Here is a 57,083-nt window from a genome sequence, read left to right as displayed (position 1 = left end):
GACGACCCGGCCGTAGTCGGCGTCGGTGATGCCGAGACCGGCGTGGGCCTCGCCGAGCTCGCGGCCCTCGTAGCTCACCGGTCCGTCCAGCAGGTGCGAGATCAGCTGGGCCTGGTGCCGCTTGAGCTGCGCCATGTCGACCTCGGAGAAGTACGGCGCGAGCTGCGGGTCGGCGACGACGCGCTGGTAGAAGGCGTCCACCACGGCGCTCACCGCGCTGCCGCCACCGATCCGCTCGTACGGCGTCTGCTCGTCCGGACGTGTCTCGACCTCGGTCATGAAGCGTTCCCTCCGGGGGTGAGGTTGCGTCGCGTCGCGACGCACGGTTCGCGCCCTGTATAGCAGCGATTTCACCAGGAGGTAAAGAACCGCAGGTCAGACCCCTGCCCCGACCGCGGTGCGGGCGATCCGGGCAGGAATGCGGGCTCGGTTTCGGCCCCGGATCGCCCGGATCGCGGCCGGGTCCCACGGGGGCGTGGCCGGATCCGGACATGTGGTGGCGCTCACACGGCGACGCGCGTAACGTCCGTGAAACGTTCTCATGAATCGTTCCAACCACCTGGATCCGATCTCTCCGACCCCGTGAGGAGTCCCCGTGCGCAAGCAGATCGCCGGCGTGATCGCCGCATCGCTCGTCGCCGCGGTGGCACCGGCGGCCGCGGCCTCCGCCGCCGGCCCCGCCACCGTCCGTACCGCATCCCCGCCCGCGCCCGCCGTCACCGACCTGACGGTCAACGCGCTCGACGACCCCCTCGGCATCGGGCTCGCAGCCCCGGCGCTGAGCTGGAAGCTCACGTCCGAGCGTCGCGGCGTCACCCAGCAGGCCTACGAGGTCCACGTCGCCACCTCGGCCGACGCGCTCGACGACCCCGACGTCTGGGACAGCGGGACGGTCACGTCGCCGACGTCGGTCGACGTCCGCTACGACGGCCCGGCGCTCGAGCCGCGCACCGACTACGTCTGGTCCGTCCGCGTGACCGACGACCAGGGCGAGACGTCGGACTGGAGCGAGCCCGCACGGTTCGGCACCGGCCTCGGCGACGAGCCGTGGGAGGCCGAGTGGATCGGCGCGGACAGCGACGCGATCGGCGCCGAGTGGACCGACTACACGATCGACTTCACCGCGTCGCGGATCAGCGGAGCGCTCGGCGTCTACTTCCGCGGTGAGGACACCGAGCACGCCTACATGTGGCAGCTCAGCGAGGCCGACGACGCGTTGCGCCCGCACGTGAAGAACGGCGGCTACGCGGTCCTCGACGCGACGCCGTTCCCGGCGGGCTTCGACTTCGCCGCCGAGCACGACTACACGATCGCCGTCGACGGCGACACGATCACCACGAGCGTCGACGGCGAGGTCCTCGACGAGCGCACCGACACGACGTTCGACGGCCCCGGGGTCATGGGCTTCCGCACGAACGGCGCCGAGGCCGGCCTCGTGCACGACCTGACCGTGACCGCTGCCGACGGCGAGGTCCTCGTCGAGTCCGACTTCGACGACGGCGACCGCACGTTCGTCGCAGGCACCGTCACCGACGACGGCCTCGACGTCAGCGGCAACGCCGAGGCGTGGCTGCGTCGCGACGACGCCGTCCCGCTGCTGCGCACGGAGGTCGACCTCGGCGACAAGGAGGTCCGGCGGGCCCGCGTCTACGCCTCGGCGCGCGGCGTCTACGAGCTGCGGCTCAACGGGGAGAAGGTCGGCGACGACGAGCTGGCACCCGGCTGGACCGCGTACGACAAGAGGATCGACTACCAGACCTACGACGTGACCGAGCAGGTCCGCACGGGTGCGAACGTGCTCGGCGCCGAGGTCGCGCCCGGCTGGTACACCGGCAAGGTCGCGATGTTCGGCACCGACGTGTACGGCACGGACAACTCCGTGATCGCCGAGCTCGTCGTCGACTACGCCGACGGCACCCGCGAGACCGTCCGGACCGACGACACCTGGCAGACGACGGCCGGGCCGACCCGCGAGGCGGACCTGCTCGACGGCGAGTCGTACGACGCGCGCGTCGCCGCCGCCCTCGACGGCTGGGACGAGCCCGGCTTCGACGCCGACGGGTGGGACGGCGTCACCGTGCGCGACGAGCCGACCGACGTGCTCGAGCCGGAGACGACCGTGCCGGTCCGCGTCACCGAGGAGCTCGACGGGGCGGAGCAGATCGACTCGCCGACCGAGGGCGTCTACCTCTACGACCTGGGCCAGAACATGGTCGGGCACGTCCGCCTGACCCTGCTGGGCGAGCCGGGCCAGACCGTACAGATCCGCCACGGGGAGGTCCTGAACCCCGACGGCACGCTGTACACCGCGAACCTGCGCACCGCGAAGGCGACCGACCACTACACCTTCGCGACCGACGAGCCCGAGACGTTCGAGCCGTCGTTCACCTTCCACGGGTTCCGCTACGTCGAGGTCTCCGGCGTCGACGAGGCCCCGGACGCCTCCGACCTCGTCGGCGTGGTCGTCGGCACCGACGGCGACCTCACCAGCAGCCTCGAGACCAGCTCGGACCTCGTGAACCAGCTCCAGAGCAACATCGTCTGGGGCATGCGCGGCAACTTCCTCTCGATCCCGACCGACACCCCGGCGCGCGACGAGCGGATGGGGTGGACGGGCGACATCAACGTCTTCGCCCGGACCGCGGTCTACAACATGGACGCCGAGTCGTTCCTGACGAAGTGGCTGCAGGACCTCCGCGACACCCAGCGCCCGAACGGCTCGCTGCCCGGCGTGGCACCGGTGGTGCCCAACCGCTTCGACGGCGGCTACGAGTCGGCCGGCTGGATGGACGCGGGCGTGCACGTGCCGTGGACCCTCTGGCAGGCGTTCGGGGACACCGACGTGATCCGCGAGAACTACGACATGATGCGGCGCTACGTCGACTTCCTGGAGGCGGACTCGACGAACCACATCCGCTCCGCCGGCGGCTACCTCGACTGGCTGAACCTCGACGACCCCACCCCGGCGGACGTCCTCGACACGGCCTTCGTCGCCAAGAGCACCCGCGAGCTCGCCCAGATGGCCGACGCGATCGGCAAGGACGACGAGGCAGCCGAGCTGACGGCGCGGTACGAGGCGATCCGCGCCGCGTACCAGGACGCGTTCGTCGCCGACGACGGGACGGTCAAGGGCGACAGCCAGACGGCGTACATCCTGACCCTGACGAACGACCTGGAGCCGAAGGACCGCCGTGACGCGGTCGTCGACCAGTTCGTCGAGACGCTCGAGCGCCGCGACTACCACCTGTCGACCGGGTTCCTCGGCGTCGACGGGCTGCTGCCGGCGCTGACGAAGGCCGGCCGCACCGACATCGCCTACCGTCTGCTCCAGCACACCGACTACCCGTCGTGGGGCTACGAGATCGGCAAGGGCGCGACGACCGTGTGGGAGCGTTGGAACTCCATCAACCCCGACGGCTCCTTCAACGACGTCGGCATGAACTCGTTCAACCACTACGCCTACGGCGCGGTCGGCGAGTGGATGTACCGCACGATGGCGGGCGTCTCCGCGGCCGAGCCGGGCTACGCGAAGGTGCTGATCGCTCCGGAGCCCGGCGACGGGATCGACACGGTCGACTTCACCCACGAGACGCCGTACGGGCCGGTGCGCAGCGCCTGGAGCACTGCCGACGGCCCGATGAGCCTGGACGTGACGGTGCCGGCGAACACGACCGCCGAGGTCCGGATCCCGGCTGCGAACCGCTGGGCGATCACCGAGGGTGGTACGCCGATCTCGGACGTCGACGGGGTGACCTTCACGTCGATGGACGACGGTGACGTGGTGCTCGAGATCGGCTCGGGCGACTACGCGTTCGCGGTCGACCCGGTGCTGGGCGACCTCGGGGCTGCGAAGAAGGCCGCCGGCGCATTCGCCGACGACGTCGACGCGCTCTCCACCGAGGGCGTCCTCGGCAGGGTCGCGAAGGGCCACCTCCAGCTCCGCACGAAGCTCATGGAGACCGAGATCGCGACAGCCTGGCGCCTGCACGTGCGCGGCGCCGACGATCAACTGACCGCGGCCGCGGTGCACCGCGCCCTGGCCAGCGTCGCGGACCTCGACCGCTGGGCGGCGACGTACGGTGAGCGTGGCGTCCTCGACGCCGACGCGACCGACGCGCTGCGCGAGACGCTCGCCTCGCTGGAACGGACCCTCTCGAAGGCGTCCTCGCGTCTGGTGGGCGCAGTCGCGTCCCTCGAGCTGCCTGCCGGCGAGATCCTGCCCGGCGACGTGGTCCGGGTGGCGGTCCGGCTCGAGAACGCAGGCAAGCGCCCGCTGACCGGGATCGACTCGTCGCTCGACGTGCCCGCGGACTGGGAGCTCGAGCCGGTCGGTCGGCACGCCACGACCGTCGCGGCCCGAGGCACGCTCGAGCACGCGTACGACGTGACGGTGCCCGCTGACGCCGAGGCGTCGACGGCCGACCTGACCGGCTCGGTGTCCTACCGCCACACCGGCGGGACGGCCACGTTGCCGGTCTCCGCGTCGCTGATGGTGGCGCCGGGTGTCGCGATCACGGCGACGGCGACCGCACCGGAGGCGGTCGACGGCGGGGAGACCGCCACGGTCACCACCACGCTGCGCAACCGCACCGAGGTCGCGCAGACGGGCGAGGTCACCGTCGCGGTGCCCGACGGCTGGGATCCGGTCGACGCGGTGGCCTACGACCTGGCGCCGGGCGAGCAGACGGACGTCGCGGTCGACGTCACGGTCCCGCAGACCGTCCGTGAGCAGGCCGCGTCGCTGGTGGTGGCGACCGGCCCGACCGCGGCCGAGAAGGCCACGGCGACCGTGCAGGTCGTCCTGCCGACGCCGCCGGCGGACTCGACCGACCACGTCGACGTCGGTGACGGGGCTTCGGAGTCCGCACACGGCCTGACGGCGTCGCAGCACTCCGGGACGAACGTGGAGGCGGGGCTGACCCGGCGCTACACCCACTCGTCGTACCCGGGCGGCTGGTTCGAGTTCGACGTGGCCGTCCCGAGCGCCGGGCGGTTCGTGGTCCGGATGGTCGAGACGTTCGACGGGGCCCGGCGCAAGACGTACGACGTCCTGATCGACGGCGAGGTCGCGCACAGCGTCGACCTCACTCGTACGGCCGGGGGTGAAGGCACGGTCACGCACCAGTTCGTGGTCGAGCCGTCGGACCTCACCGCGGACGGGACCGTGCGGATGCGGTTCGCCGACACCGGCGCGGACTACGACCCCTCGATCGCCGACGTGTGGGCCGTGCCGCTGGGCTGACCTGAACCGAGGCGGCGCCCCCGTTCGTCGGGGCGCGAGCGGAGCGAGCGATCGAGACCACCGACGATGGGGTCTCGATCCTCGCTCCGCTCGGCCTCGACCAGCGTTCGGCGTGCGCTCAGCCGGCGGTGGAGCGGCGGACGACCAGCTCCGGCTCGAAGACGACGTGCTCGCGCTCGCGCTCCCCGGCGGCGTCGGTCGCCTCGGCGATCAGCAGCTGTGCAGCGCGCCGCCCCATCTCGTTGGACGGCTGCTTGATCGACGACAGCGGGATCGCCGCGGCGGCGGCGAACTCGATGTCGTCGTACCCGATCAGCGCGATGTCGTCGGGGACCTTGAGTCCGGCCGAGACGAAGGCCTGGAGCAGGCCGAGCGCGATCAGGTCGTTCGCGGCGAAGATCGCGTCGGGCTGGTCCGACGGCGGCAGCGCGACGATCCGCTCGCCCTCGATCCGTCCCGGCGTCGCCCCCATGCTCTCGATCTCGGCGAAGGTCAGCGTGGCGTCGGCGACGCCGTCGACCGCCTGCCGCGCGCCGGTGAGGCGGTTGCGGACCTGGTCGATGTCGGGAGATCCGCCGACGAAGGTGATCCGGCGCCGCCCGACCTCGAGCAGGTGCTCCACCGCCAGCCGGCCGCCGAGCACGTCGTCGACGGAGACCGAGCTGTACGTCTCGGTCTGCGCGAGCCGGTCGACGAGCACGACGGCCATCCCACGCTCGCGCAGCCGGTCGAGGCGGTCCAGCACGTCACCGACGGGCGAGATCAGCAGGCCCTCGACTCGCTGCTCCTCGAACAGGTCGAGGTGCACCTGCTCCCGTCCGGCGTCCTCGGCACTGTTGGCCAGCAGCACGCTGCGCCGGTGCACGCCGAGCTCGTCCTCGACGCCGCGGGCGAGGTCGGTGAAGAACGGGTTGCCGACGTCGAGGACCAGCAGTCCGACCGAGCGGCTGCGGCCCTGCCGGAGCTGGCGGGCGGCCTCGTTGCGCACGAACCCGAGCTCGTGGATCGCCGCGAACACCCGCGCGGTCGTCGACTCCGAGACCTTGTCCGGATGGTTCAGCACGTTCGAGACGGTCCCGGCGGACACACCGGCGTGCTCGGCGACGTCGCGCAGGCTGGCGCCGGGACGGGCGGCCTTGCTGTCGTTCCGGGACATGGTTTCCCCCGATGGTCACGTTCTGGACACAGTGTGTCATAAAGGTGAATCGTTTTAGAACACGCTCTTGACGTGTTCGCAACGTGGTGGTTACGGTGTGACCGTCGCCACCTTGAAACGATTTAAGCATACGCTCCATCGGGCGTGTCAACGAAGCGAAGCACGACGACAGTAGTCCAAACATCACGAGAAGGTCCCCATGACGACAGGTGCTCCCACCGTCGCCCTCTCCCTGGAGGGGGTGCAGAAGGCGTTCGGATCCGTGATCGCCCTGCGCTCCGGCAGCCTGGAGGTGAACACCGGCTCCATCCACGCGCTCGTGGGTGAGAACGGCGCGGGCAAGTCGACGCTGGTCAAGATCATCGCCGGGCTCTACCGCCGCGACGGCGGCGAGTTCCGACTGTTCGGCGAGTCGGTCGACTTCCGCTCGACCGCCGAGGCCAAGGCCGCCGGGATCGCGGTCATCTACCAGGAGCCCACGCTGTTCCCCGACCTCTCGGTCGTCGAGAACATCTTCATGGGGCGGCAGCCGCGCGACCGCTGGCGCCGGATCGACCGGAAGGCGATGCGGACCGAGGCGCTGGCCCTGTTCGAGGGCCTCGGCGTCAGCCTCGACCCCGACCGCCCGGCCGAGGGCCTCTCGATCGCCGACCAGCAGATCATCGAGATCGCCAAGGCCATCTCGCTGGACGCGCGCGTGCTGATCATGGACGAGCCGACCGCCGCCCTCTCCGGCACCGAGGTCGAGCGCCTGATGGCGGTCGCGCGCCGACTGCGCGACGAGGGCCGCGCCCTGGTCTTCATCTCGCACCGCTTCGACGAGGTCTTCGACCTGTGCGACGCGATCACCGTGATGCGCGACGGCGAGTACATCTCGACCGACGCGACCGCCGACGTCACGGTCGACGAGATCGTCCGCCGCCTCGTCGGCCGCGAGGTCGGCAACCTCTACCCCAAGCAGCCCGCCGAGATCGGCGACGTGCTCCTCGAGGTCTCCGGTCTCACCCAGACGGGCCTCTTCCACGACATCGACCTGCAGGTGCGCGCCGGCGAGATCGTCGGCCTCGCGGGCCTCGTCGGAGCCGGGCGCAGCGAGATCGCCCAGGCCGTCTTCGGGGTCGACCCGTACGAGTCCGGCACCGTCACGGTGCGCGGGACCAAGGTCGCGAAGAACGACCCGTCGGACGCGATGCGTCACGGCATCGCCCTCGTCCCCGAGGACCGCCGCCAGAGCGGGCTCGTCCTCGAGACCGGGATCGCCCGCAACATCACGATGGCGACGCGGACCAAGCTCGCGAAGGGTGGTGTCCTGACCACCGGCTTCGAGAACGCCGACGCGCGTGAGTGGGCCGCTCGGCTCGAGGTCAAGGCCAGCGCCCTCGACACGCTCGCCGGCACGTTGTCCGGCGGCAACCAGCAGAAGGTCGTCCTCGCGAAGTGGCTGAGCACCCAGCCCGACGTCCTCATCATCGACGAGCCGACCCGCGGCATCGACGTCGGCACGAAGGCCGAGGTCCACCGGCTGCTCTCGACCCTGGCCGGTCAGGGGATGGGGATCCTGATGATCTCGTCGGAGCTGCCCGAGGTCCTCGGGATGGCCGACCGCGTCGTCGTCGTCCACGAGGGGCGGATCACCGCCGAGATCGACCGCGACGACGCCACCCCGGAGGCCGTGATGTTCGCGGCCACGAACTCCCTGGAGATGCAGTCATGAGCACCGCCGTCGCCGCCGAGCCGGCATCGACCCGAAGCCGGCTCAAGTCGCTGCTGCAGGCCCGTGAGACCGGGATCATGCTGGCGTTCCTGATCGTGCTCGGCACCGCCACCGCGATCAACCCGAACTTCCTGTTCAGCTCCGACGGCTGGCGGGACCTGTTCCTCACGCCGTCGATCCTGGTCGTGCTGGCCGTCGGTCAGGCGATGGTGATCATCACGCGCAACGTCGACCTGTCGGTCGGTTCGGTGCTGGGCCTCACCGCCTTCGTCACCGGGCGGCTGTTCGTCGGCGCTCCGGGACTCCCGGTCTTCGTCGTGGTCCTCGCCGGCATCGGCGTCGGGGTCCTGCTCGGCCTGATCAACGGCCTGCTGGTCGCCTACGCCAAGGCGCCCGCACTGGTGATCACCTTGGGCACGCTGTACGTCTACCGCGGCGTGATGCTCTCGTGGGCCGGCTCCGACCGGATCAACGCGGGCGACATCCCCTCCAGCTTCCTGAGCTTCGGCACCTCGTCGGTGCTCGGGATCCCCTCCCTCGCGATCGTCTCGTTCGTCGTGCTGGCGGTCGCGGCCGTCTGCCTGCGCGACCTGCGGGGCGGTCGCGAGTTCTACGCCCTCGGCTCCGACCCGTCCGCCTCGGTGCTCTACGGCCTCCCGGTGGTCAAGCGCACCCTGATCGCCTTCGCCGCCAGCGGTGGTCTGGCCGGACTCGCCGGCGTCATGTACGTCGCGCGCTACGGCACGATCAGCTCCGGCGCCGGACTCGGGATGGAGCTCGAGGCCGTCGGTGCCGCCGTCATCGGCGGCGTCGCGATCTTCGGCGGCAGCGGCACGGTCCTCGGTGCCGCGATCGGCGCCTACCTGCTGACCACGATCAACCGCGGCCTCCCGATCCTCGGGATCCAGGACTTCTGGCAGCGCGCGGTGGTCGGCCTGCTGATCATCGGCGCGATCGTCCTGGACAAGGTCCTGGCCGACCGCCAGCACCGCAAGCTCATGGCCGAGAGGGACTGACATGACGAGCCTCCTCCACCCGTCCGAGAAGTCCTCGGCCGCGACCGAGCGGTCGTACGCCGACCACGCCCGCCCGCTGTGGCAGCGCATCCTGATCACGCGGGAGTCCGCAGTGGTCGTGGCGCTGGTCGCGGTGATCCTGTACGCGTCGGCGACCGTGCCGTTCTTCGACCGGCCGATCACGATGACGTACCTCCTGCTCGACGTCACGCCGATCCTGCTGATCGCCCTGCCGATGACCCTGATCATCATCACGGGCGAGATCGACCTGTCGGTCGCCAGCACGCTGGCGCTGGCCAGCGTGCTGTTCGGTGTCCTGTACGACGCGGGGATGCCGATCACGGTCGCGGCGCTGCTCGCGCTGCTCGCCGGCCTCGTCGCCGGCTGCCTGAACGGCTTCCTGGTGACGGTGGTCGGGCTGCCGTCGCTGGCGGTCACCATCGGCACCCTGGCGCTCTTCCGCGGCATCGCGGTCGGCCTGCTCGGCACCACCGCGATCACCGACTTCCCCGACGCCTGGACCGACTGGGCCAGCGACCGGATCGGCGGCGGTGACGTCCCGCAGGTGATGATCCCGTTCGTCGTCCTCGCGATCGCGTTCATCGTGCTGCTGCACTTCACGCCGTTCGGTCGCGGGATCTACGCGATCGGGCAGAACGAGACCGCCGCACGCTTCTCGGGCGTGAAGGTCGTCCGGACCAAGATGATCCTGTTCGCGCTGGCCGGGCTGGTCTCGGCCGCGGCGGGGATCTACTACACCCTGCGGTACGGGAGCTCGCGCGGCGACAACGCCAACGGCCTCGAGCTCCAGGTGATCGCGGCCGTCCTGCTCGGCGGCGTGTCGATCTTCGGCGGTCGCGGCGCCCTTCCGGGCGTGATCGCCGGCGTCCTGCTGATCGGCGTGATCGCCAGCGCCCTGCGCCTGGCCGACTACACCGCCGACGTGATCAACATCGTGACCGGCCTGCTGCTGGTGGCCTCGGTGGCCTCGCCGGCGCTCCTGGCCTGGATCGGGCGGCGACGGAGACCCCGCAGCGCCGCCACCACCCCGGGTGACTGACCCCGAAGCCCACCCGGACCCCGCAACGACAACCGATGTCGAACCGATGAAATGGAGAAGCTCATGTCCCTGACGTTCACGCGACGCGGCCGGGTCGTCCCCCTCGCCGCTGCTGCTCTGAGCCTGTCGCTCGCGGTCTCCGCGTGCGGCGGCGACGACTCCGGCGACGGCGGTGACGGCGGCGGCGACGGCAACCTGTCCGTCACCTTCCTGCCGAAGAACCTCGGCAACCCGTACTTCGACGCCTCCTCGACCGGCGGCGAGACCGCCATGGACGAGCTGGGCGGCGAGTTCAAGGAGGTCGGTCCCGCCGAGGCGACGCCGGACTCCCAGGTCAGCTTCATCAACACCCTGACCCAGCAGGGCGTCGGCGCGATCGCCGTCTCGGCGAACGACCCCGAGGCGATCTGCGACGCGCTCGACGAGGCGCGCGACGCCGGCACGTACGTCGTCACGTTCGACTCCGACACCAACCCGGAGTGCCGCGACGTGTTCGTGAGCCAGGCCGACGCCGAGGGCATCGCGACCAAGCAGGTCGAGCTGATCGCCGAGCAGATCGGCGACGAGGGCCAGATCGCGATCCTGTCGGCGAGCGCCAACGCGACGAACCAGAACGCGTGGATCGAGCTGATGGAGGAGGACCTCGCGGCGAACCACCCGAACATCGAGCTCGTCGAGGTCGCGTACGGCGACGACGACGACCAGACGTCGTTCGACAAGACCGCCGCGCTGCTCCAGACCTACCCGCAGCTCAAGGGCATCGTCTCGCCGACCACCGTCGGCATCGCGGCGGCCGCCCGCTACCTGTCCACCTCGCAGTACAAGGGCAAGGTCGCGCTGACCGGTCTCGGCACCCCGGACCAGATGCGTGAGTACATCAAGGACGGGACGGTCGAGTCCTTCGCGCTCTGGAACCCCGAGGAGCTGGGCTACCTGACCGCCTACACCTCGGCCGCGCTGATCAACGGCGACATCACTGGCGAGGAGGGCGACACCTTCGAGGCGGGCGACCTCGGCGACTACGAGGTCGGCGCCGACGGCGTGGTCCTGCTGGGCGACCCGACGGTGTTCAACGCCGACAACATCGACGACTTCAACTTCTGAGCCGACCCGGCTCGACATCGTCGATCGGCGGGGGCACGTGCCCTCACACGTGCCCCCGCCCCGGCCTCCACCACCCCCGGACCCACTGACGACGGACGAGAAGCAGCAGAGACATGACGAAGTTTGACGCAATCGCGAGCCGGCTGGAAGGCCAGGCCATCGAGCTCCCGTCCTGGGCGTTCGGAAACTCCGGCACCCGGTTCAAGGTGTTCGGCCAGCCGGGCGTGCCCCGCACGGTCGAGGAGAAGATCGCCGACGCCGCGAAGGTGCACGAGCTCACCGGGCTCGCCCCCACCGTCGCGCTGCACATCCCGTGGGACACGGTCGACGACTACGCCGCGCTCAAGGCGTACGCGAACGGGCTCGGGGTGGATCTCGGCACGATCAACACCAACACCTTCCAGGACGACGACTACAAGCTCGGCAGCCTCACGCACCCCGACGCCGCGATCCGCAAGAAGGCTGTCCGGCACGCGCTGGACTGCATCGAGATCATGGACGCGACCGGCTCGCGGGACCTCAAGGTCTGGCTCGCCGACGGGACCAACTACCCCGGCCAGGACGACATCCGCTCCCGCCAGGACCGGCTCGCCGACGCGCTGGCGGAGATCTACGCCGCGCTGTCGGACGACCAGCGCCTCGTGCTCGAGTACAAGTTCTTCGAGCCGGCGTTCTACCACACCGACGTGCCCGACTGGGGCACCTCGTACGCCCACGTCGCCGCGCTCGGCGACCGGGCGATGGTGTGCCTGGACACCGGCCACCACGCGCCGGGCACGAACATCGAGTTCATCGTGGCCCAGCTGCTGCGGCTCGGAAAGCTCGGCTCGTTCGACTTCAACAGCCGCTTCTACGCCGACGACGACCTGATCGTCGGGGCGGCGGACCCGTTCCAGCTGTTCCGGATCATCGTCGAGGTGATCCGTGGCGGCGGGTACGGCCCGGCCAACCCCGACGGGCACAGCGGCGTCGCGTTCATGCTCGACCAGTGCCACAACATCGAGAAGAAGATCCCGGGGCAGATCCGGTCGGTGCTCAACGTGCAGGAGATGACCGCCCGCGCGCTGCTGCTCGACCGCGAGGCGCTCGGCGCCGCGCAGGACACCGGTGACGTGCTCGGCGCGAACGAGGTCCTGATGGACGCGTTCTACACCGACGTCCGGGCGGACCTGGCCGCGTGGCGCGAGTCGCGCGGGCTCCCGGCGGACCCGATGCGGGCCTACGCCGAGAGCGGCTACCAGAGCCAGATCGAGAACGAGCGCGTCGGCGGGACGCAGGCAGGGTGGAGCTGACATGACGCAGGGCACGATCAACGCGACGGTCGACGAGCTGATCGCACGGTCCAACCGACTGGGTGCGGACCCGACGAACACGAACTACGCCGGGGGCAACACCTCCGCCAAGGGCACCGAGACCGACCCGGTGACCGGCGACCCGGTCGAGCTGGTCTGGGTCAAGGGCTCCGGCGGCGACCTCGGCACCCTGAAGCCGGCCGGTCTGGCGGCGCTGCGGTTGGACCGGATGCGCGCCCTGGTGAACGTCTACCCGGGCGTGGAGCGCGAGGACGAGATGGTCGCCGCGTTCGACTACTGCCTGCACGGCAAGGGCGGTGCGGCGCCGTCGATCGACACCGCGATGCACGGCCTCGTCGACTCCGCTCACGTGGACCACCTGCACCCCGACGCCGGGATCGCGATCGCGACCGCCGCCGACGGCGAGGCGCTGACCGAGCGGATCTACGGCGACAAGGTCGTGTGGGTGCCGTGGCGCCGCCCCGGCTTCCAGCTCGGGCTCGACATCGCCGCGATCAAGGAGAAGAACCCGCAGGCGATCGGCTGCATCCTCGGCGGCCACGGCATCACCGCCTGGGGGGACACCAGCGACGCCTGCGAGCAGAACTCGCGCTGGATCATCACGACCGCGCAGGCGTACATCGACGAGCACGCGAAGGCCGAGCCGTTCGGGGCTCTGCTCGAGGGGTACGGCGCGCTGCCGGAGGCGCAGCGCCGGGCGAAGGCGGCCGCGCTGGCGCCGACGATCCGCTCGATCGCGTCGACCGACCGGCCGATGGTCGGCCACCTCACCGACTCCGACGTCGTGCTGGACTTCCTCGCCCGCGCGGAGCACACCCGGCTCACGGAGCTGGGGACGAGCTGCCCGGACCACTTCCTGCGCACCAAGGTCAAGCCGCTCGTGCTCGATCTGCCCGCGGACGCGTCGGTCGAGGACTGCCAGGCCCGGCTGCGTGAGCTGCACGAGGCCTACCGCGCCGACTACGCGGCGTACTACGAGCGCTGGGCCGACGACGACTCGCCGGCGATGCGTGGCGCAGACCCGCTGATCGTGCTGGTCCCCGGCGTGGGGATGTTCTCCTACGGCAAGGACAAGCAGACCGCACGGGTCGCGGGCGAGTTCTACGTCAACGCGATCAACGTGATGCGTGGCGCCGAGGGCCTGTCGACGTACACCCCGATCGACGAGTCGGAGAAGTTCCGGATCGAGTACTGGGCGCTCGAAGAGGCGAAGCTGGCGCGGATGCCGAAGCCCAAGCCGCTCGCCACGCGGATCGCGCTCGTGACCGGAGCCGCGTCGGGGATCGGCAAGGCGATCGCGCAGCGGCTCGCCGCCGAGGGTGCCTGCGTGGTGATCGCCGACCTGGATCCCGCGAAGGCCCAGGAGGCGGCCGCCGAGATCGGCGGGCCCGACGTCGCCGTCGGCGTCGGCGCGGACGTCAGCGACGCGGACGCGGTCAAGGCCTCGATCGACGCGGCGGTGCTCGCGTTCGGCGGTCTCGACCTGGTCGTCAACAACGCCGGCATGTCGATCTCCAAGCCGCTGCTGGAGACCACCGAGGCCGACTGGGACCGCCAGCACGACGTGATGGCGAAGGGCTCGTTCCTGGTCTCGCGCGAGGCGGCCCGCGTGCTGATCGAGCAGGGTCTCGGCGGTGACATCGTCTACATCGCCTCGAAGAACGCGATCTTCGCCGGCCCGAACAACATCGCGTACTCTGCGGTGAAGGCCGACCAGGCGCACCAGGTGCGGCTGCTCGCGGCGGAGCTCGGCGAGCACGGGATCAAGGTCAACGGCATCAACCCCGACGGCGTCGTGCAGGGCTCCGGCATCTTCGCCGGCGGCTGGGGTGCGAAGCGGGCCGCGGTCTACGGCGTGGAGGAGAAGGACCTCGGCAAGTTCTACGCCCAGCGCACGCTCCTCAAGCGCGAGGTGCTCCCGGAGCACGTCGCCAACGCCGTGTTCGTGCTGTGCAGCCCGGACCTGACCCACACGACCGGTCTGCACGTGCCGGTCGACGCCGGCGTCGCGGCCGCGTTCCTGCGCTGAGGGGGCTGCGGTGTCCGTGCTGGCAGCGGTCGACCTGGGGGCGACGAGCGGTCGGGTGATCCTCGGCCACGTCGCGCCGGACCGGATCGACCTCGAGGTCGTCCACCGGTTCGGCAACCACCCGGTGCGCACGCCCGACGGGCTCCACTGGGACGTCCTCGCGCTGTACCGCGAGATCCTGGACGGCCTGCGGACCGCCGGACGCAGCCACGCCGTCGACGGTGTGGCGGTGGACTCGTGGGCGGTCGACTACGGGCTGCTCCGCGGCGACCACCTGGTCTCGGCGCCGTTCCACTACCGCGACGAGCGCACCGTCGCCGGCGTGGAGAAGGTGCACGCCCTGGTCGACCCGGCGGAGCTCTACCGCCGCAACGGACTCCAGCACCTCCCGTTCACCACGGTCTTCCAGCTCGCGGTCGACGACCTCGTCGCGACGGCGGACGCGTGGCTGCTGGTCCCCGACCTGCTGACCTGGTGGCTGAACGGCAGCCGCTGGGCGGAGGCGACGAACGCATCGACGACCGGGCTCGTCGACGTGCATCGTCGGACCTGGGACCGCGACCTGCTCGACCGGGTCGGGCTGGGCTCCCTGCCCCTGCCCGACCTGGTCGAGCCCGGCACCCGACTGGGCGGGCTGCGGCCGGAGGTCGCCGAGCTCGTCGGGATCCGCCCGGCGGTCACGACCGTCGGCTCCCACGACACCGCGTCGGCGGTCGTCGGCGTGCCGATGGACGCCGGCAGCGCCGCGTACGTCTCGTGCGGGACGTGGGGTCTGGTCGGCGTCGAGCTGGAGCGGCCGGTGGTGACCGAGCAGGCGCGCCTCGCCGGGTTCACGAACGAGGGCGGTGTCGACGGACGGATCCGCTTCCTGCACAACGTGATGGGCCTGTGGGTGCTGAGCGAGACGATCCGGACCTGGGAGCGCGAGTCGGGCACGGACGTCGACCTGGGTGAGCTGCTCGCGGCCGCGGAGGCGGTCACCGCGACAGTGCCGGTCTTCGACGTGGACGACCCTCGGTTCCTCCCGCCGGGCGACATGCCCGCCCGGATCGCCGAGGTCTGCGCGGAGCAGGGCGTGCCGGCACCGACCACCCGCGCCGAGTTCGCTCGGAGCATCCTGGAGAGCCTCGCCGAGGCCTTCGCCCGTACGGTGCGCAGCGCCGCGGAGCTGTCCGGCGTGGACGTCTCCGTGGTGCACGTGGTCGGCGGCGGATCGCGCAACGCGCTGCTCTGCCAGCTCACGGCGGACCGTCTCGGACTGCCCGTCCTGGCGGGGCCGGAGGAGGCGACGGCACTCGGCAACGTGCTGGTCCAGGCGCGTACGCTCGGCGCTCTGAGCGGGGACCTGGAGAGCCTGCGCGCCCGGATCGGCGCAGCATGGACACCCCGACGATTCGACCCCCGACCGACCCGAGAGGCGACACGATGAGGCGACGCGTACCCCGCTGGCACGACCTGGGACCGCTGATGAAGTTCAAGCGGCCGGTGCTGAGCCCGAGGAGGCGACGGCTCGCCTCGGCCCTGACGATCGCCGACCTGCGGGCGGTCGCGAAGCGTCGTACGCCGAAGGCCGCTTTCGACTACACCGACGGGGCCGCGGAGGAGGAGCTCTCGCTCGCTCGCGCTCGCCAGGCGTTCCGCGACGTCGAGCTCAACCCGGCGATCCTGAGGGACGTCTCGAAGGTCGACGTGTCCGCGTCACCGCTGGGCGTGCGCTCCGAGCTTCCGTTCGGGATCGCGCCGACGGGCTTCACCCGCCTGATGCAGACCGAGGGCGAGTACGCCGGCGCGGGAGCCGCCCAGGCGGCCGGCATCCCGTACACCCTGTCGACGATGGGCACCGCCTCGATCGAGGACGTGGCGGCGACCGCGCCGCACGGGCGGAACTGGTTCCAGCTCTACATGTGGAAGGACCGCGACCGGTCGATGGCGCTGGTCGACCGTGCCGCGAAGGCCGGGTACGAGGCGCTGGTCGTGACCGTCGACGTCCCGGTCGCAGGGGCGCGGCGGCGCGACACCCGCAACGGGATGACGATCCCCCCGACGCTGACGCCGCGGAACGTCGTCGACGCGATCCCGCGGCCGGCGTGGTGGTTCAACCTGCTCACGACCGAGCCGCTCGCGTTCGCGTCCCTCGACTCGTGGTCCGGCACCGTCGGCCAGCTCCTGGACACGATGTTCGACCCGACGGTGACGTACGAGGACCTCGCGTGGATCCGTACCCAGTGGGAGGGCAAGCTCGTCGTCAAGGGCGTGCAGACCGTCGCGGACGCGGCACGGCTCGCCGAGGCCGGTGTGGACGCGATCATCCTGTCGAACCACGGCGGCCGCCAGCTCGACCGCGCTCCCGTCCCGTTCCATCTGCTGCCGTCGGTGGTCTCCGAGGTCGGTGACGGCTGCGAGGTCTGGCTGGACACCGGGATCATGTCCGGCGCCGACGTCGTCGCGAGCCTGGCGCACGGTGCCGACTTCACGCTGATCGGTCGCGCCTACCTCTACGGGCTGATGGCCGGGGGTCGTCCGGGTGTGGACCGCACGATCGAGATCCTGCGCTCGGAGATCGAGCGCACCATGCGACTGCTCGGGGTGGGAAGCACCGCCGAGCTCGAGCCGGGGCACGTCACGCAGCTCCAGCGCTTGATCCCGCGGCGCTGAGGCCGGGCCGGGGGGCTTCGTGGTCGTGACCGAGAGCGAGATCGAGCCGATGGATCTGGAGATCCTCGGCGACGTGGCGCGAGGCGAGACGGTCGAGGCGATCGCACGTCGGCTCGACGTGTCCGAGCGGACGGTACGCCGCCGGCTCCGCCTGGTCGCCGATCGGCTCGGCGTCGACACCACGATCGAGGCCGTCGTCTGGGCCGTTCGCCACGGCCTGGTGTAGGCGCCCCACCCGGCGACCCTCCGTACGGGCGCGGGCGGTCTGCCCAGCCGGCTGGGTAGACCGACACCTGGCTGTGGTGGTTTCCCCAGCCAGGTGCGAGTCTGCGTTGCCAGGTGGCGCCGGCGATCGGGCGTACGGGCGCGGGCGGTCTCCCCAGCCGGCTGGGTAGACCGACACCTGGCTGTGATGGTTTCCCTAGCCAGGTGCGGGTCTGCGTTGCCAGGTGGCGCCGGCGATCCGGCGCTGAGTGGGATGGCGCCGGCGATCCGGCGCTGAGTGGGATGGCGCCGGCGATCCGGCGCTGAGTGGGATGGCGCCGGCGATCGGGCGCTGAGTGGGATGGCGCCGGCGATCCGGCGACACGCCGCGGAAGCACGCGACGCGGGACGCCTGGACTCCTACGCTCGCCGTCAAGGAGCCGGCGTCCGCCGGTCGGAGCGAGTGCAGGAGCAGCCATGAGTGACGTCGTCGCGACGGAGCCGCTGAGGTCCGCGTTCAAGACGGCGTGGTGGGTCGTGCTGCTGCGCGCGATCATCGCGATCGCCTTCGGCATCGTCGCGCTGGTCTGGCCGGACAAGACCGCGCAGGTCATCATCGTGCTCTTCGGCATCTGGGCTCTGCTCGACGGCATCTTCGCGCTCGCGGGGATCTTCACCGGGCGCGGGCGCGCCTGGGGCTGGCTGCTGCTCGAAGGCGCGCTGGGGATCGCCGCCGGCCTGATCGCGTTCCGGGCGCCCGAGGCGGTCGCACTGGCGCTGGTGCTCGTGGTGGCGTTCTGGTCCGCAATGATCGGCGTGCTCGAGATCTCGGGTGCCGTGCGGATCCGTGAGGTCCCGGGAAGCGGTTGGGGCTGGCTGCTGGCCTCCGGGATCTTCTCGATCCTCTTCGCCGTGCTGCTGTTCGTGTGGCCGGACCTCGGATTCACCACCCTGATCGTCCTGATCGGGATCTACGCGCTGCTGATGGGCGCGGTCTGGCTGATCACGGCGATCTACGTCCGCAAGGCCGCGAAGGAGCTCGACCTGGCCTGACCCCACGACGCCGACGTCCCGCGCTGCGACCAGGGCCGCGGGGCGTCGTGCCGTCCGGGAGTCTCGATCGCTCGCTGCGCTCGCGCCTCGACCGGCGGACAAGGCGGTGCTCGCGCCTCGACCGGCGGACAAGGCGGTGCTCGCGCCTCGACCGGCGGACAAGGCTGCGCTGCGCCTCGACCGGCGGACAAGGCTGTGCTCGCGCCTCGACCGGCGGGTCTCGACCGGCGGGTTGGTCAGCCGTACAGGCGCACGGGGAGGCGCTCCACCCCGTACACGATCGACCGCTGACGGAACTGGAGCTCCGCCGGCGAGCAGGCCATCCGCAGGTTGGGGAAGCGCTGGAACAGCTTCGGGTACGCGGCGCGCAGCTCCATCCGCGCGAGCTCGGCCCCGACGCAGCGGTGGAACCCGTGCCCGAACGCGACGTGGGAGACGGGCCAGTCGCGGTGCGGGTTGAACGACTCGAGGTCGGCGCCGGTCCGGCCGTCGCGGTTCGAGCCCGACAGCGAGCAGACGACGACGTCGCCCTTGCGGATCTGGCGGCCGAACAGCGCGTGGTCCTCCTTGGCGAACCGTGGGAAGGCGATCTGCACGACGGTGAGGTAGCGGAGCATCTCCTCCACCACGGCGTCGGCGAACGTGGCGTCCGCGATCAGGCGGCGACGCGCCTCGCCGTCGTTCATCAGGACCATCGCACCGAGCGCGATCGTGCTGGCGGTGGTCTCGTGACCCCCGGTGAACACGCCGTCGGCGAGACCGCCGAGGTCGTAGTCGGAGATCTCGTCGCCGACCTGCTCGATGAGCTTGCCGATCAGCCCGTCACCGGGGTTGTCGCGCTGCGCCTTGGTGGCGTCCATCAGGAACACGCGTGAGTCCGAGATCGCGCCGAAGCTCCCGACCCCGCCCTGGGAGACGTCGAACCGCGCCGAGCCGAGGGCGAAGAACTCGTCCCGCGACTCGTCGGGCAGCCCGAGCAGCTCGCAGATCACGAGGAACGGGACGGCGAACGCGAAGTCGGCCACCAGGTCGACCTCGGGTCCCTTGGCCTCCATCACGTCCAGCTGGTGGTCGACGATCTCGTCGATCTTCGGGGTGAGCCGCGCGAGCCGGCGCATCGTGAACTCCGGCGTCAGCAGCTTGCGCAGCCGGGTGTGCTCGGGCGGGTCGGTGAATCCCAGCCCGCCGATGTCTCCGTCGCTGGCCCCGACCTCGCCGACGAGCGGACGGATGTCGTTGCTGTAGCGGGTCCGGTCCGCGAGCACCGCCTGGGTCTCGGTGTGGCCCGTGACGAGCCAGATGTTCATCCCGAACAGCCGTGCGAGCCGCTTGACCGGTGCGACCTCACGGGTCCGCGCGAGCTGGGGAACCGGATCGAGCCCGTCGCGTCGCAGCGGCATCAACCACCGACGCGGGACGAACGACAGCTTCGACAGGTCGATGCCGTCGCGCTGGGAGCGCAGCAGCAGCCGCTGGCCGAACCAGGCCTTCACGTCGGACGGGATGGTGCGCATAGTCCGCTCACGATATCGCCCGGCCGGTTCGATTCGACGCGTTGCTCCCCGATCTCAGGGGAGACCCTGACGACATCCAGGGTCGCCGCCCACGACCACCCGGCCCGGGAGGCGCGGGAGAACGGGACGGGCCCCGCCCGGCGAGGTGCCGGACGGGGCCCGCGGGCCGTACGGAGCGGGTCAGTGGCCGAGGACCCGCACCGTCACCGTCGTCTCCGACGGGGCGTAGGTGTCGTCACCGCTGTAGCGGACCACGACCTCCGACTTCCCCTTCGGCAGCGCGCTGCCGTCGAGTGCGATCAGCGTCGCTCCTCGCCGGACCGGCGCGGAGCCGACGACCTCGCCGTCGGCCAGCACGTCGACGGTGCCGGTCGCGTCCTTCGGCGTGACCTTCGCGATCACCAGCGGGCTGATCCAGCGCCCCACCCCCGGCGTCGCGACCGCACGGATGTCGCTGGCCGTACGGTCGGCCACGTCGATCCCGACGAGCGCCGGGTCGTGGTCGCTGGAGCGGTACGGGCCCGGCGAGTAGAAGTCGGTCACGTTGTAGTTGTACCGGCTGTACTCGTAGGCGATCGGCTCCATCGCGTTGATCGACCACACGCCGATCCCCGTGACGTCGCCTGCTGCGGCGGGCGAGGCGAGCACGTGGTCGAGCGACCCGATCTCGCCACCGAACTGGTAGGTCTCCTCCGCTCCCGCGTCCTCCTGGAGATCCGAGTAGCCCGCATCGAGGAGGACCTGGATCGGGTCCTCCTGCGAGTAGGCGTTGAAGTCGCCGGTGAGGAACACCTTGTCGGTGCCTGCGTCGGCGGCGACCTCGTCGGCGAACGTCACGAGCGCCTCGGCCTGCGCGACCCGGTCCGGGTTCGCGAGACCCTGGCCCGTGCCGTCGTCGACCCCGGAACCCTTCGACTTGAAGTGGTTCACGATGGCGACGAACTCGTCCGAGGAGGTCCCGGAGACCGGGCGGAACGCCTGGGCGAGCGGCTCGCGCGCGTTGGTGTAGGCGGGCGACCCGACCAGGACCGTGGAGCCGCCGACCGGCTCGACCGAGGCGGGCTGGTAGATGAACGCCGTGCGGATCACGTCCTGGTTCGCCAGCGGCGGGAGACCGGACGCGTCGGGCGACGGGACGTACGCCCAGGTGCCGGCGCCGGCGTCGGCGTTCAGCGCGTCGACCAGGGTCGCCAGGGCGTCGTCGCGGTCGTGGCCGAACTTGACCGAGTTCTCGATCTCCTCCAGCGACACGACGTCGGCATCGAGCTCGTTGATCGCGGCGACGATCTTGGCCTCCTGACGGGCCAGGTTGGCGTCGTCCCACGCTCCGCGCGGACCCGCGTCGCCGTCGCACTCGTCGACGGTGGTCGGGTTGCCCTCCCGGTCGGGATAGAACTCGCAGTCGAGCCCGGTCGCCGCCTCGTACTCCTCACCGGTGGTGGTGAAGTAGTTGAGGACGTTGAACGTGCCCAACGTGATGTCGCCGCCGACCTCCGGCGGCGACGCGGGCCGCGCCGCGCCGCTGAAGGCCACCGGCTTCGCGCCGTCCGCGGTGACCGGGGTCAGCGGCTGGAAGCGCCAGAGCGAGAAGCGGTAGTCGAGCACCACGTTGTCGCTGAACGCAGCACCGGCGCCGACGCGGATCGTGTCGACCCCGGTCAGCCACGGGTGCGGCGTGTCCGAGCCGCCCGCCGTCCAGTTCGCCGACGACGCGTCGTCGAGCGTGAAGAGGCGGGAGGCGTTCTGTGCCGCGACGGCCTGGGCGTCCGAACCCGGGGCGGCGACCTCGGTGGGGACGTACAGCGGCTCGTCGCCCGTCGCGAGCCCGATCTCACCGAAGGTGTTCGTGGCGTAGTTGTTCGTGACCGTGAACGAGCCCTCGGGATCGATCAGCATGCCCTCGAGGGCCTCGCGGCCCGCAGCGTCGACGGGACCGTCGATCACGGTGGGCTTCACCGCCTCGGCCGGCTCCGTCTCCACCACCACGTCGCTGGCCGACCCCGGTGTCAGCTGGGTCAGCCCGAAGTACTCCGAGACCTCTCCGGTCACCGTCACGTGGTCGCCGGGCGCCACGGCGGCGGCAGCGCCGCCGCCGAAGACGAAGATGCCGTCGCTCGCCCCCTCCGTCGCGTCGTCGGCGCCGCCGGAGCCGGCCGTCTGGAGGTAGAACCCGTTGAGCCCGCCGGTCGGGTACGTGGCGATGACGACGCCGCTCGTGATCACCGTGTCGCCGGCCAGCGGACTCGCGGAGCCGGTGCCCTGGATCTGGGCGATCGTGACGGTCTCAGGCGGCTCGACGACCCCGGCGCACGCCTCGCCGCAGGCGACGGGCGTGATGTCGCCGGTCGCCGAGAGGGTGAAGTCGGCGGCGTTCACGTCGGTGTCGGCGTAGCCGGTGCGGTTCAGGCTGCGGACGTCGGACGTGGCGCTCGGCGCCGGAGCTGCCGACCCCTCGTACGTCTGGGAGCTGCCCCAGCCGACCAGGTCGATGACCCGGTCGTCGTCGACCACCGAGCCGGTCGCCAGCGGGTCGAGCGCAGACGTGGTGTCGGCCAGGACGACGGTGCCGCCGCCGTTCGCGACGTTGAAGCCGTTCGACGCGACGTCCGGTGTCGGCAGGGCGGACCCGTTGGCGCCGTTGCTGCCTCCCCCGACCAGGTAGTGGGTGCCGGCCGGGAGGTCACCGGTCAGGGCGACCACCGAGGTCGGCGGGTTCGAGCTCGAGGCGGACCGGTACTGCACCGAGAGCCCGTCCAGCTCGATCGAGGCGGCGGTCGGGTTGTAGAGCTCGACGAACTTGTTGGTGTACGCGGCGCCGGCGCTGCCGCCGTTGACGTAGACCTCGTTGATGACGAGATGGTCGGCCGGCTCGGCCGCGGCCGGAGAGCTGGTCCCCAGCACGCCGCCGACGAGCGCGGCGGCCACGGTGGTGAGGGCGAGGGTTCGTCGCCTGGGTCGATGGGACACCGGATCCTCCTGATGAGGTGGGATGAAGGTGGTCGGAACGAGAGACGCACGTGACTCCTCCTCGGGCGTCACGTGCGTCTCTCGTGTTGTTCAGCGGCGGTCGGTCGTCACCCGAGTGCGGGATCCTGACCGGGGCCGCCCGGGTTGTTGAAGAGGATGCGCCCCTCCCCGGACCGCGGGTAGTCGGCCGCGGTCACGGTGCCGATCGACTCCAGGTAGCTGCGCAGCGAGACCTGGTCGCCGACCGGGGTCTGGGTGACCGTGACCCCGGGGACCGCGGTCAGGTCGGGCTGACCGTCACCGCCCGTGATCGAGAAGTTGAGCTGGGCGATCGTCGCCGTACCCGTCTGCGTCACCCCGCCGTCGACGACGACCGTGCCGTCGGCGAGGACCAGGCTCTCGACCGTCCCGTCCAGGTTGATCAGCACCTCGGTGCCGTCCGAGACCTGGATGAAGCCACCGTCCTGAGCGCCGACGCCGGCGTCGACGCCGTTCTCGACGATCGCGCGGATCTCGGCGAACGGGACGTCCTCGGCGACGCTCAGGTAGTTGCCGAACGGCTGGATCGAGAAGGTGTCGGCGACGCTGAGCGGTCCGGCCGGGATGTCCAGGTCCTCGCCGCGGATGCCGCCGCCGTTCATGAAGAACACCTGCGGGGTGGACAGCCCGAGGTCGGCAGCGGCCTCGGACGCGCTGGCGAGGTGGGCGTCGGCGATCAGGTTGCCGAGGTTCGCCTCGCGGACGCGCTTGACGGCACGCGAGTTGTCCAGCACGACCTCGCTGCTCGCGATGACCTGGGCTTCCAGGGCCGCGCGCGCCGCCGCGACGGGCTCCTCGATCGTGCGGACCGCACGACGGCTCGGCGGGGTGCTCTCGTCGACCACCTCGAGGCCCGAGTCGCCGTCGTCGATGTCGATCACGTCGCCGGACTTGTCGAACGTGACCTGAAGCGCGCCGACGTAGCGGTAGTTACCCGGCGTCGTGACGACGGGGACGTCGGTGCCGTCGGCATCGGTGGCGATCTGCGGGTACGAACCGAAGATCTCCTCCTCGTCACCCGGGACGAGGACGTCGCCGTCGTCGGCGAGGATCTCGTCGCCGCCGCCGCCGATGATCACGTCGACGTCGGTCAGGGTGCCGGCGAGCTCGATCTCGCTCGTCAGTCCCTGCAGGTGCGAGACGAGGATGATCTTGTCGACGCCCTTGCGGGTGAGCTTGTCCACCTCGGTCTGCGCGATCCCGGTCAGATCCTGACCGATCCCGATGTTGCCGGGCGAGGAGATCGAGCGGAGGAGGTTCGTGGTGAGACCGACGACGCCGATCTTCTCGCCGCGCTCCTTGATGACCGTGCTCGGCACGAGCTGGTCGAGGTCGGCCGTGGACGGCTCGGTCGAGAAGTCGAGGTTGGCGGAGACCATCGGAAGACCCTTGCCGGACTGGACCGCCTCCGCGAACGAGGCGAACGTCTCCGGGCCGAAGTCGAACTCGTGGTTCCCGATCCCCAGCGCGTCGTACCCGACCTGCTGGACGGCCAGAGCGTCGTAGTCGACCCCGGCCTCGTTCGAGGCCTCGCGGGTCAGCCCGGCGAGGAAGTTGTCACCGGAGTTGAGCGTCACGACGCCGCGGCGCAGCGACTCGCCCCAGTTGTAGGACCAGATCCCGGCCTTCAGGCGCTCCTTGCGGACCTCGTTGACGAAGCGGGCGATGCCGCCGTACTCGACCCCGTCGACCTCGCTCGGCAGGAGTGCCGACTCGCCGTCGTTGTTGTGCAGGATCGTCAGCGTGAAGTCGGGCTTCGGCTGCTTGTGCGGCTTCTTCGGTCCGTGCGACGCCATCGCCGGCGCGGCGACGGCGGTGGCTGCCACCATGCCGCCGGCCACCGCTGCGGCCGCCGCGGCCCTCCTGAGTCGGTGGGACATCATGCTCCTTCGGTGGGGGACGGGATCGCGACGTACTCAACCTGGGTCGCGTAGCCCTACAGTGTCAGGAAGGTGAAGAACGCGCTACAGGGCGACCACAAGTTCTTCCTTCACGGGTCGGTACCCACGAAAAGCCTCCCGTACTCAGCCATCGGTGACCTCTGCCCGCCGGCTCGGCGGACAGGTCGCAATCGCTGGCTTCACGCCCGAGACGACCGAGGAGCCCACCGCGGGATGATCGACGCCTACCTGGTGCCCGGATCCGTGGGCGAGTCCGTCGTCGAGGACCGCGGCTCCCGCTTCGTCGGACGGGTGCGTCGGGTCGAGACCGAGGACGAGGCGCGCGCGGTGATCGCCGCCGCGCGAGCGCAGCACCCGGACGCGCGCCACCACTGCACGGCGTTCGTGCTGGGGCCGGAGGGGGCTCTGCGGCGCTCCAACGACGACGGTGAGCCCGGCGGGACCGCGGGCGCCCCTATGCTCGACGTGCTGGACAAGCGGGGCGTACGGGACGTCGTGGCGGTCGTGACGCGGTGGTTCGGCGGGACGCTGCTCGGCGCCGGCGGTCTCGTCCGGGCGTACGGCGAGGCGACGTCACGCGCGCTCGACGACGCCGGCGTGCTGCGTCGGGAGCGGCAGGTCCTGGTGCGGGTCAGGGTCGGTCACGCCGATGCGGGCCGCCTCGAGCACGAGCTGCGCTCGGGCGGCGTCGCGGTACGCGGGGTCACCTACGGTGCCGACGCGTCGTTCGAGGTCGCGGTCGCGCCCGGTCGTGTCGACGCGCTCGACGCGCAGGTGGCAGCGCTGACCGCCGGAACAGCCGCGCTCGAGGTCGGCGACGAGGTCTGGGCGCCTTAGGGTCTCGATCGCTCGCTGCGCTCGCGCCTCGACCACCGGTGTGGCCGTGAAGTCTCGCTGCGCTCGCGCCTCGACCACCGGTGTGGCCGTGGAGTCTCGGTCGCTCGCGCCTCGACCACCGGTGTGGCCGTGAAGTCTCGGTCGCTGCCTCAGATCGCTTCGATCCGTGAGAGGACGTCGCGGACGTGCTCCAGCGAGCGCTCGTGGGCCAGGCCGGTGGTGTCGTCGAAGTAGAGCCCGTCGCCGATCAGCTGGACGGTGCGGGCGAGCGCGTTGTCGCCGTAGTGCTCGGCCAGCACCTCGAACCACCCGTTGCGCAGCTCGGCCAGCGTCTCGCGTGCACGCGCGTCCGACTCCTGCGCGACCCGGGCGGCGGCGATCAGGCCGCGGTCGAAGTCCGAGCCGGTGTCGACCGAGGTGTTGAGGTAGAACGCGACCGGCCCTTCGGGTGCGGAGCGCATCTTCTCGACGTCGGTGCGGCCGCGCTCCTGCAGCCGCGCGAGCATGGCCTCGACCATCGCGTCCTTGCTCGGGAAGTGGTAGAGCAGTCCGCCCTTGGAGACCTCGGCCTGGGCGGCGACGGCGTCGAGCGTGGCGACGCGACTCCCGCCGTCGACCAGCAGGGTCTCGAACGCGTCCAGGATGCGGTCGCGGGTGGTGGCGCCGTCGGAGCGGGCGGGCATGGCAGCACTCTAGCGACCCCGCACCGTCCGGCCGGTGTGGTGGAAATCCCGTTGTGGCCACGATCGAGACTCTGTACCGTCTGGACGGGAATAACTGTACCGGCTGGACGGTTAACCTGAGCGTGCTGTCACGCCCACCGTCCGCGACTCGACCCGAAGGGGGAAGCCCATGAGCACCGACGCGATCACGCCCACCACGTACGAGCGCCCGACCCGAGCCGGTGCTCGCCAGTGGGCCGCGCTCTTCGTCCTGATGCTCCCCGTGCTCCTGGTGAGCATGGACAACACCGTCCTCAGCTTCGCGCTGCCGGCCATCAGCGGTGCGCTGCACCCCAGCGGGACGCAGCTGCTGTGGGTCGTCGACATCTACGCGCTGATGCTCGCCGGCCTCCTGGTGGCGATGGGGTCGCTGGGCGACCGGATCGGCCGGCGCCGGCTCCTGATCATCGGATCGGTCGGCTTCGGTCTCACGTCGCTCGCCGCGGCGTACGCCCCGAGCGTCGAGATGCTGATCGCGGCGCGCGCGATGCTCGGCGTGTTCGGCGCGACGCTGATGCCGTCCACGCTCTCGCTGCTGCGCAACATCTTCGTCGACCGCCAGCAGCGCCGGCTCGCGATCGCGACCTGGGCCGCGGCGTTCTCCGGCGGGGCCGCGATGGGGCCGATCGTCGGCGGGTGGTTGCTCGAGCACTTCACCTGGGGCGCGGTGTTCTGGATCAACGTCCCGGTGGTCGCGGTCCTCGTGCCGCTCGCACTGTGGCTCCTCCCGGAGTCCCGCAACCCAGCACCCGGCCCGCTGGACCCGCTCAGCATCGTGCTGTCGATGGCGGCGATGCTCCCGCTGGTCTACGGGATCAAGGTGATCGCCGAGCACGGCATCACCGGGACGGCCGCGTGGTCGTTCGGGATCGCGGTCGCCTCGGGCATCGCCTTCGTGCGGCGCCAGCGTCGCCGCCCGATCCCGCTCGTCGACGTGAGCCTGTTCGGCAACCGCGTGTTCTCCGGCGCGCTGACAGCGAACCTGCTGAGCCTGATGGGGCTGACCGGGTTCCTGCTCTTCTCGTCGCAGTTCCTCCAGCTGGTGGTGGGACTGTCGCCGATGGAGGCCTCCGTGGTGCTGCTGCCGGGCCTGGCAGCGACGATCCTGGCCGGTTTCGGAGCAGTGCGCCTGGTCCGGTTCTTCAGCACGCGCAGCGTGGTGGCGGTGAGCTTCGGCCTGTCGGCCGCGGGCTACGCGATCGCCGCGTTCGTCGGCGACGTGCCGACCGCGCTCTCGATCGGCATCGCCTTCGCCGTCCTGGGGATCGGGATCGGGTTCGCCGAGACGCTGACGAACGACGTCGTGGTCACGAGCGTGCCCGCCGAGCGTGCCGGAGCGGCGTCCGCGCTGTCGGAGACCGCCTACGAGATCGGCGCGGTGCTCGGCACCGCGGTCCTGGGAGGCGTGCTCACCGCGGCGTACCGAGGTGGTGTCACGGTGCCCGCGCTCGTCGGGACGCCGGAGCAGCGCACCGCCGCGCACGAGACGCTCGGTGGCGCCGTCGACCTCGCGAGCGGTCTTCCCGAGGGGCTGGCCGACGCGGTGCGGACCTCGGCGCAGCTCGCCTTCGACCACGCCGTGCAGCTCACCTCGGCTCTGGCCATCGTCGTCGCGCTCGGGGCCGCCGTGGTGTCGTGGGTGACGCTGCGCGACGCCGACCGCTGAGCCGCTCGTACGACGGAGCGCTCGTACGCACGAGGCCCCCGGGACGCCGTGTCCCGGGGGCCTCGCCGTTCACGCCCCAGCGATCACTTGATCCGGATGCGCATGCTGGTGCCCTTCTCCTTCAGCACCTTCACCTTGACGCCGACCGCGGGGAGCTTGACCCCGTGGTTCGGCAGCTCGGAGTACCAGTACTTCCTCGTGTCGTTGAAGACCGGCTGCGGGTCCTGCGCCCGGATGTAGCTCGGCTTGCCGTTCGTGTGCAGCGTCATCGAGTCCGCGCGCTGCTTGGAGAACGGGGCGTCGTACACCTGGACGCGGGCTCGCCACGGAGCGCCGGTCGCCATGTTGATGATCGGGCGCGGGTGCGCGTCGATCGGCAGGTTGCGACCGGTGCCGGGGTGCACGTTGGTGTTGTTGTCCGCCACCGACGTGTCCCAGTAGGAGATCAGCAGGCCGTGGCCGTAGCGGTAGTGCTCGACCCAGTCCGGCTTCGTGCTGGCCCACCCGAAGTTGTACGGGCCGGTCTCGAGGTAGCGGTCGTAGTCGACGTACGACCGGTGCCCCATCACGTAGAAGTTGTCGAAGTCCTGCGTGACCGTCGCACCGACGATCGAGAACCCGTCCAACGTCCACGCGGCCCCGCCGTCCTCGGCGCCGTCGGACAGCACGGTGGCGCCGTCGGCGGTCACCTCGATGTCGTCGAGGAACAGGCCGGCCTCGGAGACCCCGCCGTCGGTGCGGTACTGCACCCGGAAGTCGACCTGCTGACCGGCGTACGCGTCCAGCGGCACGACGAGGTCGCCCCAGTCGGGGTGCTCGCCGTCGATCGCCGGCGAGCCCGAGGTGTCGGTGCCGTAGTCCTCACCGTCGATCGTGCCCGGGAGCGAGGTCCACGACGATCCGCCGTCGGTCGAGACCTGGAAGTACGCGTAGTCGTAGCCAGCCTCGATCTCCCAGCGTGCCTGAGCCGTGAAGCTCGCCGACGACGCGCCGGAGAGGTCCAGCGACGTCGACATCGTGTTGTTCAGGTCGTCCGCGGAGCCGGAGAAGAACTGCTTCTCCCCCGATGCCGGGGCACCCTTGTCGAACGACACGGTCTTCTTCGGCAGCACGACGACGGCGCCCTGCGCGTCCTTGGAGTTGTACTCCTGGGGCCCGAGGTCGAGCGTGCGCTTCTGCCCGGCGGCGACGACCTCGTAGTCGAGCCACCCGAGCTGGAGCTTCTCCCAGGCGCCGAGGTCACCCGGTCGGGTGCCGAGCGGCTCACCGGCGTCGTTCAGCCGGCTCTGCGCCATCAGGGTCCAGTACTCGTTGGAGTTGTCGCCGCGGCCGGAGGTGTCGTACGCGTCCGGCAGCCCCAGGTCGTGGCCGTACTCGTGCACGAAGACCGACAGGCCGCCGTTCTCCGGCTGCACGGTGTAGTCGCCGACCCAGATGCCGGTGTCGCCGATCTGCGTCCCGCCGAGCGGGTTCTGCGGCGGGCCGGTCAGGCCCGCGTCGGTGACGAAGGCGTACCAGCGGTGCGACCAGATCGCGTCGGAGCCGTAGATCGGGTCGCCGTCGGCCTCGTCGCCGCCCGCGTGCACGATCTGGAAGTGGTCGATGTAGCCGTCGGGCTCGTTGAAGTCGCCGTCGCCGTCGAAGTCGTAGCGGTCCCACTGGTCGTACGACTGCAGCGTCTTCTCGATCTGCGCGTCGGACATGCCGGCGGCCTGCTGCTGCTCGACCCAGGAGGTCAGCGCGTCGCGCACGAGGTACCAGGCACCGGCGTCCGTACGGCCGTAGCGCGCCTCGTTGTAGGGAACCTTCACCCAGTCGGAGACGGTGCCGTCGACCGTGTAGCGCCCGGAGGACTGCTTCTCGTAGTACGTCTTGACCGACTCGGTCTTCTTGCCGGTCCCGAAGTACAGGTCCTGGTAGTGCTGCTGGTCGTAGTCCGCCTGCCAGACGGTCGTGTTGTCCTTCGTCCGGTCCGGCTCAGGGATCTCGTTGTGCAGCGGGCCGTCGAAGCGCTGCGGCTCGACGGCGTTCTCGTCGTAGTCGGCCCAGCCGTCGTCCGGGTAGTCCGGGTGACGCTCGTCGCCGAACTCCGCCAGCACGACGAAGATCTTGTCGGCGCGCTCCTGCTCGAGCTCCACGTACTGGGCCTGCTTCTTGGCGCTCGCCTGGCGGGCCGAACGGCGGTCGTCGCCGTTGCGCATCGCGGCGGCGTCGGCCGGCGAGTACGAACGACCGACGCGCGCGACGGTCGTGCCGTCCTTCGTGACGGTCGTGGCCTCGCCGGACAGGACGGACGCGATCGCGTCCTCGCGGAGCTCGCGGCGCCTCTCCTCCAGCGGGTTCGGGAGCTCGTGGTCGCTCGGTGCGCGGTCCGCCGCACCGACGACCGGTGCCGGCTGTGCCGTGGTCGTGGTCGCGGCGGCGACGCTGAGCGCTCCGCCTCCGGCCAGGAGCCCGACGCTCGTGACTGCTGTGATCAGTCGTCTCACGTACTTCTCCACCTCTGTCGAGTCGGATGCCGCCGGACCGGTGGTCTCAGCGGGTGGCGACGTCGAGGGCACGGCCGGGGTGCGGCCGGGGTCACACGTCGCGCACCGGACACAACGTAGACGCGTTCAGGGTCACGCGCTAGAGAAGAATCTGCTGCGCGATGTGTCAGAACCAAGAGGAGTACTGAGGATTCGCCTGAAACAACGGACGATCAGCGGCTTCCGTCACCAAATCGTTGTGATCCGTCATGCAAGCATCTGGTGCCACCCGGCGGGCACGCCGGTGGACCCGTCGGTGGCCGGTCAGACGTCGGTGGCGGCGCGGTGGGCCTGCGTCAGCGCGAGGTAGTTCGCGGCGTTCGTGGTGAGGCCGTCACGCTCGGCGTCGGTGAGCTCGCGCCGGACCTTGCCAGGGATCCCCGCCACCAGCGAGCCGGGAGGGACGACCGTGTCCTGCAGCACGACGGCGCCCGCGGCGACCATCGAGCCGGCACCGATGTGTGCGCCGTTCAGCACCACCGCGCCCATCCCGATCAGGGCGTCGTCCTCCACCGTGCAGCCGTGCAGGACAGCGCGGTGGCCGACGGAGACCCGCTCGCCGACGTGGACCGGCTTGCCCGTGTCGACGTGGAAGACGCACCCGTCCTGGACGTTGCTCCCCGCGCCGATCGTGATCCGCTCGTTGTCGGCGCGCAGCACCGCGTTGTACCAGACCGACGCCTGCGGACCGAGGTGAACGTCTCCGCAGAGCACGGCGGTCGGCGCGACGAAGGAGTCGGGATCGATCGTCGGGGAGGTTCCGTGGACGGTACGCAGCAGCGGGGTCTCGGTCATGCCCCGATCGTGCCACGTCGTCCGCGGGGCTGGTCGCGGCGCTCAGCTCAGCAGCGCGCGACGCGCCATCTCGGCGAGCAGCGTCGCCATCTGGTCGCGCGAGATGCGCGCGCTGTGCGGCGTGGAGTTGAGCAGGCCGAAGGCCGCCTGCGCAGCGGCGCGGGCCGTCCGCTGGTCGAGCTCGGGGCGCAGGGCCCGCAGCACGCCGACCCAGGTGTCCACGTAGTCCAGCTGGAGGCTGCGCACGCGCTCACGGGCGTCCTCGTCGAGGTTCGGCCACTCCCGCTCCTGGACGACGATGAGGGCCGGGTTCGTCAGCGCGAACTCGATGTGGAAGTCGATCAGCGCGTCCAGCGCGACCTTCGGGTCGCCGGCCTGCGCCGCTCGCCGCCGACCGCCCTCCCGCAGCGTCTCGCTGATCTCGACGAGCATGTGGTCGAGGATCGCGTCCTTGCCGGCGAAGTGGCGATACAGCGCCGGGCCGGAGATCCCGCACGCGGCTCCGATGTCGTGGACGGAGACGCCGTGGAAGCCCCGTTCGGCGAACAGGCTCGCCGCGGTCGTCAGGATCTGCTCACGCCTCGTCGTCATCGTGGCCCCATGCTAGGAGCAAGGCGGTCCTCCAAGGAACGAAGCGGCCGACGGTGGGGACCGCCGGCCGCTCCTCTTCGTGAGCGGTCTCGGGTCCGCTCACGAAACGCCTCTCCGCGTCACGGGGGCCGCGCGGATGAGGCGTGCAGCGAGAAATCTGCCACGAATTCACCCTGATTGGAATGGACGAATCGGACATGTCGGTGACCGGCTCGGTCGGCGGGGGAATCGTTATCGCCCTGTGATCTTGAACCTTCACAGATCACCGGATCTCCCTGCGACCGACACCGCCGGCGTGGGATGATCCGGCAGGGCGAGCGCACATCGGGAGGCGCCACGTGCTGGAGATCCTCGGCCTGTCCACCGACGAGTCCCGGGTCTACCTTGCCCTTCTCGAGCGGCCGAACGCGTCGTACGACGACGTCGCCGAGGTGACCGGACTCGCCGTCGAGGAGATCGTCGCCACGATCACGCTGCTGGAGCAGGACGCGCTCGTGATCCGGCACGCCTCCCACGGTCGCCCGTTGCGCTGGGTCGCTGCCCCGCCGTCCGTGGGGCTCTCCGCCCGCGTCGTCGAGAAGCAGCGAGGCCTGGTCGACGCCCAGCAGGAGATCGAGCGTCTCGACGAGATCTACCGGCGCGGCCGTCAGGGCCGGGGCGCGGTCGACGCGGTCGACGTGGTGGCGGGACCCGAGGCGGCCGGCCACCGGATCACCCAGCTGATCCGTGCGGCGCGCGACGAGGTCATGACGATCATCCAGTCGGCGCCGCACCCCGGCATGGACCCCGATCTGGTCGAGGAGCGCAGAGCCCTGGAGCGCGGGGTCCGGTTCCGGGCGGTCGCCGAGCGGGGCGCGATGGAGCGGCCGGGACTTCTGGCCGCGCTCTCGGGGGCCTCGACCGGGCGGATCGACGTGCGGGTGGTCCGGCACGCGCCCTGTCGGCTGGTCGTCGTGGACCGGGACACGGCCCTGGTCCCGCTGCGCCGTGCCGACGGTGCGACCGAGGGCGCGCTGGTCGTGCACGGCGGAGGCTTGCGAGACCTGACGCTGGGTCTGTTCGACCGGATGTGGGAGACGGCGGCGCCGCTGCTGGGCGGGGCGGGGGACGGTGACGCGTCCGTCGCGGGGCTGAACGGTGTCGACCTCGCGATCCTGCGTCTCCTGAACGCCGGGCTGACCGACCAGAAGGTCGCGAGCCGGCTGGGCCTGTCGTCCCGCACGGTGCAGCGCCGGACCGCACGGCTGATGGAGGCGGCCGACGTCGAGACCCGACTCCAGCTCGGTGTCGTCGCGGCTCGGCGAGGGTGGCTCTGAGCGCCGCGGACCGATCGATCCCGGCCGCGGGAGCACGACCGGAGTCAGCGGGTGTTGACCTCAAGCGCACATGAAGTTGCACGCTGGGCTCCCGGGTCCGGTCCGCGGACCCTCGTCGGAGGAGGCGTGATGCGCGCAGTGCAGGTCGAACGGTTCGGGGGCCCGGAGGTCCTCCAGGTCAGCGAGGTCGAGGCGCCCGAGGCCGGTGCGGGCGAGGTGGTGGTCGACGTGGAGATCGCCGACGTGATCTTCCTCGACACCCTGCTGCGACGCGGCCTGGCCGAGGAGTGGGGCATGAGCCTGCCGTACGTCGCGGGCGGCGCGGTCGCCGGGCGGGTCCGGTCGGTCGGGCCCGGGGTGGACGACGCGTGGCGGGGCCGGCGGGTCGTCGCCCGGACGGGCACGCAGGGCGGGTACGCGGAGCTGGCGCGGGTCGACGTCGCGGTGCTCGTCCCGGTGCCGGACGACGTCACGCTCGAGCAGGCGGCCGCCCTGTCGCGCGATGCCGTGACCGCGCTCCGGCTCGTCGAGGTCACCGCGGTCGGCCCCGAGGACCGGGTGGTCGTGAACGCGGCCGCCGGCGGTGCGGGCTCGCTGCTCGTCCAGGACCTGGTCGCGACCGGCGCCGACGTGGTGGGTGCGGCGCGGGGTGCGGCCAAGCTCGCTGTCGTCGCGGACCTCGGTGCCGCCGCCGTCGACTACACGAGCCCGGCCTGGTCGGAGAAGGCCGTCGCGGCTCTCGGCGGGCCCCCCACGGTCGTCCTGGACGGGGCGGGCGGCGCCCCTGGTCGCGAGGCGCTGGCCGTGCTGGCCGACGGTGGACGCTTCGTCGGGTACGGCGCGGGCGGCGGGTTCGTGGTCCCGGAGCCCGACGACGTCGCGCGCCGCCGCCTCGAGGTGCGTGGGATCACCGGCGCCCAGACCGACCCCGCGACCACGCGTCGGTTCACGGTGGAGGCGATCGAGCGGCTGCGGACGGGCCGCTGGGCGCCGCTGATCCGTCAGCGCTACCCGCTCGAGGCGGCCGCGCTGGCGCACGCCGGGCTCGAGGACCGCACGGCGATCGCGAAGACGCTGCTCCTGGTCTGACCGCGCGGGCGGCGCGGCCGAGGCGCCGAGCCGGTACGGCCGGCTGGCGTCGGAGGTTAACGATCGTTAACATCGCTGCATGTCCACCAACGCCCCGCCCACCGGTCTGCGCGACGCCGTCGCGGTGCTGCGCGAGCGTCTCGACCGGGTCCGCGACGGGGGCTCGGCCGCCGCCCGCGCGAAGCACGAGTCCCGCGGGAAGATGCTCGTGCGCGACCGGGTCGACCACCTGCTCGACCCCGGCTCCCCGTTCCTCGAGATCGCCCCGCTCGCGGCGTACGGCATGTACGGCGACCCGCACGCCCAGGACGCGGACCCCTACGCCGTCCCGAGCGCCGGGGTGGTCGCCGGGATCGGACGGGTCTCGGGTCGCGAGTGCGTGGTCGTCGCGAACGACGCCACGGTCAAGGGCGGCACGTACTACCCGATGACGGTGAAGAAGCACCTGCGCGCCCAGACCATCGCCGCCGACAACCACCTGCCGTGCCTCTACCTGGTCGACTCCGGCGGCGCGTACCTCCCGATGCAGGACGAGGTCTTCCCGGACCGTGAGCACTTCGGCCGGATCTTCTACCACCAGGCGCAGCTGTCGGCGCAGGGCATCGCGCAGGTCGCCGCGGTGATGGGATCGTGCACGGCCGGCGGCGCCTACGTCCCCGCCATGAGCGACGAGACGGTGATCGTGCGCGACCAGGGCACGATCTTCCTCGGCGGCCCGCCCCTGGTGAAGGCCGCGACCGGCGAGGTGGTCACCGCCGAGGAGCTGGGTGGCGGCGACGTGCACGCCCGTACGTCCGGGGTCGTCGACCACCTCGCCGACGACGACGCGCACGCGCTCGCGATCGTCCGCTCGATCGTCGCCACGCTCGAGCGGCGCGACCCGCCGAGCCTGACCCAGGTCGAGGTCGCCGATCCGCTCGAGGACCCCGCGACGCTCGACGACGTCGTCCCGGCCGACCCGCGCACGCCGTACGACGTGCGCGAGGTGATCCGCCGGGTCGTCGACGCATCGGCGTTCCACGAGTTCAAGCCGCTCTACGGGGACACGCTCGTCTGCGGCTTCGCCCGGATCTGGGGCTACCCGGTCGCGATCGTCGCGAACAACGGGATCCTCTTCGCCGAGTCCGCGCTCAAGGGGGCGCACTTCGTCGAGCTCGCGAACCAGCGCGGCGTCCCGCTCGTGTTCCTCCAGAACATCACCGGCTTCATGGTCGGCCGCGAGTACGAGAACCGCGGGATCGCGAAGGACGGCGCCAAGCTCGTCACCGCGGTCGCGTCGTCGGTGGTCCCGAAGATGACGGTGGTGATCGGCGGGTCGTACGGCGCCGGCAACTACGGCATGTGCGGGCGTGCGTACGACCCGCGGTTCCTGTGGATGTGGCCGAACGCCCAGATCTCGGTGATGGGTGGCGAGCAGGCCGCGTCCGTGCTGGCGACCGTGCGGCGCGACGGCATCGAGTCGCGTGGCGGCGAGTGGAGCGCGCAGGACGAGGAGGCGTTCAAGGACCCGATCCGGGCTCAGTACGCCGAGCAGGGGTCCGCGTACTACTCGACCGCGCGGCTCTGGGACGACGGCATCATCGACCCCGCCGACACCCGCCGCGTGCTCGGGATGGCCCTCCAGGTCGCCTCGAACGCCCCGATCCCCGAGCCGTCCTACGGCATCTTCCGGATGTGAGCACGATGACGACACCGACTCCCGCGTCCCCTCCCGCTGGGGGGGTCTCGATCGGGGCCTCGTCCCTCGGCCCCGCCTCGACCAGCGGTGGTGCGCCCGCTGGTCGAGGCGCGAGCGGAGCGAGCGATCGAGACCCCGCCGCCCCCCGCTTCTCCACCCTCCTCGTCGCGAACCGCGGCGAGATCGCGCTGCGGATCGTCCGCGCCGCCCGCGCCGAGGGTCTGCGGACCGTCGCCGTCTACGCCGAGAACGACGCGTCGGCGCCGCACGTCCGGCTCGCCGACGCCGCCGAGCCGATCGGCTCGTACCTCGCGATCGACGACCTGCTCGACGCCGCGCGTCGCAGCGGTGCCGGCGCCGTGCACCCCGGGTACGGGTTCCTGTCGGAGAACGCCGGGTTCGCGGCGGCGGTCGCCGAAGCCGGCCTGGTGTGGGTCGGGCCGAGCGCCGAGGTGATCGAGGTGATGGGCCGCAAGGACCGCGCTCGCGATCTCGCGGAGCGGGCGGGTGTCGCGGTCACCGACCGGTGGGAGCTCGACGGCGACACCGTCGTGGGCGACGTGCGCTTCCCTGTGCTGGTCAAGGCGGCCGCGGGTGGTGGCGGCAAGGGCATGCGGGTCGTCCGCGCTGCCGGTGACCTCCCGGACGCGATCGCCGCCGCCGGTCGTGAGGCGGTCGCGGCGTTCGGCGACCCGACGCTGCTCGTCGAGCAGTACGTCGAGCGTGGCCGCCACGTGGAGGTGCAGGTGATCGGTGACGAGCACGGCACGGTCGTGCACCTGGGCGAGCGGGACTGCTCCGCGCAGCGGCGCCACCAGAAGGTCCTCGAGGAGGCACCGGCGCCGACGATCGCCGACCGGACCCGCCGGCGGCTCACCGACGCGGCGGTCGCGCTGTGCCACGAGGTCGGCTACGTCAACGCGGGCACGGTCGAGTTCCTCGTGTTCGACTCTCCGAGCGGCGAGGAGCAGATCGCGTTCCTCGAGATGAACACGCGGCTCCAGGTCGAGCACCCCGTCACCGAGGCCGTCACGGGGCTCGACCTGGTCGCGCTCCAGCTGCGGGTGGCCCAGGGCCGCACGCTCGGCCTGGCGCAGTCCGACGTCGTCACCTCGGGTCACGCGATCGAGGCCCGCGTCTACGCCGAGGATCCGTACGCGGGGTTCCTCCCGCAGGCCGGTCGCGCGACCTCGGTGGTGTGGCCGGAGCGGGTGCGGGTGGACGCCGCGCTGGAGTCCGGCAGCGTCGTCACCACGGCGTACGACCCGATGCTCGGCAAGGTGATCGCGTACGGCGCCGATCGCGAGGCCGCACGCCTGGCGCTGCGCGACGCGCTCGGGGCCACGGCGGTCCTCGGGATCACGACCAACGTCGGGTTCCTGCGCCGCCTGGTCGACTCGCCCGAGTTCGCCGGTGGCGCCGTGCACACGGCCTGGCTCGACTCCGAGCAGGCAGAGCCGCTGCTCCGACGGCCCGACGTCCCCGGCGCGGCGGTCGAGGCTGCAGGCCGCGCATGGGCCGACCGGTACGCGGCGCCGGGCGACGATCCCTTCGGCACCGCCGACGGGTGGCGTTCCAGCGGACCGGCCGCCGGCCTGCGGGTCGAGCTGGTCGGCCCCGACGGTGAGCACCACGAGGTGACGGTCGGGCCCGCCGGGCCGCAGCGGGTCGTGAGCGAGGTCCGCTCCGACGGCGTGGACGTGGTCGTCGACGGCCAGACCTGGCACTTCCGGCACCCCGACCCGGCGCGTGACCCGGGCGCCGAGCAGGCCGGGGACGCCGACGTGGTGGCGCCCATGCCGGGCACGGTCCTCGCCGTCGACGTCGGGGTCGGTGACCCGGTCGCGGCCGGTCAGGTGCTCGCGGTCGTCGAGGCGATGAAGATGGAGCTGGCCCTGAAGGCTCCGTACGACGGGGTCGTGACCGACGTCCGTGCCGTGGCCGGGGCGTCGGTCGCGCTGGGTGACCTGCTCGTGACGGTCGAGCCGGCCGAGGGTGCGCAGGAGGCGTGATGATCGAGACGAACGGACTGCCGACGACCTACCGTGACCCGGACCTGCCCGAGTCCGTCACGATCTACGAGGTCGGTCCGCGCGACGGGCTGCAGAACGAGTCCGCGACCGTCCCGCTGGAGACGAAGGTCGGGTTCGTCGAGCGGCTGGGAGCCGCCGGTCTGCCGATCGTGGAGGCGACCAGCTTCGTGCACCCGCGGTGGGTCCCCCAGCTCGCCGACGCAGCCGACCTGGTCGCGCGGCTCGACCTCGGCGGCGCGCGGCCCTACCCCGTGCTCGTCCCGAACGAGCGCGGTCTCGACCGTGCGCTCGAGGCCGGGGTCACCCACGTCGCCGTGTTCGCGAGCGCCACCGAGACGTTCGCCGCGAGGAACCTGAACAGCACGTACGACGCCCAGTTCGCGATGTTCGAGCCGGTGGTCACCCGGGCGCGCGAGGCCGGCGTCCAGGTCCGGGCGTACCTGTCGATGTGCTTCGGCGACCCCTGGGAGGGCGCCGTCGCGCCGCAGCGTGTCGTCGAGGCGGGCGCCCGGCTGCTCGCGATGGGTGCGTACGAGCTGTCCCTCGGCGACACCATCGGGGTCGGCACCGCGCAGCACACCCGCGTGCTGATCGACGCGTTCGGGGAGGCCGGGATCGGCACGGACCGCCTCGCAATGCACTTCCACGACACCTACGGGCAGGCGCTCGCCAACGCGTACGCGGCCCTGCGTCGCGGCATCACGACCTTCGACGCGTCGGCCGGCGGCCTCGGCGGGTGCCCGTACGCCCGCTCCGCCACCGGGAACCTCGCCACCGAGGACCTCGTGTGGATGCTCGACGGCCTCGGGATCTCCCACGGCGTCGACCTGGAGGCGCTGGCGGCGACCAGCGCCTGGATGGCCGGAGAGCTCGGACGACCGTCGCCTTCCGCGGTCGTCCGAGCCCTCACCTCCTGACGCTCGCGAGTCAGTCGTGGCGTGCTCGCGAGTCAGTCGTGGTGTGCTCGCGAGTCAGTCGTGGTGTGCTCGCGAGTCAGCCCTGGCGCAGCCACGGCGTGTAGCGGGTCATCTCGTCGAACGAGTCGTGGCCCGGTCCGATCCGCGCCAGGATCCCCGCCTTCCCCTTGAGCCTGCGTCCGGACGGCGACTCGGTCAGGCAGCGGTTCGGGACGCTGATCTTCAGCTTCTTCTTCGTCGCCGACGTCCTGATCCCGTTGCACGGCAGGGTCTGCCAGGACGCCGGGTCGTCGCGGTGCATCCACCCGAGGTAGAGCGAGCGGACCTTGCCCTGGCGGCCCCGCCACACCCCGACGTGGTAGGTCCAGCCGCCGGACTTGCGTGGCTTCAGGATCAGCTCGGTGGCCGCGGCCTTGCGCTTCTTCAGGTGCGGGATCGTGAGCGTGCCCTTCACGCGGTAGGTGCCGTGCGCGACGCGCAGCTTGGTGATGTCCACCGCGCGCGGAGCGTCGCCCCGCGGATCGCGGACGACGTCCGTCTCGGCGTGCGCGGCCGCGGGGAGAAGCGCCCCGGCGAGGACCGCACCGGACAGCGTTGCCGCGACCCGGATCGTACGTGTGTTCATGATGGTGACTCCTTCGACTTCGTGGTGCGCGGTGTCGGGGTCACCGTGCGGCTCCGACGGACCGTCGGCCCTGGAACCCACCGGTATTGGAGCACGCCCGCAGGGTCACCTGTGTGTTGTTGGCACGGATCGATCCACGCGTGGCGCTCAGCGTCCGTGCGGGTCCTGGCCGAGCCGCCGGTCGCGGAGCTCCTCGCGGACGTACGATGCGAGCCGGCCGGTGCCGACCGCGTCCGCGACCAGGCCCACCCCGCCGCCCAGCAGCGGGATCCGCCGGACCAGCATCGACGCGCCCTGCTTGCCGGAGACCCGCCCGAACAGCGCCTGCGTGACCTCCCGGGCGACCTTCTCGTCGAGCGCCGGGTCGTGCACCGGGGAGGTCGCGAGCCCCATCGGGGTCGACGGCAGCGCGCCCGAGCGGACCATCTTCTCCACCTGGTCGCGCCCGAGCAGCGTCGCCATGACCGCGTTGCGGACGCGGGGGTCGGACAGGTCGTAGCCCCGCAGGTACGCGATCCCGGCCGCCAGGTGGCACTGCAGCAGCGCGAGGCCGGCGACGTTCGCGGGGATGGTCACCGCCATCGCGTACGCGCCGCCGAGGTTCGTCACGAACCCCTGGGCGCCGGCGTAGCGGACGTGGTTCGCGACCATCACGTCGATGGCCGCCTCGACGTCGCCACCGGCCAGCGCCAGGCGCTCGTCGGCCGTCTGCCAGACGGCCCGCCACGGGCCGACTCCGTCGATCGCGCGGTCGAGCAGCACGCGGATGTAGCCGGACGTGGCTTTCGGGCCCGCGGCCATCGCCACCCGTGGCGCGACGAACTTCGCCGCCGACTTCGCGATCCCCACGGCCACCTCCTGCGTCCACCGCCATCCTAGGCGGCAGCCGCAGCGCCACGCCGGTCGCCGCTGGCTAGAGTCGCAGTCGTGACACCCGTGCCGCTCGGACCGACGCGCTGGGACTTCTCTCCCGACGAGTGGCCGGACGACGACTTCGTGGGGATCGGGGCGGACCTCGAGCCGACCACGCTGGTCCACGCCTATCGTTCCGCGCTGTTCCCGATGCCGACCGAGCCAGGGGGGCCGATGGGGTGGTGGTCGCCGCTGGAGCGCGGGGTCCTGCGTCCTGACGACCTCCGCGTGTCGCGCTCGCTGCGGAAGTCGGCGCGCCGTTTCACGATCACCGTCGACACCGCCTTCGCGGAGGTGGTCGAGGCCTGCGCGGACCCCCGTCGCGAGGGGGGCTGGATCGACGACGCGATCGCCTCCGCGTACGGCCGGCTGCACGAGCTCGGGTGGGCCCACTCGATCGAGGCCCGCACGGCTGACGGCGCTCTGGCAGGCGGGTTGTACGGCGTGGCGATCGGCGGTCTCTTCGCAGGTGAGAGCATGTTTCACCGGGTCACCGACGCGTCCAAGGCGGCTCTGGTCGGACTGGTCGAGCTGATCGCCGCCGACGGCGCCGGGCCGCGTCTGATCGACACCCAGTGGCGGACCGACCACCTGGCTTCGTTGGGGGTCCAGGCGTGGTCGCGCGACGCGTACCTGGCGGTCCTCCCACAGGTGCTCGACACACCGCTCCCGGCCCCGTGGCGTTGACTTCAGCCGAAGGTGTTCTACTGTCTCAGCGAGGCGCCACACCGGCGTGGAGGCCGGAAATACGGGGGATTCCGCCCCTGGCTTCCTATGCTGGTGGTGCGCCAGACAGAACTGACCACCATCGGAGTCGGAGGATTCCCGTGAACCGAACTGAACTCGTAGCCGCGATCGCCGAGCGCGCGGGCACCACCAAGGCCGACGCCGACTCGGTCCTCAGCGCCCTCGGAGACACCCTGATCGACGCCGCCGGCAAGGGCGAGAAGGTCCAGATCCCTGGCCTCCTGACCGTCGAGCGGGTCGAGCGTGCGGCGCGCACCGGGCGCAACCCCGCGACCGGCGAGACCCTGGAGATCCCCGCCGGATTCGGCGTGAAGGTCACCGCGGGCAGCAAGCTCAAGAACGCCGTCAAGTAACGGCCGACGAGCCTCGAGAAGGACCCCGATCGCTGCGGCGACGGGGTCCTTCTCCGTTCCGTGGACCGGGGTTCTGCGGCACACTGGTGAGGTGCCCGAGCTTCCCGAGGTGGCCTCCCTGGTCGCCGACCTGCGGACCCGGCTGGGGGTCGACGGTGCCGAACCGCGTGCGATCGTCTCCGTCCTCCCGGTCAACGTGAGCGTGCTCAAGACGTACGACCCGCCGCCGCAGTCGCTCGCCGGGCTCGTGGTCGACGACGTGAGCAGGCACGGGAAGTTCATCGACATCGAGGCCGGCGGACTGCACCTGGTGATCCACCTCGCCCGGGCCGGCTGGCTGCGCTGGAAGGACAGCCAACCCACGGCACCGCCGCGGATGGGCGGCGCGAAGAACCCGCTCGCGCTCCGGGTCGTGCTGGACGACGGCGCGGGGTTCGACCTCACCGAGGCCGGGACGAAGAAGGGTCTGGCCGTCTCGGTGGTCCGCGATCCGCAGGAGGTGCCCGGGATCGCGCGGCTGGGTCCCGACCCGCTCGCCGACGACTTCACGCCGGAGGTGCTCGAGCAGATCCTCGCCGCGGCCGGACGGAGCCAGATCAAGGGCGTGCTGCGCGACCAGTCCCAGGTCGCCGGGATCGGCAACGCCTACTCCGACGAGATCCTGCACGCCGCGACGATGTCTCCGTTCACGCCCGCGAGCAGCGTGCTGGCGTCCCCCGAGATGCTCGCCGTCCTCTACGACGCGATCGGCTCGACGCTGCGCGACGCGCTCGCGCGCTCCGCGGGGCTGGCGGCCTCGGAGCTCAAGGCGGAGAAGAAGTCGGGTCTGCGGGTGCACGGCCGCACGGGCGAGACGTGCGACGTCTGCGGTGACACGATCCGCGAGGTGTCGTTCGCGGACTCGTCGCTGCAGTACTGCCCGACCTGCCAGACCGGCGGGAAACCCCTCGCCGACCGCAGGATGTCGAAGCTGCTGCGCTGAGACCGGCGGGTCAGGCCTGGGGCCGGACCAGGTCGCGGCCCGCGGCCGTCCAGGCGTCGACGCCGCCGGCGAGGTTGACCGCGTCCACGCCGTTGCGCTGGAGGTAGGCGGTGGCCTGGGCGGACCGGCCGCCCAGGTGGCAGTACACGAGAACCTGGGCGTTGCCGGAGACCTCGGCGACGCGGCCCGGAAGGGTCCCGAGGGGGATGTGGACGGCACCGGCGATGTGGCCGGTCGACCACTCGTCGGGTTCGCGGACGTCGAGCACGACGAGATCGGCGGGCAGCGGGTCGGGAACGCCGTCGACGGTCACAGTGGGAACGGACACCTCGTACATGCCTCCATCGTGCCAGCCGCGTCGAGGGCCCGGCGGACGGGTGACACGCCGCCGACGTGCAGGTTCGTTACGCTGAGGCTGCCGCCGTCGGCCGAGCGAGGAGGACCCATGGCGCAAGGCCATCCAGGCCCGTACGGGTCGGACCCCGGCGTTCCGCACCCCGGCGGAGCCCCGGCGAGCTGGAACGCCGACCCGTCCCGGCCCGAGCCGACGCAGGCCTGGTCGATGCCTCCGGTCCCGCCCGAGCCGCGGACCGACGATCGCGCGCAGACCTCCCGCTGGGGTGTCGTCGGCGCGATCGCGCTGGTCCCTGCTCTGCTGATGGCGGTCGTGTACGGATTCTTCGCGCTGTCGGCGCGGCGAGGGATCTTCGCCGACCTCGCGGACGATCCGGGCTCGGTGGCGCAGAGTGCCGCCGAGACGAGCGACGCCGTGAACGTCATCCTCGTCGTGCTCGTCGTGCTGGCGATGCTGCTCGCGGTCGCCGCCTGGGTGCTGGCCATGGCGAAGGGGCACGGCCGCACCGTGGTCGGCTGGATCGGCTGGGTGATCGTCGCGGCCGGTCTCGTCGTGACCGTGATCGGCGCGATGATGTCGTCGGGCGTCGACTCCGTCGACGAGGTCGGGACCGCTGCGGACGGCTACGTCGCTGTCGGGCTCGGCATGCTGACGATCGCGCTCGGCCTGCTCTTCGGCGTGATCTCCCTGACGATGCGACCCCGGCCGGTCGCGGACCGCGCACCGGCCCCGTCGCCGGGTGCGCCGTACGGCCAGCCCCCCCAGCAGCCCTACGCCCAGCAGTCGTCCGGTCAGCAGCCGTACGGTCAGCAGCCGTACGCCCAGCAGCCGTACGGCGACCCGTACGGTCAGCAGCAGTACGGTCAGCAGTCCTACGGGGACCCGTACGGCCAGCAGCCCTACGGTCAGCAGCAGTACGGTCAGCAGCCCTACGGCGATCCGTACGCCCAGCCGCCCCAGCAGTCCTACGGTCAGCACGGCCGGGGGCCGTACGACCAGCCCTACGGGCAGGCGTACCCGCAGGAGCAGCCCTCGACGCCGCCGGCCCCGGCTCCGCAGGAGCAGCCCGCCGCCTGGGGCGATCCCGCACCCGCGCACGGCGAGCATGCGGCCTGGGGCGAGCCGGAGCCCGCCCCGGACCAGCCGACGGGCACCGAGTCGTACGAGGCGCCGCCTGCGCCTGCGCCTGCACCCGACCCGGCCGAGGCGACCCAGGAGCAGCCGGCCGTCCCGCCGGCCCAGGACGAGCAGGCCGGCGACGAGGACCAGTCCGGCTGGTGGCAGCCGTCGCGTCGCGAGCCGGACTCGCCCTGGCGGTCGTCGGACGACTAGCGCCCACGGCGCACCCGCGCTGCCTGCGGCTCCGGCATCGTGCCGGCGACCACCACCACGATCTCGACGAGGAGACTCCCACGATGGGCAAGCGATCGCGCCGACGCGTCAAGCCGCAGAAGACCGAGCGGGTCCCGTTCCGGCCCCGTACCTTCGACGGGATGCCTGGTGAGGTGGACTGGGTCGCCCTGCGCGAGTTCGTCCCGGCTGCGACGGCCTCGGTCCGGCTGCGCGAGTCCGTCGCGTCGGAGACCGACGTCAAGGTCTGCACGCTGCTGCCGTCGGCCGCCGCGGGTCTCGTGCGCCAGGACGGCGAGATGTGGATCGGCCTCCAGGTCAACCACAACTTCGGTGACCCGAGCCGCGACCTGGCTCGGGCCGTCGAGGTCGGGCTGGCGACCGAGCCCGGGACCGAGATCGCGGTGACCGACCCCGGGGCCGGGCCTCTGCTGCAGGAGCTCGTGGACCCGGACAGCGCGTTCGACGTGACCGTCCACGACGGTTTCGACTACTGGACCGAGGGTGCCGAGGACGCCGGCGGGGCGGTCGCGGCGGCGATCGAGCAGGCGAACGAGATGGTCGCGCCGACCGAGCGGCTCGAGGGCGTCGACGGCGCGTACTGGGCGAGCCTGGGTGATCGCGAGTACCTGCGGTGGGTGATGCCGCACGACGAGGACGCCCTGCTGTCGGCGCTCGCCCGACTCCACGTGGTCGATGCCGACCGCCTGGCGCCGTCGACCCGGCTCATCGGCTCGTTCAGGGCGCACGGCTTGCTCGTGCCGGTCTGGGAGCTGGAGGATCGTGGTGGCGCGGAGTCGATCGCCGAGCCTGCGGTCCGTCTCCGGGAACGCCTGGACGAGGCGCTCGCCGACGCTTCTCCGCTGACGTCGGAGCAGCGTCAGGCCCGCAACGGCCTCGCCTCGCGGCAGGTCACGGTTCGCTGAGCGGAACGGCCCGGGAGGCCGCCTCCCAGGGGTGACCCAGGTCACTTCAGGGCCTTCTTGAGCGACTGTTCAGATTCAAGTAGCCTCCTCTCAGGCCCCGGTCGCTGCTGTATCCCCCGTCGGTAGCGGCCGGGGTTTCCCAATGCCCCGGTGACGCTGCCCGACCCTGCGCCGCCGCGTGCGGCCGCGAGCGCTCCCGGACCCGCCGGACGACCCCGGTTCGACAGATAAGCGGTCGCTTACCTAGGGTGGATGGCGTCACATCCGTCCGTCCACAGGAGAGCGCACGATGAGGCTCGCGCTGACATCGGAGGACGCCCGGCTCCAGAGCGAGCTGCGGGAGTTCTTCACGACCAAGGTGCCGGAGTCGATCCGGTCCACCGTTCGCAACGGTGATCACCTCACGAAGGACCAGATCGTCGAGGCGCAGCAGATCCTCAACGCTGCCGGTCTCGCCGTCCCGAACTGGCCGGTCGAGTGGGGCGGCAAGGACTGGACCCCGCTCCAGCGCCACCTGTGGCACGAGGAGATGCAGGCAGCCGGCGTCCCGGCCCCCCTCGCCTTCAACGCCAGCATGATCGGCCCCGTGATCGCGGCGTTCGGCTCGCAGGCGCAGAAGGAGCGCTTCCTGCCCGCCACCGCGAACCTCGACATCTGGTGGTGCCAGGGCTTCTCCGAGCCCGACGCCGGCTCCGACCTGGCGTCGCTGCGCACCAAGGCCGTGCGCGACGGCGACGAGTGGGTCGTGAACGGCCAGAAAACCTGGACCACCCTCGGCCAGTACGCCGACTGGATCTTCTGCCTGGTCCGGACCAACCCGGACGCTCCGAAGAAGCAGCAGGGCATCTCGATGCTGCTGTTCGAGATGGACACTCCCGGCGTCACGGTCCGCCCGATCAAGCTGATCGACGGCGGGTACGAGGTCAACGAGGTCTTCTTCGAGGACGTGCGGGTCCCCGCCGACCAGCTCGTCGGCGAGGAGAACCACGGCTGGGACTACGCGAAGTTCCTGCTCGGCAACGAGCGGGTCGGCGTCGCCCCGGTCGGCGCCACGAAGCTGCGGCTCGCGCTCGCCAAGGAGCACGCCTCGGCGCCGCTGGCCGACGGTTCGCGCCCGATCGACGACCCCGTGCTCGGCGGCCGGATCGCCGCCCTCGAGAACGAGCTCGTGGCGCTCGAGCTGACCGCGCTGCGTGTCGCCGGCAACTCGAAGGACGGCAAGCCCGACCCGGTCAGCTCGATCCTCAAGCTCCGCGGCACCCAGCTCCAGCAGGACGTCAGCGAGCTCGCGGTCGACATCGCCGGCGGCGACGCGATCGCCTCCGGGGCCGACGGAGCCGGGGACGTCCCCGACTGGGCGCAGCACTCCGTGCCGACCTACCTGAACCTCCGCAAGGCGTCGATCTACGGCGGGTCCAACGAGATCCAGCGCAGCATCATCGCCTCGACGATCCTGGGACTGTGAGGGGCTGACATGGACTTCAACCTGGACAACGAGCAGATCGCACTCCGCGACGCCGTCCGCTCCCTGCTGGCCGCCTCGGCCGACGGGCGCGAGAAGGTCGTCGCGACCGAGCCCGGCTGGGACCGCGAGGTCTGGGGCCGGATCGCGGAGATGGGCCTGCTCGGCCTCACCCTCCCCGAGGAGTACGACGGTGCCGGCGCCGGCGCGATCGAGCTGACGATCGTCGCGCAGGAGATCGGCCGCGTGCTGACCCCCGAGCCGTACCTCGACGTGGTCGCGGCTGCCGAGCTCGTCCTCGCCGCCGGGACCGATGAGCAGAAGGCCGACCTGCTGCCCCGGATCGCCTCCGGCGAGACCGTCGCGGTGATCGCGCACGCGGAGCCGCGGGCGCCGTTCGGCACCACCGCGTACGGCGTGACGGCGACCGAGGGCGCGGACGGCTGGACGCTGAGCGGCGTCAAGGAGCCGGTCCGGCACGCCGGCAGCGCCGACGTCCTGCTGGTCAGCGCCGACGCCGGCGACCAGACCCGGGTCTTCGTCGTCGACGCGAGCGCCGCGGGCGTCGCGCGCACGACGTACGCGACGCCCGACGAGGCGTACGCCGCGCGGATCGTGCTCGACGGTGCGGCGGCCGTCCCGCTCGGCGACGCCGGCGAGGAAGCCCTCGCCGGGTCGTTCGCGTGCAGCCAGGTCGCGCTCGCGGCGGAGGCGCTGGGGGCGATGGAGACCGCGGTGGGCACCACGGTCGAGTACCTCAAGACCCGCAAGCAGTTCGGCGTGACGCTGTCGAAGTTCCAGGCGCTCACCTTCCGCGCGGCCGACATGTACGTCTCGCTCGAGCTCGCCCGCTCGATGGTGCTGTGGTCGACGATGTCGCTGGCCGAGCGTGGCGTGGACCCGGTCGTCGCGAGCCGGGTGCAGGCCGAGGTGTCGCGGACGGCGCGCCACATCGGGCAGGAGGCGATCCAGCTGCACGGAGGCATCGGCATGACCGCCGAGGCGTCGATCGGGCACTACTCCGCGCGCCTCACGGTGCTGGAGCGCACCCTCGGCACCGGTGCCCAGCACCTCGCGGCCCTGACCGCGTCGGTCGAGGACCACGGGATGGTCGAGCTGCTCGGCTGATCCCGTACGAGACCCTCCCGACGGCCCCGCCGGTCCCTGGACCGGCGGGGCCGTCGTTCTCTAGGGTGGCCGGGATGGGATTCCGGCCCCGCTCGCTCCTGGTGGTGGCGCCGTTGGCCCTCCTGCTCGGCTGCGGCACCGCGGTCGGCGACGGAGCGCAGGCGTGCACCGAGATCGGGGCGCCCTCGGGCGTGGGTGTGGTCGTCGACGGCGCCGGGGCGGAGCGTGCGAACCAGGTCCGGCTGCGTGCCTGCTGGGACGGTGCGTGCCAGCGGAGCGTCGCGGGCCTCACGGAGGGGACGCGGGCGGTCGACGAGGGGTGCGAGGGCGAGGACCCGGACGCGGTCTGCTCGGCCCGCACGGAGCCGGACGGCACGATGACGGGCTTCGCGGAGATCGACCTTCCGGACGCCCCGGTGATGGTGGTCGCACGGGTGCTCGACCGCACCGCGCGCGCGATCGCGGTCACGCGGGTGTCGCAGACGCCGGCCCTCGTCGAGCCGAACGGCCCCTCGTGCCCGCCGGGCGGGCGTCAGCTGCGGGTCGTCGTCGAGATCCCCGGCTGAGTCGTGGGCCACGTCCAGAGAGTTGTTCGCGCAGGATGTCGAAACGGGCGCGCGCCGTTCGGCGTACGGGTGAGACGCCGCCGCGGCACACGGGTCCGGCGGCCCCAGCAGAGGAGTTCGCGATGAAGGTCATGGTTCTGGTCAAGGCGACGCCGGAGACCGAGCAGTCGGGAGCGACGCCCGACAACGAGATGATGGAGGCGATGGGCCGCTACAACGAGGAGCTCGTCAACGCCGGCGTGATGATCGCGGGCGAGGGGCTGCGGGACAGCTCGTACGGCGCTCGGGTGCAGTTCGACGGCGCTGACGTCCGCGTCGTCGACGGTCCGTTCACCGAGAGCAAGGAGCTGCTCGCCGGGTTCTGGATCTGGGAGGTCAAGTCCTTCGAGGAGGCCGTCGAGTGGGCGAAGCGCTGCCCGAGGGCGGACGACGAGACCTCGGAGCTCGAGCTGCGCCAGGTCTTCGAGCTCGAGGACTTCACCGACGCGACGCCGCAGATCGTGGAGCGTGAGACGCGGCTGCGCGACCAGCTCGAGGGTGCCTGAGGGTCGGCGGGGAGCCGGTCGGACGTGTACGAGGACGGCGCCGTTGCGTGACGTCGGGAGGACCATCGACGCGGTGTGGCGGATCGAGTCCGCCCGCGTGGTCGCCGCGCTCGTCCGCGTCGTCGGGGACGTGGGGCTCGCTGAGGACCTCGCGCAGGACGCCCTCGTGGTCGCCCTGCAGAAGTGGCCGGTCGACGGCGTCCCGGACAACCCCGCGGCGTGGCTGACCAAGGTGGCGCGCAACCTCGCGGTCGACAGGATCCGCCGCGAGGACAACCGCCGGCACAAGTACGAGGTGATGGCCCCCGACCTCGAGGCGCAGCGCCGGGCCGCCACCCCGGACCCCGAGGGCGTCGTCGAGGACGCGGTCGGCGACGACGTGCTCCGGCTCGTGTTCGTCGCGTGCCACCCGGTGCTGTCCCGCGATGCGCAGGTGGCGCTGACGCTGCGGATGCTCGGCGGCCTGTCGACCGACGAGATCGGGCGCGCGTTCCTGACCCCGTCGGCGACCGTGGGCCAGCGGATCTCGAGGGCGAAGCGCACCCTGTCCGAGGCCCGGGTCCCGTTCGAGATCCCGTCCGCCGAGGAGCTGCCCGAGCGCCTGCGCGCGGTGCTCGAGGTGATCTACCTCGTCTTCAACGAGGGCTACTCCGCCAGCAGCGGTGACCGGGTGGTCCGCGACGACCTGTGCGGTGAGGCGATGCGCCTCGGGCGGGTGCTCGCGGCGCTGCTGCCGCGGGAGCCCGAGCCCAGCGGGCTGGTCGCGCTGATGGAGCTGCAGGCGTCGAGGTTCGCCGCCCGTACGGACGCGGGCGGGAGGCCGGTGCTGCTCGACGACCAGGACCGCTCGCGCTGGGACCGGACGCTGATCGGTCACGGTCTCGCTGCGCTCGACCACGCCGTCGGGCTGCGTCGCCCGCTCGGGCCGTACACGCTCCAGGCGGCGATCGCCGCCTGCCACGCGCGGGCGACGAGGCCGGAGGCGACCGACTGGCAGCGCATCGTCGCCCTGTACGACGCGCTGGCGGCGCTGAACCCGTCGCCGATCGTGGAGCTGAACCGCGCCGTCGCGGTGTCGCGGGCGTACGGGGTCGCGGAGGCGCTGCCGGTCGTGGAGGCGCTGCGCTCGGACTCCCGGCTCGCGCGCTACCACCTGCTGCCGAGCGTGCACGCCGACCTCCTGGCCCGCGCGGGTCGCGACCGTGAGGCTGCCGGCGCCTACGAGGAGGCGGCCGCGATCGCGCCGACCGCGCACGACCGCCGTGCGCTCCTCGAGCTCGCGGCGGCCGCCCAGCAGCGGGCCGTCTCGTGACGCCGGGCGGGACGGGCCCCGAGCTGGCGATCCACGAGATCGATCCCGGCGACGCCGTCACCGGCCCGGCCCTGCTGGCGTTGCAGCGGGCCTCGTACGCCGTCGAGGCCGAGCTGATCGCCTTCCCGGACCTGCCGCTGCTCACCGAGTCCCTCGAGCAGCTCCGGGCGAGCACCGCGACGTTCCTCGGCGCGCTCGACGGCGACCGGCTCGTGGGCGCGGTGAGCTGGTTCCGGCTCGACGACGGCACGGTCGACATCGACCGCCTCGTGGTCGACCCGGCCCACCACCGGCGCGGCATCGCGTCGGCGCTGCTCGACGCGCTCGCCGGGTGGGCACCCACGCACCGCACGGTGGTGGCGACCGGCAGCGCGAACGGGCCCGCGCTCGCCCTCTACGTGCGGCACGGGTTCGTGTCGTGCGGCGAGCGTGAGGTCGCGGACGGAGTCCGCGTCACCGACCTGGAGCGCGGTGCCGCACCGGGAGGGTGAGCGGTGCCGTCGTCGCGGTAGGTTGAGGCATGGCCACGACGAAGGAGATCGACGTCGACGGAGGCGTGCTCGTCGGTCACGACGGGTCCGACTTCTCCGACCAGGCGCTGCGGTGGGCGCTGGAGTACGCGTCCACGACCGGTCAGGCGGTCACGGTCGTACGGGCGTGGGTGCTGACCACGGCTCCGCGTCCGGACAGCTGGGAGCCCGGCTACATGCCTCCGTTGGAGGACTTCGCCGAGGCGGTCGTGAAGCGCCTCTCCGCTGACATCGCCGGGGTGGTCGCCGACTACCCGACCGTCGACGTCCGCACGACCGCGGTGCACGGCAAGCCGGCCACCCGGATCATCGAGGCCTCGGCGAAGGTCGCGATCATCGTGCTCGGCCGACGTGGGCTCGGCGGGTTCAAGGGACTCGTGCTGGGCTCGGTGAGCGAGCAGATCGTGCGGCACGCCCAGGCCACGGTCGTCATCGTCCAGCCGACCGACATCGAGGCGACGCCCGGCCAGCGCAAGGTGCTCGACGCCGACTTCGACGAGTGAGCATGTGGGTCGGCACGATCGAGTTCGACCTGCTGCTCGGTGACGTGGCGTCGCTGAAGCAGAAGCGCGCGGTGGTCCGCCCGATCGTGGCCGACCTCCGTCGCACGTTCGACGTCGCCGTGGCCGAGACCGAGAACCAGGATCTCTACCGCCGTGCGGGCATCGGCATCGCCGTCGTCGCCGGCGACAACGCGCACGTGATCGACGTGCTCGACCGGGTCGAGGACGCGATGGCCCGGCGCCCCGAGGTGGAGCTGCTGGCCTCGCACCGGGCGTTCTTCAACACCCACGACTGACCGCGCCGCTGCGACCGACCGCGCCCAAGTCGGGTGGTCGCGAGTCGCCCCTGGCGGGGTCGCGAGTCATCCCGGGCGGGGTCGCGAGTCGGCCCTGGCGGCGCGGTGACTTACCTCAGGCCGCCTGCTCGTCGGTGCGCGGACGACCGCGACCGCGCTTGCGCTCGACCGGGGCGCCGCGCACGAACACCTCGCCGCCCCACACGCCCCACGGCTCGCGCCGCGCGACGGCGGCGTCGAGGCAGGCCTCGAGCAGCGGGCACGCCCGGCACAGCCGTTTGGCCCGCTCGACGTCCGCGGTGTGCTCGGCGAACCAGAGGTCCGGCTCGTCGCCGTCGCGGCAGGGCACGGTGTGATCGACGACCCCGTCGGGCACGGGGAGCAGCAGGCGCAGGTCGGTCATCGCAGCCACCCCGTGATCCGCTGGCGCAGTCCGGTGGGGTCGAGCCCGTGCGCAGCCGCGTGGTCCTTCGGGGTCCCGTACCGGCGTACCTCCACGTCGCGTCGGACCCCGACGTGCAGCACGCGGCTCGGCCGGTCGGCCAGCGCCGCGGCGACGGCGGCGGCCGACGTGCCCTCGAGGTACGGCTCGACCACGACGACCTCGGCGGGCGCCGCGGACCCGTCCGAGGGCGCTGCCGTGAGTGCGCGCAGCCCGGGCGCGTCGAACGGGTGCGGCGTCGAGGTCGACGCCACCCGGACACCGAGGCCCGTGGTCGCGGCGAGGACCGGATCGAGCATCGGGCCCACCGCGACGACGAGCGGACCACCGCCGTCGCGGACCAGGTGGAGACGGCCGTCGGTCGCGTACGCGCGATCGTTGGACTGCGACGACATCCGGACGTAGACCCGGTCGTCGGACCCCGCGGCGGCGGTGAGGACGGCCGCGAGCTCGTCGGCGTGACCCGGGACGTGCACCGTCCAGCCGGGAAGCGCCGAGATCAGCGCGACGTCGGCCGGCGCCTGATGGGTACGGCCGGCGCTGCTCGCATCGTAGGACGCGCCCGTGCTGACCAGGACCGCACCGACGTCCTGGTGGCCGAGGTCGAGCTTGACCTGCTCGTAGGCGCGCTCGACGAGGAACGGTGCGTACGTGTGCACGATCGGGCGCATCCCGGTGAGGGCGAGACCGCCCGCGACGCCGACCATGGTCTGCTCGCGGATGCCGACGTCGATCAGGCGGGCGGGGTGGCGGCGCGCCACCGCCGGGTCGACGGCCGACGCGCCGATCACCGCGAGGACGAGTGCGACCCGCGGGTCGTCGTCGAGAAGCCGGCCGACCTGGTCGTAGAACCGCTCGCGCATCGCCGGAGCACTCATCGGCGTCCTCCCCTCGGTGCGGTTCGGGCGACGACCGCCCTCGGACGGTCGGGGTGGGTGACGTCGAGGGTCGTACGGAGTGCCGCCTGGTCGTGAGCGTCGACCGTGTCGACGTCCCAGCCTTCGACGGTGAACCGGCCCGCGAGCCCGCCCGGCCATCCGAGCGCGGCGGAGTCGTTGTCGACCACCACGCAGGTGAGCCGGCCGAGCCCCAGCCGGCCGGCGAGGGCGATCGCCTCGGCGTTGCTGCCCTCGTCCAGCTCGCCGTCCCCGACCAGCACGACGACGCGTGCGCGGGTGCGGCCCTGCGCCCGCAGACCGAGTGCGGTGCCGACGGCGAGCGCCAGTCCGTGCCCGAGCGAACCGCTGCCGATCTCGACCCCGGGCACGAGAGTCCGGTCCGGGTGGTGCCCGAGCCTGGACTCCCAGGAACCGACCCGGTCGAGCTGGTCGGGCGCGATGAACCCGAGCGCGGCGAGCACGGCGTAGTAGGAGGCCGGCCCGTGGCCCTTGGAGAGCAGGAACCGGTCGCGATCGGGGTCGTCCGTCCGGTCGGGCGCGACGTCGAGCACGTACCGGTGGAGCACCCACAGGACGTCGAGGGTCGAGTGGGAGGCCGGGTCGTGCTTCTCGTCGCCCGTGATCCGGGCCAGGAGGTCGAGCACCTCGGACGGTACGGCGGCCGGCGCGGCTGCCGCAGGGTCCGAGCGGGTGGTGGTCGTGGTCATGGCTGCTATCGTGCAAGTTGAAGTGAACTTGAGGTCAAGCGTCCGGCGCCGGCGATCCGGGGCCGGGGCCTCGGGGCGGGAGTCTCGGGCGGGAGGTGCGGCGTGTCTGCGGAGCCGGTTCTGACGATCGGGGAGGTCGCCGAGCGCTCCGGCGTGGCGGCGTCGGGCCTGCGGTACTACGAGTCGATCGGCCTGATCAGCTCGATCCGCACCTCCGGCAACCAGCGGCGGTACGTCCGCAGCACGCTGCGCAGGGTGGCGTTCATCCGGACCGCAGCCCACGTGGGGCTCACGCTCGAGGAGATCCGTGAGGCGCTCGCGACCCTGCCGTCCGGCCGGACACCGACGAAGAGGGACTGGACCCGGCTGTCCCGCTCGTGGCGCGGTCGGCTGGAGGAACGGATCTCCGAGCTGGTGCGGCTGCGCGACGACCTGGACTCCTGCATCGGGTGCGGGTGCCTGTCGCTGCAGACCTGCCGCCTGTCGAACCCGGGCGACCGTGCCGCGCGGCTCGGGCCCGGCCCTCGCTACCTGCTCGGCGACCGTCCGTCCGACACCTGAGCCGCGAGTCGCGCACGGCGGGCTCACGAGTCGCGCACGGCGGGCTCACGAGTCACGCGGTGCGCAGCACGGTCAGTGCGATCCGGATCCTGGCGCCCTCGGCGATGCCCTCAGCCTTCCGTACCGCCTTCTTGACGGGCAGCACGTAGCTCCCGCGCCGGCGATCGGGGAACACCGACGTCTCCCACTCCGTCGCACCCACGCGCACCCGGACCCGTACGGACCCGAACCCCGCGCGAACCTCCGTACGGGCGTCGATGTCGTCGCTGACGTCGTGCGGCAGCGTCGCGAAGTACCAGCCTGTCTCGCCCGGCGTACGCCACACCGGCGTGTCGAACTCGTACTGCTGAACCTCCACGACCCGACGCTAGCCCTGCTGACCGACAGCATCGACTCGCGAGCCCGCCCTGCGCGACTCGCGAGCCCGCCCTGCGCGACTCGCGAGCCTCAGAAGCCGAGGGGAAGGCCGGCGTAGTTCTCGGCGAGGCCTTGCGCCCCGGCCTGCGACGTGGCGACCCACTGGAGCTGCGAGCGCTGCAGCTGCGCGTCGAACGGGTCGTCGCCGGTGTGCAGCATGGTCGTCATCCACCACGAGAAGTGCGTGCACCGCCAGACCCGGCGCAGGGCGTCGTCGGAGTACGCGTCGGCGAGGCGGGCGTCGCCGTCGCGTACGAGAGCGGCGAGGGCGGGGGCGAGCAGCGCGACGTCGGCGACCGCGAGGTTCAGTCCCTTGGCGCCGGTCGGCGGCACGATGTGCGCCGCGTCGCCGGCCAGGAACAGCCGCCCGTGCCGCATCGGCGCCTGCACGTAGCTGCGCATCGGCAGCACGCTCTTGTCCGTGATCGGGCCGGGCGTCAGCTCCCAGCCGTCCTGGCCGTGGCCGAGCCGGCTCGCGAGCGCGTCCCAGATCCGGTCGTCGCTCCAGTCGTCGACGGGCGTGCCGTTCGGGACCTGGAGGTAGAGCCGGCTCACGCTCTCCGAGCGCATCGAGTGCAGCGCGAACCCGTCCGGGTGCCACGCGTAGATCAGCTCGTCGGTCGACGGCGCCACGTCGGCGAGGATGCCGAGCCAGGAGTACGGGTAGGTGCGCTCCCACGTGCTGCGGACTCCGTCCGGTACGGCGGCACGGCTCGGCCCGAACGATCCGTCGCACCCGGCCACCGCCGTCGCGGTGACGCGGACCGTGGTGCCGTCGGCGTCGGTGAAGGTGACCGACGGGCGGTCCGACTCAAGGTCGTGCAGGGCGACGTCGTCGACCTCGTAGTGCACCACCTGTCCCGCGGCACCGCGGGCGGCGACCAGGTCCTTCTGCACCTCCGTCTGCCCGTAGACCCAGACCGAGCGTCCGACGAGGTCGACGAAGTCGAGGTGGTGCCGCTCGTGGGGCCACTGGAGATAGATCCCCCGGTGCTCGTCGCCCTCCCTCTCCAGCCGGTCGGCGAGCCCGACCGATCGCAGCAGGTCGACGGTGGAGTGCTCGAGGATGCCGGCGCGGATCCGTGCGGCCACGTACTCCTCCGACCGGGTCTCGAGCACGATCGACTCGACGCCGGCGTCGGCGAGCAGGTGCGAGAGCAGCATGCCGGCCGGGCCGGCGCCGATGATGAGGACCTGCGTGGTCTCGGTGCGTTCGCTCATGGGGTCATGCAACCGTGCCGCGCGTCACGGTGCGAAACCAGGCCTTCCGCTGAGCGGAACCTCTGCAGCCCGCCGGCCGTGCGCCCAGGGTCAGTGCAGCTGGCGACCGATCCCGCGTGCCGCGACCTGGAGCGCCGTGACGAGCCGGGACCGGTCTCGCTTCAGGGACGCGGCGACGATCCCGATCGCGGCGACCACCTCGTCGTCGCGTCGCACCGGGACCGCGACCGAGCAGGCGCCGAGGGTCATCTCCTCGCTGGTCGTGGCATACCCGTCCCGACGGACCTGAGCGAGCTGCTCGTCGAGCCGGCCGGGCTGGGTGATGGTGTAGCGCGTGATCCGGCGCAGCGACCCGAGCACACGCAGCCGTACGTCCTCCGGCGCGTGCGCGAGCAGCACCTTCCCGACGCCGGTCGCGTGCATCGGCAGGGTCGAGCCGATGCTGCTCACGACCGGGACGGACGCCCGTCCGCGCATCCGCTCGAGGTACAGCACCTCGTCGCCGTCGCGGACCGCGAGGTGGACCGTCGCCAGGGTCGCCGCGTAGATGTCGTGCAGGAACGGCTCGGCGACCTGGCGCAGGTCCGACTCGACCGGCGCGAGCAGCCCGACGTCCCAGATCAGCCGTCCGATCACGTACCGCCCGTCCGGTCGCCGGACCAGCGCTGTGCCCCGGACGAGCTCGCCGACGATCCGGTGCGCGGTCGGCAGCGGCAGGCCCGCACGCTCGGCGATCGTCGTCAGCGGGAGCCGCCGGTGGTCGGCGTCGAACGCGCCGAGGACCGCGAGCACACGGGACGTCACGGTCGCTCCGGGAGTCGAGGTGTTGCCGGCCATCACGGCGATGATACTTCCGCTGGGTGAAACTCGGGTGTTCGGCGACGTGGCTCGGCTCACGTAGCGTCCGGGCCATGAGCAGCACCCCAGTGGACCCGGACGGCGCCGCGGCGAGCCAGGCCGAGGTCAGCGCCGAGATCACCGCGATCGAGCAGGACTACCAGCGCAGCGGCGCCGAGGAGACGCAGCCGCGCTACGACTACCCGCCGTACCGCAGCAGCCTCCTCAGGCACCCGACCAAGGACCTCCACCACGCGGACCCGGAGAC

The 57,083-nt window shown here is 71.8% G+C and carries 51 protein-coding genes (2 of these 51 only partly in view); 33 read left to right on the top strand and 18 right to left on the bottom strand.

Going from position 1 to position 57,083, the window contains the following annotated elements:
- On the bottom strand, positions 1–279 hold the 5' portion of the coding sequence (locus CLV56_RS09055) for a group I truncated hemoglobin (protein WP_039343690.1). 111 nt of this gene lie to the left of the window's left edge; 279 of the gene's 390 nt are visible here — the first part of the coding sequence; the start codon lies at positions 277–279; its stop codon lies off the left edge, out of view.
- A gap of 316 nt (positions 280–595) precedes the next feature.
- Here CLV56_RS09055 and CLV56_RS09050 point away from each other — a divergent pair, with 316 nt between their 5' ends.
- Entirely contained in the window at positions 596–5,242 is a 4,647-nt protein-coding gene (locus tag CLV56_RS09050) for a family 78 glycoside hydrolase catalytic domain (protein WP_100414718.1), read from the top strand.
- A gap of 118 nt (positions 5,243–5,360) precedes the next feature.
- Here CLV56_RS09050 and CLV56_RS09045 read toward each other — a convergent pair whose 3' ends face one another.
- Positions 5,361–6,398 (bottom strand): LacI family DNA-binding transcriptional regulator, encoded by a 1,038-nt coding sequence (locus CLV56_RS09045; protein ID WP_170224777.1) that lies wholly within the window; start codon positions 6,396–6,398, stop codon positions 5,361–5,363.
- Between the two features lie 199 nt (positions 6,399–6,597).
- Here CLV56_RS09045 and CLV56_RS09040 point away from each other — a divergent pair, with 199 nt between their 5' ends.
- From CLV56_RS09040 to CLV56_RS08995, 10 genes are all read left to right on the top strand, one after another.
- Positions 6,598–8,112: a sugar ABC transporter ATP-binding protein gene (locus CLV56_RS09040; RefSeq protein WP_039343686.1), complete on the top strand. Its 1,515-nt coding sequence runs from the start codon at positions 6,598–6,600 to the stop codon at positions 8,110–8,112.
- Positions 8,109–9,128, top strand: coding sequence for an ABC transporter permease (locus CLV56_RS09035; RefSeq protein ID WP_039343683.1), 1,020 nt, complete (start codon positions 8,109–8,111; stop codon positions 9,126–9,128). The genes CLV56_RS09040 and CLV56_RS09035 overlap by 4 nt, the downstream gene beginning before the upstream one ends.
- A gap of 1 nt (position 9,129) precedes the next feature.
- Positions 9,130–10,188, top strand: coding sequence for an ABC transporter permease (locus CLV56_RS09030; protein ID WP_039343680.1), 1,059 nt, complete (start codon positions 9,130–9,132; stop codon positions 10,186–10,188).
- Between the two features lie 63 nt (positions 10,189–10,251).
- The gene (rhaS, locus tag CLV56_RS09025) at positions 10,252–11,292 is read left to right on the top strand and encodes a rhamnose ABC transporter substrate-binding protein (RefSeq protein WP_039343715.1); all 1,041 of its coding nucleotides are present in this window, start codon (positions 10,252–10,254) and stop codon (positions 11,290–11,292) included.
- A 113-nt stretch (positions 11,293–11,405) separates the two neighbouring features.
- Entirely contained in the window at positions 11,406–12,584 is a 1,179-nt protein-coding gene (gene rhaI / locus CLV56_RS09020) for an L-rhamnose isomerase (protein ID WP_039356411.1), read from the top strand.
- A gap of 1 nt (position 12,585) precedes the next feature.
- Positions 12,586–14,634, top strand: a complete 2,049-nt coding sequence (locus CLV56_RS09015; RefSeq protein WP_039356408.1) for a bifunctional rhamnulose-1-phosphate aldolase/short-chain dehydrogenase — start codon at positions 12,586–12,588, stop codon at positions 14,632–14,634.
- Positions 14,635–14,644: 10 nt separating this feature from the next.
- On the top strand, positions 14,645–16,063 hold the full coding sequence (locus CLV56_RS09010) for a rhamnulokinase (protein WP_100414717.1): 1,419 nt from the start codon (positions 14,645–14,647) through the stop codon (positions 16,061–16,063).
- Positions 16,060–17,289: an alpha-hydroxy acid oxidase gene (locus CLV56_RS09005; protein WP_039358510.1), complete on the top strand. Its 1,230-nt coding sequence runs from the start codon at positions 16,060–16,062 to the stop codon at positions 17,287–17,289. The genes CLV56_RS09010 and CLV56_RS09005 overlap by 4 nt, the downstream gene beginning before the upstream one ends.
- Before the next feature lie 25 nt (positions 17,290–17,314).
- Positions 17,315–17,515: a helix-turn-helix domain-containing protein gene (locus tag CLV56_RS09000; RefSeq protein WP_211288025.1), complete on the top strand. Its 201-nt coding sequence runs from the start codon at positions 17,315–17,317 to the stop codon at positions 17,513–17,515.
- Between the two features lie 455 nt (positions 17,516–17,970).
- Positions 17,971–18,546, top strand: coding sequence for an HdeD family acid-resistance protein (locus CLV56_RS08995; protein WP_039358509.1), 576 nt, complete (start codon positions 17,971–17,973; stop codon positions 18,544–18,546).
- A gap of 236 nt (positions 18,547–18,782) precedes the next feature.
- On the opposite strand, the gene CLV56_RS08990 is transcribed toward CLV56_RS08995, so the two are convergent.
- From CLV56_RS08990 to CLV56_RS08980, 3 genes are all read right to left on the bottom strand, one after another.
- Positions 18,783–20,060, bottom strand: a complete 1,278-nt coding sequence (locus CLV56_RS08990; protein ID WP_039358507.1) for a cytochrome P450 — start codon at positions 20,058–20,060, stop codon at positions 18,783–18,785.
- 180 nt (positions 20,061–20,240) lie between these two features.
- On the bottom strand, positions 20,241–23,027 hold the full coding sequence (locus CLV56_RS08985; RefSeq protein WP_170224776.1) for an ExeM/NucH family extracellular endonuclease: 2,787 nt from the start codon (positions 23,025–23,027) through the stop codon (positions 20,241–20,243).
- A 107-nt stretch (positions 23,028–23,134) separates the two neighbouring features.
- Positions 23,135–24,946: a bifunctional metallophosphatase/5'-nucleotidase gene (locus CLV56_RS08980; RefSeq protein WP_211288024.1), complete on the bottom strand. Its 1,812-nt coding sequence runs from the start codon at positions 24,944–24,946 to the stop codon at positions 23,135–23,137.
- Positions 24,947–25,180: 234 nt separating this feature from the next.
- On the opposite strand from CLV56_RS08980, the gene CLV56_RS08975 reads away from it, so the two are divergent.
- Entirely contained in the window at positions 25,181–25,804 is a 624-nt protein-coding gene (locus tag CLV56_RS08975; protein WP_039358505.1) for an IMPACT family protein, read from the top strand.
- Between the two features lie 149 nt (positions 25,805–25,953).
- Here CLV56_RS08975 and CLV56_RS08970 read toward each other — a convergent pair whose 3' ends face one another.
- Complete coding sequence (locus CLV56_RS08970) at positions 25,954–26,487, bottom strand: TetR/AcrR family transcriptional regulator (protein WP_100414715.1); 534 nt, start codon at positions 26,485–26,487, stop codon at positions 25,954–25,956.
- A 169-nt stretch (positions 26,488–26,656) separates the two neighbouring features.
- Between CLV56_RS08970 and CLV56_RS08965 the strand changes: the two genes are divergently transcribed.
- Complete coding sequence (locus tag CLV56_RS08965; protein WP_100414714.1) at positions 26,657–28,192, top strand: MFS transporter; 1,536 nt, start codon at positions 26,657–26,659, stop codon at positions 28,190–28,192.
- Positions 28,193–28,275: 83 nt separating this feature from the next.
- On the opposite strand, the gene CLV56_RS08960 is transcribed toward CLV56_RS08965, so the two are convergent.
- From CLV56_RS08960 to CLV56_RS08950, 3 genes are all read right to left on the bottom strand, one after another.
- The gene (locus CLV56_RS08960) at positions 28,276–30,681 is read right to left on the bottom strand and encodes an immune inhibitor A domain-containing protein (protein WP_039358542.1); all 2,406 of its coding nucleotides are present in this window, start codon (positions 30,679–30,681) and stop codon (positions 28,276–28,278) included.
- A 303-nt stretch (positions 30,682–30,984) separates the two neighbouring features.
- A complete protein-coding gene (locus CLV56_RS08955; protein WP_039358498.1) occupies positions 30,985–31,515 on the bottom strand; it encodes a gamma carbonic anhydrase family protein in 531 nt (176 codons plus the stop codon).
- A gap of 42 nt (positions 31,516–31,557) precedes the next feature.
- On the bottom strand, positions 31,558–32,106 hold the full coding sequence (locus CLV56_RS08950) for an SACE_7040 family transcriptional regulator (protein WP_039358496.1): 549 nt from the start codon (positions 32,104–32,106) through the stop codon (positions 31,558–31,560).
- Between the two features lie 338 nt (positions 32,107–32,444).
- On the opposite strand from CLV56_RS08950, the gene CLV56_RS08945 reads away from it, so the two are divergent.
- The 5 genes from CLV56_RS08945 (at position 32,445) to CLV56_RS08925 (ending at position 39,139) form a co-directional block, all read left to right on the top strand.
- Complete coding sequence (locus tag CLV56_RS08945; protein WP_039358493.1) at positions 32,445–33,422, top strand: helix-turn-helix domain-containing protein; 978 nt, start codon at positions 32,445–32,447, stop codon at positions 33,420–33,422.
- A 129-nt stretch (positions 33,423–33,551) separates the two neighbouring features.
- Complete coding sequence (locus CLV56_RS08940; RefSeq protein WP_039358491.1) at positions 33,552–34,511, top strand: zinc-binding dehydrogenase; 960 nt, start codon at positions 33,552–33,554, stop codon at positions 34,509–34,511.
- A gap of 79 nt (positions 34,512–34,590) precedes the next feature.
- On the top strand, positions 34,591–36,189 hold the full coding sequence (locus tag CLV56_RS08935; protein WP_039358488.1) for a carboxyl transferase domain-containing protein: 1,599 nt from the start codon (positions 34,591–34,593) through the stop codon (positions 36,187–36,189).
- 5 nt (positions 36,190–36,194) lie between these two features.
- Complete coding sequence (locus tag CLV56_RS08930; protein WP_100415105.1) at positions 36,195–38,201, top strand: ATP-binding protein; 2,007 nt, start codon at positions 36,195–36,197, stop codon at positions 38,199–38,201.
- A complete protein-coding gene (locus CLV56_RS08925; protein WP_100414712.1) occupies positions 38,201–39,139 on the top strand; it encodes a hydroxymethylglutaryl-CoA lyase in 939 nt (312 codons plus the stop codon). The genes CLV56_RS08930 and CLV56_RS08925 overlap by 1 nt, the downstream gene beginning before the upstream one ends.
- A 76-nt stretch (positions 39,140–39,215) precedes the next feature.
- On the opposite strand, the gene CLV56_RS08920 is transcribed toward CLV56_RS08925, so the two are convergent.
- Complete coding sequence (locus CLV56_RS08920) at positions 39,216–39,764, bottom strand: hypothetical protein (protein WP_039358485.1); 549 nt, start codon at positions 39,762–39,764, stop codon at positions 39,216–39,218.
- A gap of 147 nt (positions 39,765–39,911) precedes the next feature.
- Positions 39,912–40,613 carry an EcsC family protein gene (locus CLV56_RS08915; protein WP_039358481.1) on the bottom strand — a complete coding sequence of 234 codons (702 nt, stop codon included), beginning with the start codon at positions 40,611–40,613 and terminating at the stop codon, positions 39,912–39,914.
- A gap of 78 nt (positions 40,614–40,691) precedes the next feature.
- On the opposite strand from CLV56_RS08915, the gene aat reads away from it, so the two are divergent.
- From aat to CLV56_RS08900, 3 genes are all read left to right on the top strand, one after another.
- Positions 40,692–41,363 (top strand): leucyl/phenylalanyl-tRNA--protein transferase, encoded by a 672-nt coding sequence (gene aat, locus CLV56_RS08910; RefSeq protein ID WP_039358478.1) that lies wholly within the window; start codon positions 40,692–40,694, stop codon positions 41,361–41,363.
- A 140-nt stretch (positions 41,364–41,503) separates the two neighbouring features.
- Positions 41,504–41,776, top strand: coding sequence for an HU family DNA-binding protein (locus CLV56_RS08905; RefSeq protein WP_211288023.1), 273 nt, complete (start codon positions 41,504–41,506; stop codon positions 41,774–41,776).
- A 91-nt stretch (positions 41,777–41,867) separates the two neighbouring features.
- Complete coding sequence (locus CLV56_RS08900) at positions 41,868–42,758, top strand: Fpg/Nei family DNA glycosylase (protein ID WP_039358475.1); 891 nt, start codon at positions 41,868–41,870, stop codon at positions 42,756–42,758.
- 10 nt (positions 42,759–42,768) lie between these two features.
- On the opposite strand, the gene CLV56_RS08895 is transcribed toward CLV56_RS08900, so the two are convergent.
- Complete coding sequence (locus CLV56_RS08895; RefSeq protein WP_039358472.1) at positions 42,769–43,095, bottom strand: rhodanese-like domain-containing protein; 327 nt, start codon at positions 43,093–43,095, stop codon at positions 42,769–42,771.
- A 108-nt stretch (positions 43,096–43,203) separates the two neighbouring features.
- Between CLV56_RS08895 and CLV56_RS20990 the strand changes: the two genes are divergently transcribed.
- From CLV56_RS20990 to CLV56_RS08845, 10 genes are all read left to right on the top strand, one after another.
- Positions 43,204–44,445, top strand: a complete 1,242-nt coding sequence (locus tag CLV56_RS20990) for a hypothetical protein (protein ID WP_039358468.1) — start codon at positions 43,204–43,206, stop codon at positions 44,443–44,445.
- Between the two features lie 83 nt (positions 44,446–44,528).
- On the top strand, positions 44,529–45,389 hold the full coding sequence (locus CLV56_RS08885) for a DUF5926 family protein (RefSeq protein WP_039358535.1): 861 nt from the start codon (positions 44,529–44,531) through the stop codon (positions 45,387–45,389).
- A 289-nt stretch (positions 45,390–45,678) separates the two neighbouring features.
- A complete protein-coding gene (locus CLV56_RS08880; RefSeq protein ID WP_039358466.1) occupies positions 45,679–46,854 on the top strand; it encodes an acyl-CoA dehydrogenase family protein in 1,176 nt (391 codons plus the stop codon).
- Positions 46,855–46,863: 9 nt separating this feature from the next.
- Positions 46,864–47,979 (top strand): acyl-CoA dehydrogenase family protein, encoded by a 1,116-nt coding sequence (locus CLV56_RS08875; protein ID WP_039358462.1) that lies wholly within the window; start codon positions 46,864–46,866, stop codon positions 47,977–47,979.
- A gap of 74 nt (positions 47,980–48,053) precedes the next feature.
- A complete protein-coding gene (locus CLV56_RS08870; RefSeq protein WP_039358459.1) occupies positions 48,054–48,545 on the top strand; it encodes a hypothetical protein in 492 nt (163 codons plus the stop codon).
- A gap of 122 nt (positions 48,546–48,667) precedes the next feature.
- A complete protein-coding gene (locus tag CLV56_RS08865) occupies positions 48,668–49,090 on the top strand; it encodes a YciI family protein (protein ID WP_039358456.1) in 423 nt (140 codons plus the stop codon).
- Positions 49,091–49,133: 43 nt separating this feature from the next.
- The gene (locus CLV56_RS08860; RefSeq protein ID WP_039358453.1) at positions 49,134–50,402 is read left to right on the top strand and encodes an RNA polymerase sigma factor; all 1,269 of its coding nucleotides are present in this window, start codon (positions 49,134–49,136) and stop codon (positions 50,400–50,402) included.
- On the top strand, positions 50,399–50,893 hold the full coding sequence (locus CLV56_RS08855; protein ID WP_100414709.1) for a GNAT family N-acetyltransferase: 495 nt from the start codon (positions 50,399–50,401) through the stop codon (positions 50,891–50,893). Before CLV56_RS08860 ends, CLV56_RS08855 begins: the two co-directional genes overlap by 4 nt.
- A gap of 29 nt (positions 50,894–50,922) precedes the next feature.
- On the top strand, positions 50,923–51,435 hold the full coding sequence (locus CLV56_RS08850; RefSeq protein WP_100414708.1) for a universal stress protein: 513 nt from the start codon (positions 50,923–50,925) through the stop codon (positions 51,433–51,435).
- 2 nt (positions 51,436–51,437) lie between these two features.
- Positions 51,438–51,731, top strand: a complete 294-nt coding sequence (locus CLV56_RS08845) for a DUF503 domain-containing protein (RefSeq protein WP_039358450.1) — start codon at positions 51,438–51,440, stop codon at positions 51,729–51,731.
- A 115-nt stretch (positions 51,732–51,846) separates the two neighbouring features.
- On the opposite strand, the gene CLV56_RS08840 is transcribed toward CLV56_RS08845, so the two are convergent.
- The 3 genes from CLV56_RS08840 to CLV56_RS08830 are packed head-to-tail and all read right to left on the bottom strand — an operon-like array spanning position 51,847 to position 53,779.
- On the bottom strand, positions 51,847–52,134 hold the full coding sequence (locus CLV56_RS08840) for a WhiB family transcriptional regulator (RefSeq protein ID WP_039358447.1): 288 nt from the start codon (positions 52,132–52,134) through the stop codon (positions 51,847–51,849).
- On the bottom strand, positions 52,131–53,051 hold the full coding sequence (locus CLV56_RS08835; protein WP_245857719.1) for a transketolase family protein: 921 nt from the start codon (positions 53,049–53,051) through the stop codon (positions 52,131–52,133). Before CLV56_RS08835 ends, CLV56_RS08840 begins: the two co-directional genes overlap by 4 nt.
- Entirely contained in the window at positions 53,048–53,779 is a 732-nt protein-coding gene (locus CLV56_RS08830) for a thiamine pyrophosphate-dependent enzyme (protein WP_039358441.1), read from the bottom strand. Before CLV56_RS08830 ends, CLV56_RS08835 begins: the two co-directional genes overlap by 4 nt.
- 102 nt (positions 53,780–53,881) lie before the next feature.
- On the opposite strand from CLV56_RS08830, the gene soxR reads away from it, so the two are divergent.
- Positions 53,882–54,340, top strand: a complete 459-nt coding sequence (gene soxR / locus CLV56_RS08825) for a redox-sensitive transcriptional activator SoxR (protein ID WP_039358438.1) — start codon at positions 53,882–53,884, stop codon at positions 54,338–54,340.
- Between the two features lie 52 nt (positions 54,341–54,392).
- Here the strand turns inward: soxR and CLV56_RS08820 are convergent, their stop codons facing one another.
- The 3 genes from CLV56_RS08820 to CLV56_RS08810 all read right to left on the bottom strand — a co-directional run bounded on the left by CLV56_RS08820 (position 54,393) and on the right by CLV56_RS08810 (position 56,815).
- The gene (locus CLV56_RS08820; RefSeq protein ID WP_170224775.1) at positions 54,393–54,698 is read right to left on the bottom strand and encodes a DUF1905 domain-containing protein; all 306 of its coding nucleotides are present in this window, start codon (positions 54,696–54,698) and stop codon (positions 54,393–54,395) included.
- An 89-nt stretch (positions 54,699–54,787) separates the two neighbouring features.
- Complete coding sequence (locus CLV56_RS08815; protein WP_039358434.1) at positions 54,788–55,978, bottom strand: 4-hydroxybenzoate 3-monooxygenase; 1,191 nt, start codon at positions 55,976–55,978, stop codon at positions 54,788–54,790.
- 90 nt (positions 55,979–56,068) lie between these two features.
- On the bottom strand, positions 56,069–56,815 hold the full coding sequence (locus CLV56_RS08810; RefSeq protein ID WP_039358431.1) for an IclR family transcriptional regulator: 747 nt from the start codon (positions 56,813–56,815) through the stop codon (positions 56,069–56,071).
- A 74-nt stretch (positions 56,816–56,889) separates the two neighbouring features.
- On the opposite strand from CLV56_RS08810, the gene pcaH reads away from it, so the two are divergent.
- Positions 56,890–57,083 carry the 5' end (the start) of a protocatechuate 3,4-dioxygenase subunit beta gene (gene pcaH / locus CLV56_RS08805; protein ID WP_039358429.1) on the top strand. Its footprint extends 595 nt past the window's final position, so 194 of the gene's 789 nt are visible here — the first part of the coding sequence; its start codon is at positions 56,890–56,892; its stop codon lies off the right edge, out of view.

Source organism: Mumia flava (assembly GCF_002797495.1).
GTDB lineage: Bacteria > Actinomycetota > Actinomycetes > Propionibacteriales > Nocardioidaceae > Mumia > Mumia flava.
The sequence above is the reverse complement of the archived record's forward strand: the minus strand, read 5'-3'. Positions and strand labels throughout refer to the sequence as shown.

What these genes read in the sequence shown, in the direction of transcription:
- CLV56_RS08815 (WP_039358434.1), bottom strand. Translation starts at nt 55,978, where the DNA reads ATGAGCGAACGCACCGAGACCACGCAGGTCCTCATCATCGGCGCCGGC.
- rhaS (WP_039343715.1), top strand. Translation starts at nt 10,252, where the DNA reads ATGTCCCTGACGTTCACGCGACGCGGCCGGGTCGTCCCCCTCGCCGCT.
- CLV56_RS08980 (WP_211288024.1), bottom strand. Translation starts at nt 24,946, where the DNA reads ATGTCCCACCGACTCAGGAGGGCCGCGGCGGCCGCAGCGGTGGCCGGC.
- CLV56_RS08870 (WP_039358459.1), top strand. Translation starts at nt 48,054, where the DNA reads ATGGGATTCCGGCCCCGCTCGCTCCTGGTGGTGGCGCCGTTGGCCCTC.
- CLV56_RS08895 (WP_039358472.1), bottom strand. Translation starts at nt 43,095, where the DNA reads ATGTACGAGGTGTCCGTTCCCACTGTGACCGTCGACGGCGTTCCCGAC.
- CLV56_RS08885 (WP_039358535.1), top strand. Translation starts at nt 44,529, where the DNA reads ATGGGCAAGCGATCGCGCCGACGCGTCAAGCCGCAGAAGACCGAGCGG.
- rhaI (WP_039356411.1), top strand. Translation starts at nt 11,406, where the DNA reads ATGACGAAGTTTGACGCAATCGCGAGCCGGCTGGAAGGCCAGGCCATC.
- CLV56_RS08835 (WP_245857719.1), bottom strand. Translation starts at nt 53,051, where the DNA reads ATGAGTGCTCCGGCGATGCGCGAGCGGTTCTACGACCAGGTCGGCCGG.
- CLV56_RS08975 (WP_039358505.1), top strand. Translation starts at nt 25,181, where the DNA reads ATGATCGACGCCTACCTGGTGCCCGGATCCGTGGGCGAGTCCGTCGTC.
- CLV56_RS08990 (WP_039358507.1), bottom strand. Translation starts at nt 20,060, where the DNA reads ATGCGCACCATCCCGTCCGACGTGAAGGCCTGGTTCGGCCAGCGGCTG.
- CLV56_RS08920 (WP_039358485.1), bottom strand. Translation starts at nt 39,764, where the DNA reads ATGAACACACGTACGATCCGGGTCGCGGCAACGCTGTCCGGTGCGGTC.
- CLV56_RS20990 (WP_039358468.1), top strand. Translation starts at nt 43,204, where the DNA reads ATGGCGCAAGGCCATCCAGGCCCGTACGGGTCGGACCCCGGCGTTCCG.
- CLV56_RS08950 (WP_039358496.1), bottom strand. Translation starts at nt 32,106, where the DNA reads ATGACGACGAGGCGTGAGCAGATCCTGACGACCGCGGCGAGCCTGTTC.
- CLV56_RS09005 (WP_039358510.1), top strand. Translation starts at nt 16,060, where the DNA reads ATGAGGCGACGCGTACCCCGCTGGCACGACCTGGGACCGCTGATGAAG.
- CLV56_RS08965 (WP_100414714.1), top strand. Translation starts at nt 26,657, where the DNA reads ATGAGCACCGACGCGATCACGCCCACCACGTACGAGCGCCCGACCCGA.
- CLV56_RS08995 (WP_039358509.1), top strand. Translation starts at nt 17,971, where the DNA reads ATGAGTGACGTCGTCGCGACGGAGCCGCTGAGGTCCGCGTTCAAGACG.
- CLV56_RS09045 (WP_170224777.1), bottom strand. Translation starts at nt 6,398, where the DNA reads ATGTCCCGGAACGACAGCAAGGCCGCCCGTCCCGGCGCCAGCCTGCGC.
- CLV56_RS08970 (WP_100414715.1), bottom strand. Translation starts at nt 26,487, where the DNA reads ATGCCCGCCCGCTCCGACGGCGCCACCACCCGCGACCGCATCCTGGAC.
- CLV56_RS08935 (WP_039358488.1), top strand. Translation starts at nt 34,591, where the DNA reads ATGTCCACCAACGCCCCGCCCACCGGTCTGCGCGACGCCGTCGCGGTG.
- CLV56_RS09040 (WP_039343686.1), top strand. Translation starts at nt 6,598, where the DNA reads ATGACGACAGGTGCTCCCACCGTCGCCCTCTCCCTGGAGGGGGTGCAG.
- CLV56_RS08880 (WP_039358466.1), top strand. Translation starts at nt 45,679, where the DNA reads ATGAGGCTCGCGCTGACATCGGAGGACGCCCGGCTCCAGAGCGAGCTG.
- CLV56_RS08955 (WP_039358498.1), bottom strand. Translation starts at nt 31,515, where the DNA reads ATGACCGAGACCCCGCTGCTGCGTACCGTCCACGGAACCTCCCCGACG.
- CLV56_RS08850 (WP_100414708.1), top strand. Translation starts at nt 50,923, where the DNA reads ATGGCCACGACGAAGGAGATCGACGTCGACGGAGGCGTGCTCGTCGGT.
- CLV56_RS09030 (WP_039343680.1), top strand. Translation starts at nt 9,130, where the DNA reads ATGACGAGCCTCCTCCACCCGTCCGAGAAGTCCTCGGCCGCGACCGAG.
- CLV56_RS08810 (WP_039358431.1), bottom strand. Translation starts at nt 56,815, where the DNA reads ATGGCCGGCAACACCTCGACTCCCGGAGCGACCGTGACGTCCCGTGTG.
- CLV56_RS08830 (WP_039358441.1), bottom strand. Translation starts at nt 53,779, where the DNA reads ATGACCACGACCACCACCCGCTCGGACCCTGCGGCAGCCGCGCCGGCC.
- CLV56_RS08875 (WP_039358462.1), top strand. Translation starts at nt 46,864, where the DNA reads ATGGACTTCAACCTGGACAACGAGCAGATCGCACTCCGCGACGCCGTC.
- CLV56_RS08930 (WP_100415105.1), top strand. Translation starts at nt 36,195, where the DNA reads ATGACGACACCGACTCCCGCGTCCCCTCCCGCTGGGGGGGTCTCGATC.
- CLV56_RS08925 (WP_100414712.1), top strand. Translation starts at nt 38,201, where the DNA reads ATGATCGAGACGAACGGACTGCCGACGACCTACCGTGACCCGGACCTG.
- CLV56_RS08865 (WP_039358456.1), top strand. Translation starts at nt 48,668, where the DNA reads ATGAAGGTCATGGTTCTGGTCAAGGCGACGCCGGAGACCGAGCAGTCG.
- CLV56_RS09035 (WP_039343683.1), top strand. Translation starts at nt 8,109, where the DNA reads ATGAGCACCGCCGTCGCCGCCGAGCCGGCATCGACCCGAAGCCGGCTC.
- CLV56_RS08940 (WP_039358491.1), top strand. Translation starts at nt 33,552, where the DNA reads ATGCGCGCAGTGCAGGTCGAACGGTTCGGGGGCCCGGAGGTCCTCCAG.
- CLV56_RS09015 (WP_039356408.1), top strand. Translation starts at nt 12,586, where the DNA reads ATGACGCAGGGCACGATCAACGCGACGGTCGACGAGCTGATCGCACGG.
- CLV56_RS08840 (WP_039358447.1), bottom strand. Translation starts at nt 52,134, where the DNA reads ATGACCGACCTGCGCCTGCTGCTCCCCGTGCCCGACGGGGTCGTCGAT.
- CLV56_RS08845 (WP_039358450.1), top strand. Translation starts at nt 51,438, where the DNA reads ATGTGGGTCGGCACGATCGAGTTCGACCTGCTGCTCGGTGACGTGGCG.